The organism is Lentzea sp. NPDC004789 (assembly GCF_053601075.1).
This window is the reverse complement of the sequence record NZ_JBSGBE010000002.1, coordinates 523110-578005: the sequence shown is the minus strand read 5'-3', so window position 1 is coordinate 578005 and position 54896 is coordinate 523110. Positions and strand designations below refer to the sequence as shown.

54 protein-coding genes (2 of these 54 cut by a window edge) are annotated in these 54896 nt (G+C 70.8%); 25 read left to right on the top strand and 29 right to left on the bottom strand.

Annotated features, from left to right (window positions below):
• Positions 1–215, top strand: the 3' portion of a protein-coding gene (locus ACWEIJ_RS06860) for a mycoredoxin (protein WP_355446971.1). Its footprint begins 31 nt before the window's first position; only the last 215 of its 246 coding nucleotides appear in the window; its start codon lies beyond the left edge, outside the window; its stop codon occupies positions 213–215.
• Here the strand turns inward: ACWEIJ_RS06860 and ACWEIJ_RS06855 are convergent.
• The 4 genes from ACWEIJ_RS06855 to ACWEIJ_RS06840 all read right to left on the bottom strand — a co-directional run bounded on the left by ACWEIJ_RS06855 (position 212) and on the right by ACWEIJ_RS06840 (position 3085).
• Positions 212–694, bottom strand: coding sequence for a DinB family protein (locus tag ACWEIJ_RS06855; protein ID WP_449836205.1), 483 nt, complete (start codon positions 692–694; stop codon positions 212–214). The two genes, ACWEIJ_RS06860 and ACWEIJ_RS06855, sit on opposite strands and share 4 nt — an antisense overlap.
• A gap of 41 nt (positions 695–735) precedes the next feature.
• Positions 736–1761: a chitinase gene (locus tag ACWEIJ_RS06850; RefSeq protein ID WP_449836204.1), complete on the bottom strand. Its 1026-nt coding sequence runs from the start codon at positions 1759–1761 to the stop codon at positions 736–738.
• 153 nt (positions 1762–1914) lie between these two features.
• Positions 1915–2604 carry a chitinase gene (locus tag ACWEIJ_RS06845; RefSeq protein WP_449836203.1) on the bottom strand — a complete coding sequence of 230 codons (690 nt, stop codon included), beginning with the start codon at positions 2602–2604 and terminating at the stop codon, positions 1915–1917.
• A gap of 97 nt (positions 2605–2701) precedes the next feature.
• Positions 2702–3085 (bottom strand): VOC family protein, encoded by a 384-nt coding sequence (locus ACWEIJ_RS06840; protein WP_449836202.1) that lies wholly within the window; start codon positions 3083–3085, stop codon positions 2702–2704.
• Between the two features lie 57 nt (positions 3086–3142).
• Between ACWEIJ_RS06840 and ACWEIJ_RS06835 the strand changes: the two genes are divergently transcribed.
• The 3 genes from ACWEIJ_RS06835 (at position 3143) to ACWEIJ_RS06825 (ending at position 7920) form a co-directional block, all read left to right on the top strand.
• Positions 3143–3589, top strand: coding sequence for a hypothetical protein (locus ACWEIJ_RS06835; RefSeq protein ID WP_449836201.1), 447 nt, complete (start codon positions 3143–3145; stop codon positions 3587–3589).
• A 246-nt stretch (positions 3590–3835) separates the two neighbouring features.
• Positions 3836–7027, top strand: a complete 3192-nt coding sequence (locus tag ACWEIJ_RS06830) for a GH92 family glycosyl hydrolase (protein ID WP_449836200.1) — start codon at positions 3836–3838, stop codon at positions 7025–7027.
• Positions 7027–7920, top strand: coding sequence for a phosphotransferase (locus tag ACWEIJ_RS06825; protein WP_449836199.1), 894 nt, complete (start codon positions 7027–7029; stop codon positions 7918–7920). Before ACWEIJ_RS06830 ends, ACWEIJ_RS06825 begins: the two co-directional genes overlap by 1 nt.
• Here the strand turns inward: ACWEIJ_RS06825 and ACWEIJ_RS06820 are convergent.
• Complete coding sequence (locus tag ACWEIJ_RS06820) at positions 7915–8823, bottom strand: RluA family pseudouridine synthase (protein ID WP_449836198.1); 909 nt, start codon at positions 8821–8823, stop codon at positions 7915–7917. The genes ACWEIJ_RS06825 and ACWEIJ_RS06820 overlap by 6 nt on opposite strands.
• Positions 8824–8915: 92 nt before the next feature.
• Between ACWEIJ_RS06820 and ACWEIJ_RS06815 the strand changes: the two genes are divergently transcribed.
• Positions 8916–9779 carry an EamA family transporter gene (locus ACWEIJ_RS06815; protein WP_449836197.1) on the top strand — a complete coding sequence of 288 codons (864 nt, stop codon included), beginning with the start codon at positions 8916–8918 and terminating at the stop codon, positions 9777–9779.
• Here ACWEIJ_RS06815 and ACWEIJ_RS06810 read toward each other — a convergent pair.
• Positions 9682–10569 (bottom strand): LysR family transcriptional regulator, encoded by an 888-nt coding sequence (locus ACWEIJ_RS06810; RefSeq protein WP_449836196.1) that lies wholly within the window; start codon positions 10567–10569, stop codon positions 9682–9684. The genes ACWEIJ_RS06815 and ACWEIJ_RS06810 overlap by 98 nt on opposite strands.
• Positions 10570–10649: 80 nt before the next feature.
• Here ACWEIJ_RS06810 and ACWEIJ_RS06805 point away from each other — a divergent pair, with 80 nt between their 5' ends.
• The gene (locus tag ACWEIJ_RS06805; protein ID WP_449836195.1) at positions 10650–11252 is read left to right on the top strand and encodes a hypothetical protein; all 603 of its coding nucleotides are present in this window, start codon (positions 10650–10652) and stop codon (positions 11250–11252) included.
• Positions 11253–11263: 11 nt separating this feature from the next.
• The gene (locus ACWEIJ_RS06800) at positions 11264–11914 is read left to right on the top strand and encodes a fibronectin type III domain-containing protein (RefSeq protein ID WP_449836194.1); all 651 of its coding nucleotides are present in this window, start codon (positions 11264–11266) and stop codon (positions 11912–11914) included.
• A 179-nt stretch (positions 11915–12093) separates the two neighbouring features.
• Here ACWEIJ_RS06800 and ACWEIJ_RS06795 read toward each other — a convergent pair whose 3' ends face one another.
• Positions 12094–12738, bottom strand: coding sequence for a hypothetical protein (locus ACWEIJ_RS06795; RefSeq protein ID WP_449836193.1), 645 nt, complete (start codon positions 12736–12738; stop codon positions 12094–12096).
• A gap of 185 nt (positions 12739–12923) precedes the next feature.
• Here ACWEIJ_RS06795 and ACWEIJ_RS06790 point away from each other — a divergent pair, with 185 nt between their 5' ends.
• From ACWEIJ_RS06790 to ACWEIJ_RS06770, 5 genes are read left to right on the top strand one after another with little or no spacing between them, the layout of a single operon-like run.
• Positions 12924–15086 (top strand): hypothetical protein, encoded by a 2163-nt coding sequence (locus tag ACWEIJ_RS06790; protein WP_449836192.1) that lies wholly within the window; start codon positions 12924–12926, stop codon positions 15084–15086.
• Complete coding sequence (locus ACWEIJ_RS06785) at positions 15083–16048, top strand: AAA family ATPase (RefSeq protein ID WP_449836191.1); 966 nt, start codon at positions 15083–15085, stop codon at positions 16046–16048. Before ACWEIJ_RS06790 ends, ACWEIJ_RS06785 begins: the two co-directional genes overlap by 4 nt.
• Before the next feature lie 11 nt (positions 16049–16059).
• Positions 16060–17166 (top strand): DUF58 domain-containing protein, encoded by a 1107-nt coding sequence (locus ACWEIJ_RS06780; RefSeq protein ID WP_449836190.1) that lies wholly within the window; start codon positions 16060–16062, stop codon positions 17164–17166.
• Entirely contained in the window at positions 17163–17381 is a 219-nt protein-coding gene (locus tag ACWEIJ_RS06775) for a hypothetical protein (protein WP_449836189.1), read from the top strand. The genes ACWEIJ_RS06780 and ACWEIJ_RS06775 overlap by 4 nt, the downstream gene beginning before the upstream one ends.
• Positions 17381–19378 (top strand): DUF3488 and transglutaminase-like domain-containing protein, encoded by a 1998-nt coding sequence (locus ACWEIJ_RS06770; protein ID WP_449836188.1) that lies wholly within the window; start codon positions 17381–17383, stop codon positions 19376–19378. Before ACWEIJ_RS06775 ends, ACWEIJ_RS06770 begins: the two co-directional genes overlap by 1 nt.
• Positions 19379–19569: 191 nt before the next feature.
• On the opposite strand, the gene ACWEIJ_RS06765 is transcribed toward ACWEIJ_RS06770, so the two are convergent.
• Both ACWEIJ_RS06765 and ACWEIJ_RS06760 read right to left on the bottom strand, forming a co-directional pair.
• Positions 19570–21180, bottom strand: a complete 1611-nt coding sequence (locus ACWEIJ_RS06765; RefSeq protein ID WP_449836187.1) for a serine/threonine-protein kinase — start codon at positions 21178–21180, stop codon at positions 19570–19572.
• A 63-nt stretch (positions 21181–21243) separates the two neighbouring features.
• Positions 21244–21837 (bottom strand): DUF4230 domain-containing protein, encoded by a 594-nt coding sequence (locus ACWEIJ_RS06760; protein WP_449836186.1) that lies wholly within the window; start codon positions 21835–21837, stop codon positions 21244–21246.
• Between the two features lie 147 nt (positions 21838–21984).
• Between ACWEIJ_RS06760 and ACWEIJ_RS06755 the strand changes: the two genes are divergently transcribed.
• A complete protein-coding gene (locus ACWEIJ_RS06755; protein WP_449836185.1) occupies positions 21985–22875 on the top strand; it encodes a proteasome assembly chaperone family protein in 891 nt (296 codons plus the stop codon).
• 10 nt (positions 22876–22885) lie between these two features.
• Entirely contained in the window at positions 22886–23245 is a 360-nt protein-coding gene (locus tag ACWEIJ_RS06750; RefSeq protein WP_449836184.1) for an MmcQ/YjbR family DNA-binding protein, read from the top strand.
• Here ACWEIJ_RS06750 and ACWEIJ_RS06745 read toward each other — a convergent pair.
• From ACWEIJ_RS06745 to ACWEIJ_RS06730, 4 genes are read right to left on the bottom strand one after another with little or no spacing between them, the layout of a single operon-like run.
• A complete protein-coding gene (locus ACWEIJ_RS06745; protein WP_449836183.1) occupies positions 23242–23697 on the bottom strand; it encodes a dihydrofolate reductase in 456 nt (151 codons plus the stop codon). The genes ACWEIJ_RS06750 and ACWEIJ_RS06745 overlap by 4 nt on opposite strands.
• A complete protein-coding gene (locus tag ACWEIJ_RS06740; protein ID WP_449836182.1) occupies positions 23694–24491 on the bottom strand; it encodes a thymidylate synthase in 798 nt (265 codons plus the stop codon). The genes ACWEIJ_RS06745 and ACWEIJ_RS06740 overlap by 4 nt, the downstream gene beginning before the upstream one ends.
• Positions 24492–24510: 19 nt before the next feature.
• A complete protein-coding gene (locus tag ACWEIJ_RS06735; RefSeq protein ID WP_449836181.1) occupies positions 24511–25620 on the bottom strand; it encodes an acyl-CoA dehydrogenase family protein in 1110 nt (369 codons plus the stop codon).
• A 4-nt stretch (positions 25621–25624) separates the two neighbouring features.
• A complete protein-coding gene (locus tag ACWEIJ_RS06730) occupies positions 25625–26062 on the bottom strand; it encodes a MarR family winged helix-turn-helix transcriptional regulator (RefSeq protein WP_449836180.1) in 438 nt (145 codons plus the stop codon).
• 83 nt (positions 26063–26145) lie between these two features.
• On the opposite strand from ACWEIJ_RS06730, the gene ACWEIJ_RS06725 reads away from it, so the two are divergent.
• Entirely contained in the window at positions 26146–26904 is a 759-nt protein-coding gene (locus ACWEIJ_RS06725) for an SDR family NAD(P)-dependent oxidoreductase (RefSeq protein ID WP_449836179.1), read from the top strand.
• Between the two features lie 51 nt (positions 26905–26955).
• Positions 26956–27741 (top strand): aldo/keto reductase, encoded by a 786-nt coding sequence (locus tag ACWEIJ_RS06720; protein WP_449836358.1) that lies wholly within the window; start codon positions 26956–26958, stop codon positions 27739–27741.
• Between the two features lie 75 nt (positions 27742–27816).
• On the opposite strand, the gene ACWEIJ_RS06715 is transcribed toward ACWEIJ_RS06720, so the two are convergent.
• From ACWEIJ_RS06715 to ACWEIJ_RS06705, 3 genes are read right to left on the bottom strand one after another with little or no spacing between them, the layout of a single operon-like run.
• Positions 27817–29148, bottom strand: coding sequence for an ABC transporter permease (locus ACWEIJ_RS06715; RefSeq protein ID WP_449836178.1), 1332 nt, complete (start codon positions 29146–29148; stop codon positions 27817–27819).
• Complete coding sequence (locus tag ACWEIJ_RS06710; RefSeq protein WP_449836177.1) at positions 29148–29840, bottom strand: ABC transporter ATP-binding protein; 693 nt, start codon at positions 29838–29840, stop codon at positions 29148–29150. The genes ACWEIJ_RS06715 and ACWEIJ_RS06710 overlap by 1 nt, the downstream gene beginning before the upstream one ends.
• Complete coding sequence (locus tag ACWEIJ_RS06705; protein ID WP_449836176.1) at positions 29840–30820, bottom strand: efflux RND transporter periplasmic adaptor subunit; 981 nt, start codon at positions 30818–30820, stop codon at positions 29840–29842. Before ACWEIJ_RS06705 ends, ACWEIJ_RS06710 begins: the two co-directional genes overlap by 1 nt.
• Before the next feature lie 140 nt (positions 30821–30960).
• Here ACWEIJ_RS06705 and ACWEIJ_RS06700 point away from each other — a divergent pair, with 140 nt between their 5' ends.
• From ACWEIJ_RS06700 to ACWEIJ_RS06690, 3 genes are read left to right on the top strand one after another with little or no spacing between them, the layout of a single operon-like run.
• Positions 30961–31755 carry an SDR family NAD(P)-dependent oxidoreductase gene (locus ACWEIJ_RS06700; protein WP_449836175.1) on the top strand — a complete coding sequence of 265 codons (795 nt, stop codon included), beginning with the start codon at positions 30961–30963 and terminating at the stop codon, positions 31753–31755.
• Positions 31756–31771: 16 nt separating this feature from the next.
• Positions 31772–31963, top strand: coding sequence for a DUF2795 domain-containing protein (locus ACWEIJ_RS06695; protein WP_449836174.1), 192 nt, complete (start codon positions 31772–31774; stop codon positions 31961–31963).
• On the top strand, positions 31960–32424 hold the full coding sequence (locus ACWEIJ_RS06690; protein ID WP_449836173.1) for a DUF1360 domain-containing protein: 465 nt from the start codon (positions 31960–31962) through the stop codon (positions 32422–32424). Before ACWEIJ_RS06695 ends, ACWEIJ_RS06690 begins: the two co-directional genes overlap by 4 nt.
• On the opposite strand, the gene ACWEIJ_RS06685 is transcribed toward ACWEIJ_RS06690, so the two are convergent.
• On the bottom strand, positions 32419–33003 hold the full coding sequence (locus ACWEIJ_RS06685) for a hypothetical protein (RefSeq protein WP_449836172.1): 585 nt from the start codon (positions 33001–33003) through the stop codon (positions 32419–32421). The two genes, ACWEIJ_RS06690 and ACWEIJ_RS06685, sit on opposite strands and share 6 nt — an antisense overlap.
• Before the next feature lie 73 nt (positions 33004–33076).
• On the opposite strand from ACWEIJ_RS06685, the gene ACWEIJ_RS06680 reads away from it, so the two are divergent.
• Together ACWEIJ_RS06680 and ACWEIJ_RS06675 are read left to right on the top strand one after the other, a co-directional pair.
• Positions 33077–33784, top strand: coding sequence for a HemK2/MTQ2 family protein methyltransferase (locus ACWEIJ_RS06680; protein ID WP_449836171.1), 708 nt, complete (start codon positions 33077–33079; stop codon positions 33782–33784).
• Entirely contained in the window at positions 33717–33953 is a 237-nt protein-coding gene (locus ACWEIJ_RS06675; protein ID WP_449836357.1) for a CDGSH iron-sulfur domain-containing protein, read from the top strand. The genes ACWEIJ_RS06680 and ACWEIJ_RS06675 overlap by 68 nt, the downstream gene beginning before the upstream one ends.
• On the opposite strand, the gene ACWEIJ_RS06670 is transcribed toward ACWEIJ_RS06675, so the two are convergent.
• The 6 genes from ACWEIJ_RS06670 to ACWEIJ_RS06645 form a co-directional block, all read right to left on the bottom strand.
• The gene (locus ACWEIJ_RS06670; protein WP_449836170.1) at positions 33896–34897 is read right to left on the bottom strand and encodes an iron-containing redox enzyme family protein; all 1002 of its coding nucleotides are present in this window, start codon (positions 34895–34897) and stop codon (positions 33896–33898) included. The two genes, ACWEIJ_RS06675 and ACWEIJ_RS06670, sit on opposite strands and share 58 nt — an antisense overlap.
• Positions 34872–35822: a carboxylate-amine ligase gene (locus ACWEIJ_RS06665; protein ID WP_449836169.1), complete on the bottom strand. Its 951-nt coding sequence runs from the start codon at positions 35820–35822 to the stop codon at positions 34872–34874. The genes ACWEIJ_RS06670 and ACWEIJ_RS06665 overlap by 26 nt, the downstream gene beginning before the upstream one ends.
• Before the next feature lie 10 nt (positions 35823–35832).
• Positions 35833–36264, bottom strand: coding sequence for a DUF4383 domain-containing protein (locus tag ACWEIJ_RS06660; protein WP_355450702.1), 432 nt, complete (start codon positions 36262–36264; stop codon positions 35833–35835).
• Positions 36265–36355: 91 nt separating this feature from the next.
• Positions 36356–39232 carry a helix-turn-helix transcriptional regulator gene (locus tag ACWEIJ_RS06655; protein ID WP_449836168.1) on the bottom strand — a complete coding sequence of 959 codons (2877 nt, stop codon included), beginning with the start codon at positions 39230–39232 and terminating at the stop codon, positions 36356–36358.
• Between the two features lie 124 nt (positions 39233–39356).
• Positions 39357–39554, bottom strand: coding sequence for a hypothetical protein (locus ACWEIJ_RS06650; RefSeq protein ID WP_449836167.1), 198 nt, complete (start codon positions 39552–39554; stop codon positions 39357–39359).
• A gap of 12 nt (positions 39555–39566) precedes the next feature.
• A complete protein-coding gene (locus ACWEIJ_RS06645) occupies positions 39567–42161 on the bottom strand; it encodes a type 2 lanthipeptide synthetase LanM family protein (protein ID WP_449836166.1) in 2595 nt (864 codons plus the stop codon).
• A 294-nt stretch (positions 42162–42455) separates the two neighbouring features.
• On the opposite strand from ACWEIJ_RS06645, the gene ACWEIJ_RS06640 reads away from it, so the two are divergent.
• A complete protein-coding gene (locus ACWEIJ_RS06640) occupies positions 42456–43511 on the top strand; it encodes a helix-turn-helix domain-containing protein (protein WP_449836165.1) in 1056 nt (351 codons plus the stop codon).
• Between the two features lie 19 nt (positions 43512–43530).
• On the opposite strand, the gene ACWEIJ_RS06635 is transcribed toward ACWEIJ_RS06640, so the two are convergent.
• Positions 43531–44103: a superoxide dismutase family protein gene (locus ACWEIJ_RS06635; RefSeq protein ID WP_449836164.1), complete on the bottom strand. Its 573-nt coding sequence runs from the start codon at positions 44101–44103 to the stop codon at positions 43531–43533.
• Between the two features lie 13 nt (positions 44104–44116).
• Positions 44117–46510, bottom strand: coding sequence for a hypothetical protein (locus ACWEIJ_RS06630; protein WP_449836163.1), 2394 nt, complete (start codon positions 46508–46510; stop codon positions 44117–44119).
• Positions 46511–46628: 118 nt separating this feature from the next.
• On the opposite strand from ACWEIJ_RS06630, the gene ACWEIJ_RS06625 reads away from it, so the two are divergent.
• Complete coding sequence (locus tag ACWEIJ_RS06625; protein WP_449836162.1) at positions 46629–48509, top strand: S41 family peptidase; 1881 nt, start codon at positions 46629–46631, stop codon at positions 48507–48509.
• A gap of 54 nt (positions 48510–48563) precedes the next feature.
• Here ACWEIJ_RS06625 and ACWEIJ_RS06620 read toward each other — a convergent pair whose 3' ends face one another.
• Together ACWEIJ_RS06620 and ACWEIJ_RS06615 are read right to left on the bottom strand one after the other, a co-directional pair.
• Positions 48564–49136: a hypothetical protein gene (locus tag ACWEIJ_RS06620; RefSeq protein ID WP_449836161.1), complete on the bottom strand. Its 573-nt coding sequence runs from the start codon at positions 49134–49136 to the stop codon at positions 48564–48566.
• An 81-nt stretch (positions 49137–49217) separates the two neighbouring features.
• Entirely contained in the window at positions 49218–50144 is a 927-nt protein-coding gene (locus tag ACWEIJ_RS06615; protein ID WP_449836160.1) for a LuxR C-terminal-related transcriptional regulator, read from the bottom strand.
• Positions 50145–50451: 307 nt separating this feature from the next.
• Here ACWEIJ_RS06615 and ACWEIJ_RS06610 point away from each other — a divergent pair, with 307 nt between their 5' ends.
• Positions 50452–52125 carry a S8 family peptidase gene (locus tag ACWEIJ_RS06610; RefSeq protein WP_449836159.1) on the top strand — a complete coding sequence of 558 codons (1674 nt, stop codon included), beginning with the start codon at positions 50452–50454 and terminating at the stop codon, positions 52123–52125.
• Positions 52126–52179: 54 nt separating this feature from the next.
• On the opposite strand, the gene ACWEIJ_RS06605 is transcribed toward ACWEIJ_RS06610, so the two are convergent.
• Positions 52180–53412: a glycosyltransferase gene (locus ACWEIJ_RS06605; RefSeq protein WP_449836158.1), complete on the bottom strand. Its 1233-nt coding sequence runs from the start codon at positions 53410–53412 to the stop codon at positions 52180–52182.
• 101 nt (positions 53413–53513) lie between these two features.
• On the opposite strand from ACWEIJ_RS06605, the gene ACWEIJ_RS06600 reads away from it, so the two are divergent.
• Complete coding sequence (locus tag ACWEIJ_RS06600) at positions 53514–54260, top strand: PIG-L family deacetylase (protein WP_449836157.1); 747 nt, start codon at positions 53514–53516, stop codon at positions 54258–54260.
• 48 nt (positions 54261–54308) lie between these two features.
• Here ACWEIJ_RS06600 and ACWEIJ_RS06595 read toward each other — a convergent pair whose 3' ends face one another.
• Positions 54309–54896, bottom strand: the 3' portion of a protein-coding gene (locus ACWEIJ_RS06595; protein ID WP_449836156.1) for a hypothetical protein. Its footprint extends 6 nt past the window's final position; only the last 588 of its 594 coding nucleotides appear in the window; its start codon lies beyond the right edge, outside the window — the gene reads right to left on this strand; the stop codon is at positions 54309–54311.

Sequence of the window (54896 nt, the reverse complement as noted above, 5' to 3'; positions counted from 1 at the left end):
CCTCGTGGTGCGGCTACTGCCGGATCCTGAAGAGCTCGCTCGACCGCGAGGGCATCGAGTACGTCGAGATCAACATCGAGGAGACGCCGGGCGCGGCCGACTTCGTGATGAGCGTGAACGGCGGCAACCGCACGGTGCCGACCGTTCACTTCCCGAACGGCAAGGCGCTCACCAACCCGTCGCTGGCCCAGGTCAAGGAACAGCTGGCGGCCTAGCCGTAGAGCTGCGCGGTCGTCGAGGCGCCGTCGAGCGCCTCGCGGATGATGTCCGCGTGCCCCGAGTGCTGGGCGGTCTCGCGCAGCACGTGCAGCACGATCCGCCGCGCTGACCACGGTGCGGGGTCCGGCTCCCACGGTGCCGGCGGCATCGGGATCATCTCGTCCAGCGAAGCGGCGCGCACGGCCTCGTCGGTCGCGCGCGCCGCTTCGGCGTAGGAGGCGAGCAACTCCTCGAACGAGCCGCCCTCCCAGGTGTACTGGCCGGTGTCGAGCATCCCGTCGGGCATACCCGGCCGTCCGGACAGGATGTGCGTGTAGGAGCGCTCACACCAGGTCAGGTGCTTGAGCAACCCGCCCAGCGTGAGCTCGCTGACGGTCGTGCGCTTCCTGGCGCCGGCCTCGGACAGGCCCCGCATCGCGATGAGGAAGACCCCGCGCTGGTCGTTGAGCATGTGCAGCAGTTCGTCGTGTTCCACGCCGGCGACGTTATGGCCGAACTAGGACGGATCGGGTCCTACTAGCAGTACAGGTTCCCGCCGGTCGGCACGCCGAGGATGCCGGCGAACTGCTGGTAGCTCGACACGCGGCTCTGCACCTGCGCCGGGTTGCGGCCGTCGCACTCCAGCGAACCGTTGATGCTGCGGATGGTCTGGCCGAAGCCGCTGCCGTTGACCATCGCGTCGTGGCCGGTCATGCTGCCCGGCCCGGTCTGCGTCATCCAGTACCAGAGCCCCGTCTTCCACGAGATCGCGGCGTCGTTCGCCACCTTCTCCGGGTGCCTGAGCAGGTCGTCGCCCATGTTGAGGGCCATGCCGGCCGCGTAGTAGTTGAAGTTCCACGACAGCTGGATCGGGCCGCGGCCGTAGTAGCCGTACGTTCCGGCGGGGCAGCCGTAGGGCTTGCTCTCGTCGCAGAGGTCGTTGTTCTTGTTGATCTCCTCGATGTAGACGAGGCCGCCGGTCTCGTGCGCGACGTTGGCGAGGAACGCCGCCGCCTCCTGCTTCTGCACGGTGTCGCCGCCGGTCTTCGCGAACGCGGGGTACGCGCTCATCGCGGCGACGAGCCCGCTGTAGCTGTAGAAGCCGTTGCGGTTGGGGAACATCTGGTTGAACTGGGCCTCGCTGACGACGAAGCCGCCGCCGCCACCTCCGCCCCCGCCGCCGTTGCAGGTGTACGGGTCCCAGTACCAGGTGGAAACCGTTGGGCTGTAACCGGGATTGTCGTGCTCGGCGATGTAGAAGCTGCCTTCGAACCTCACGATGGAACCGGCCGTGTACCACTGCCCCTGCACCCAGTCGGGGTAGCTGCAGGTGCCGCCGCCTCCGCCGCCGTCACAGTTGTACGGGTCCCAGTACCAGGTGGAAACCGTTGGGCTGTAACCAGGATTGTCGTGCTCGGCGATGTAGTACGCGCCCTGGTACCTCACCACGGCGCCGGCGACGTACCACTGGCCCTGGACCCAGTCGGTGAACGTGCAGGCCTGCGCCGACACGTCCGCCTGGGACGAAGCGGACGGTGTGATGACGGCCAGCGCCGCCGCCATCACACCTGCCGCGATAGACGCCAAGATGCGTTTTCTCAGCAATGTCACCCACTCCTGGAGTCTGCGCGCCCGAGGAATCAAGGATGTGAACAAGGCTGAGACTGGCACCGGTGGTCCAGACCAGTCAAGGGTCTAGACCTCTTCTGTCACGGGTCAGCAGTAGAGGTTGCCGCCCGGCGTCACGCCGATGATCCCGGTGAACTGCTGGTACTTCGACACGCGGCTCTGCACCTGCGCCGGGTTGCGGCCGTCGCATTCGAGGGAACCGTTGATGCTGCGAATGGTCTGGCCGAAGCCGCGCGAGTTGACCATGGCGTTGTGCGGCGTCATGGTGCCCGGTCCGCTCTGCGTCATCCAGTACCAGATGCCGGTCCGCCACGAGATGGTCGCGTTGGACGCCACCAAGCCCGGGCTGCGCAGCAGGTCGACCTTGAGGTAGTCGCCGGCGGCCTTGTAGTTGAAGTTCCACGAGAGCTGGATCGGGCCGCGGCCGTAGTAGGCCTTCGGGCCGGCGGGGCAGCCGTAGGGCTTGCTCTCGTCGCAGTAGTCCCCGGTCTTGTCGATCTCCTCGATGTACACCAGGCCGCCGGTCTCGTGCGAGACGTTGGCGAGGAACGCCGCGAGCTCCTGCTTCTTCACGGTGTCGCTGCCCTGGTTCGCGAACGAGCCGAACGTGGCCATCGCCGACTTCAGGCCGCTGTAGGTGTAGAAGCCGTTGCGGGCCGGGAACATGCGGTTGAACTGCGCTTCGGTGACGATGAACGGCGCTGCCGTCGCCGGCTGCACGAGGGTGAAGACCCCGAGCAGCGCGACGATCAGGGCGGCGGCGCGTGTCCTGGACATGGAGACCAACTCCTCAGAGCATCTGCGCGCCCACTGAGTGTTACCGCCTTCACCGTGGCAGGCGTGGTCCCCGAGCACAAGAGATGGTCTATACCTTTTAGGAGCCGGAGCCGTACGGCCTGGTGATGATCTCCAGCCGGTGGCCGTCCGGGTCGTCCCAGTAGACGCCGCGGCCGCCGTCGCTGCGGTTGATCTGCTTGTGCTGACCGTGGAACGGGTCCGCCCAGTAGTCGAGCCCGCGTTCGCGGATGCGGTCGAAGATCTGGTCGAACTCCTCCTCGGTGACCAGGAACGCGTAGTGCTGCACGGCGATCGGGTCGCTGGTCGTGATGTAGTCGAGCGAGACGCCGTTGGCGGCCTCGACGACGAGGAACGGGCCGAAGCGCACCGGTTCCGGCAGGCCGAGGAGCTCGGTCAGGAACCGCGCGGACCGCTCCTGGTCGGTGGCGTTCACGATGGTGTGGTTGAGCTGTACGGGCATACCTCCTGCCTACTCCGGTGTCAGGGACTTGTCAGCGCGAACGGCGATGATCCGCCCATGAAGAGAGGGATCATCGCCACCGCGTTCGTGCTGCTGGGGTTCGCCTTCCCCGGGATCGCCCACGCCGAGACGGTGCCGGGCTGCTCCAGTGCCGTCCAGATCGGCTCGACCGGGTACGTGAAGTACCGCGGCAACAACATCGCGTCGGTGAAGCAGTTCGCCGGCTGCGGGCACAACTACGGCTACGTCTACACCTGGGAGAGCTTCCGGTCCCAGATGGCGTCCGACCACCTGGGCTGGGGCCTCCAGGTCGGCGTGCTGACCTACAGCAGCGCGTCCGACCCGGAGCCCAACGCCATCAAGGGCGGCAACAGCACCCAGTACAGCCTCAAGGAGCTGTGGGGCAAGCCCGCCGACACCCTGAACGTCTGCACCACCGGCTACGGCATGGTGTCCATCCAGATGGGGGAGAACTACACCGCGGAGTCCAGCAGGCGGTGCTGATCAGCCCCTGATCGAGGTTGCTCGGCCGGTTCTCCACGAAGTTCGCGCAGAACGTCGTGCCGGCACCGGCCGAGTACGGCACCGCCGGTTGAGCGTGGCAACCTGGGCCGCAGTTGACCACGTGTTCGTGGCGTGGTCGAACCCCTTCACACAGGTGCGAGGAGAAGCGGCAACGCCGCGGCCGCTGCGCGCATCGCCGACCTCCGACGGGTGTCGGGGCGGCGGCGATCGGACAATACTGCGTCCATGCGGACACTGGTTGTAGCCGGGCTGTTACTGGGTCTAGCAGTCCCCGCACAGGCACAAACAGACGCAGACCCCTCGTCCCTCGTCAATCCCTTCGTCGGTACCCAGAACTTCGGCAACACCTTCCCCGGCGCCTCGGTGCCGTTCGGGATGGTGCAGGTCAGCCCTGACACGGGAGGTCAGGGCGGGTACGACTACAAGGCCGACTCCATCTACGGCTTCTCGCAGACGCACCTGTCGGGCGTCGGCTGCGGTGTCATGGGCGAGCTGCCCGTGATGCCGACGGTCGGGTCCGTCGACAACGTTGACATCAACGCCTACAAGTCGCCTTTCAGCCACTCGGACGAACTCGCCCAGCCCGGTCACTACCGTGTCGGGCTGTCCCGGTACGGGGTGAACGCCGAGCTCACGGCGACCGCCCGAACGGGGTGGCAGCGCTACACGTTCCCGTCCTCGTCGGCGGCCAACGTCCTGTTCAACACCGGACGGTCGAACCAGACCGTGCTGGACTCCGAGATCCACGTCGTGGGTGACCGGACCATCGAGGGCCGGGTGCGCAACGGCCGGTTCTGCGCGGGCAAGGACGAGCACACCGTGTACTTCACGGCGTCGTTCGACCGGCCGTTCTCGTCCTTCGGCTCCTGGCGGGGAAGCGTTCCCACGGCGGGTTCCCGTGACGCTGCCGGTACTGGGGGCAACGGCGCGTGGGTCACGTTCGACGCTTCCGCCGACCACGACGTCGTGCTGAAGATCGGGCTGTCCTACACCGGGCTGGAGGGCGCGCGGCGCAACCTCGCGGCGGAGGCGCCCTCCTACGACTTCGACGCGACCGCGACGGCGGCGCGGGAGATCTGGAAGAAGCAGCTCGACGCGGTGCGGGTGTCCGGCGGGTCCCGGGACCGGCAGGCCGCCTTCTTCACCGCGCTGTACCACTCGGTGCTGCACCCGAACCTCGCCGGTGACGTCGACGGCAGGTACATGGGTTTCGACGGGAAGGTGCGCACGGCTTCCGGTTACACGCCGTACCAGAACTTCTCGCTGTGGGACACGTACCGGCCGCAGAACCAGCTGTTGCAGATCCTCGAACCGCAGGTGGCGCGGGACGTCGCACTGTCCGTTGTGGCCAGTGGGCGGGACGGCGGCTGGTTGCCGCGCTGGGCGCTGGCCTCGTCCGAGACCAACATCATGACCGGTGACCCGGTGACGCCGTTCCTGGTCGAGGCGTGGTCGAAGGGGTTGTTGCGCGGGCACGAGGAGGAGGCGTACCAGCTGTTGCGCACCAACGCGCTGTCGTTGCCTCCCGCCTCATCGCCTTACAACGGCCGGTCCGGCGTCGCGTACTACTCGGACCGCGGCTACATCCCGTCCGGGCTGAAGCTGGGCACGGACTGCGCGCACAAGGGCGGCGACAACGACTGCGTGCACCCGGCGTCGGCCACGCTGGAGTACTCGGCGGCGGACGCCTCGCTCGCGTTGATGGCACGCGGTCTGGGCCACGGCGCCGACGCGCGGATGTTCGCCGACCGCGGCCAGTGGTACCGCAACCTGTGGGACTCGTCCATCGGCCAGTTCCGGCCGCGCACGGTCGCCGGCACCTGGCTCACCCCGTACAACCCGGTCGACGCGTCGCACCAGTTCCACGAGGGCGGCGCCTACCAGTACCAGTGGCTGGTCCCGCAGGACCCGGCCGGGCTGGTGTCGCTCATGGGCGGCCGCAAGGCGTCGGAGAAGCGCCTGGACGACTTCTTCGCCTACGAGAAGCTGCTGGTGGACCCCGCGGGCACCGCGCGGCACGACTGGATCACCGAACCGTACGACTACTACGGCAAACCGACCTACAACCCGAACAACGAGCCCGACCTGCTCGCGCCGTACATGTACCTGTGGACGGGCACGCCGTGGAAGGCCGCGACGGTCGTGCGGGCGGCGATGACGTTGTTCACGACCGGCCCGGACGGCATGACCGGCAACGACGACCTGGGCACGATGTCGGCCTGGTACGTCTTCTCGTCGCTGGGCCTGTACCCGACGTTCAGCGGCTCGGACTTCCTGGCCCTGTCCTCACCGCAGTTCCCGTCCGCGACCGTCCGAATCGGACAGTACGGGTCGCAGGGCGGCACGCTGGTGGTGTCGGCGCCGAACGTCTCGGACTCGGTCCGGTACGTGCAGTCCGCTTCGCTGAACGGGCGTGACGTGCGCAGGACCTGGCTCGGCTGGTCCTCGGTGCGGCACGGCGGGAAGCTCTCGTACGAGGTGTCCGCGAAGCCTTCGTCTTGGGGCACCGGGCGTTCCGACGAGCCGCCGTCGCTCAACGACGGCAAGCCGGACTCGCGGCGTGCGGTGTCCGCGTCGTTGCGCGACACCGAGATCGTCATGCCGACTTCGGACGCCGCGCAGTCGCTGACGTTGCAGCTCGACGTGCTGGCGCAGTCGCCGTCCGCCGTGCCGGTGCGGCCTTCCGTCACCGCGCCGGACGGGTGGCAGGTGAGCGGTGCGACGCCGTTCGTGATCGTGTCGCGGCACCTGCCCACGCAGAAGACCGTGCCGTTGACGGTCACCGTGCCCGCCGGTACCCCGGTGGGGTCGTATCCCGTCTCGGTCTCGGTCGGGGACGTGTCCGTGAAGGCCGTGGTCGAGGTGAAACCGGCGGCGGTGTGCGCGTTCTCGTCGTGTTCGGTCGACGTCGGTCCGGAGCGCAACCACGACGGAACGGCCACTGTGGACGCTCCGGCGTCCGGTGACTTCGACGGTGGCGGCTGGAGTTACGACGCGGCGCTGCTGCCCCCGGCCGGACCGGTGACGTGGGGCGGGATCACCTACCAGGCACCGGACCCGTCCGGGACGGCGCCGAACTTCGTCGAAGCCCGCGGGCAGGGCCTGTTGTTGCCCGCCGGGCAGTTCTCGTGGCTGCACTTCGTCGGTGCGTCGTACAACGGACCGGTGTCGACGGCGTTCACCGTCTGGTACACGGACGGCACGTCGGCCGAGGTCGCGGCCTCGGTGCCGGACTGGGCCGGCGGCGGTCCCGTGGTGCTGGAGATGCCGCACCGGATCAAGGCGGGCAAGGGGGTGGACGGGCCGGCGGTCCGGTTGTTCGGGCAGTCGTTGCGGCTGGACCCGGGCAAGACCGTCAGGTCGGTGACACTGCCGAATGATCCGCGAGTGGAGCTGTACGCGCTCACACTTGCCTGATGCGACGACTGAGCAGCAGTCCACGATCGAACGTCTGGGTGTCCGGCGACCGCGTCATCAAGCAGGTCGTCGGCACCCAGGCGGTGTTCGAGCGCGAGATCACCGCGTTGCGCCTGGCAGAGCACACCGGCGTGGTGCCCCGCGTCCTCGACGTCGATCACGAGAAGCAGACCGTCGTGCTCGAACGCCTCCGCTCCGATCGCCCGAAGACGGACTGGATGATCGACTACGCCCAGGCGCTGGCGAAGCTGCACGCCGCCACCGGGCCCGAACACGCCGGGCTCCTGCCGCGGCAGGAGATCCCGGACCCGGAACCGTTCCTGCGGTTCGCGCGGGCGCTCGGCGTCGAGACCGGCGACGCCGAGGACGAACTGGCCTTCGAGGACACCGGGAGGTTCGACCTGCTGCACGGCGACCCGTGTCCTGGCAACGACATGTACTCGGAGCAGGGCGCGAGGTTCGTCGACCTGGAGGGCGCGGCGCTCGGTGACGGCGTGACCGAGCTGGTCTACCTGCGGATCGGATTCCCGACCTGCGCGTTGGTCAGCGAGACGCCTCGGGGGCTGCGCGAGGCCGCCGAGCAGGCCTACTTCGCCGAACGCGGCCACCGGACGGGACTGGAGGACGCGTGCGTGCGGTGGCTGGTGCAGGGCGACGCGCTGGTGCAGCGGGCTGAGCGGGACGGCACCGACCACCTCGCGAGGGCCGTCGACCAGGACTGGAAGTGGGTGAGCACGACGGCGCGCGGCCGGTTGATGTACCGGGCGCGCGTGGTGGCGGAGCTCACGGAGACGCATCCGAAGACGAGCCGGTTGGCGCGACGGTTGCACGAGCGGATGACCCGGCTGTGGCGCGAGCCGAGGATTCCGGTGCGCCGCACGCACCGGTCATGACCAGGCGGACAGCTTCAGGCCCGAGGTGAAGGAGCGTTCCTCGCCCGTGACGGGGTCCACAAAGGACAGCGTGCGGGCGAGGAGCTGCAACGGCGACGAGAAGTCGTCCAGCGGGCGTTCCCGCAGCACGGGGTAGAAGTCGTCGTTCACGATCGGCACACCCAGCCCGGACATGTGCAGGCGCAGCTGGTGGGTGCGGCCGGTCAGCGGCCTCAGGTGGTAGCGGCCCAGGCCGTCGCGGTGCTCCACAAGGGACACGTGCGTCTCGGCGTTCGGCGGGCCGTCGACCTCGAAGGCGGTGATGATGCCGCGTTCCTTGATGATCCGCGAACGCACGACGGTGGGGAGGTCGAGCTCGGCGGAGTACGGGGCGATGGCCTCGTACTCCTTGGACACCAGGCGGTCGCGGAACATCGTCTGGTACTTGCCCCGCAGCTCACGCCGCACCACGAAGAGCACGAGACCGGCTGTGACGCGGTCCAGCCGGTGCGCGGGGGAGAGGTCGGGCAGGCCGAGCGAGTCGCGCAGGCGGACCAGCGCGGTCTGCATGATGTGCTGCCCGCGCGGGATCGTGGCGAGGAAGTGCGGCTTGTCGGCCACCACGATGTCGTCGTCCTGGTGCACGACGCCCACCTCGAACGGCACCGGCACCTCGACGGGCAGGTCGCGGTGGAACCAGATGTAGGAGTCGGGCACGAACGGCGCGTCGACGCCGAGCGGGCCGGACACGTCCCAGATCCGTTCCTCGCGCAGCATCTCCTCGATCCGCGCCGGTGCCACGCGGGGCAGGCGCTCCACGAGGTGGTCGCGCAGGGACGGCCACTCGCCCTCGGGTGGCAGCTTTAGCCGTGCGGCGTCCAGGCCGTTGCGCTGGGGGAGCGGGGAGGAGGGTTTGCGTCTCATCGCACCGCCAGTCTAAACGGTCGGAAAAACCGAACGACACCGCTCGGAAACATTCGCTGTACCGAAGGGACGGCAGGGCTGAAGCTGGGCGCATGGCAGTCTTCCTGGTCCTCGGTTCGGTCGTCTCGCTGCAGTTCGGCGCGGCGTTCGCCAGTCAGCTCTTCGGGCAGATCGGCGCGCCCGGCGCCACGGCGTTGCGGCTCGGCATCGCGGCGCTGCTGCTGGCGGCCGTCACCAAACCGAGGTTCCGCCAGGAGACCGTCGTGCTCGGCCTCACCATGGCGGGCATGAACGGCACGTTCTACCTGGCGTTGGACCGGATCCCGCTCGGCGTGGCGGTGACGATCGAGTTCCTCGGGCCGTTGGGCGTCGCGGCGGTCCTGAGCAGGCGGGCCAGGGACTTCGCGTGGGTCGGCCTCGCGCTCGCCGGTGTCCTGGTCCTGGGCGTGCGCGAGTACACGGGCGCGCGCCTGGACCTGATCGGGGTGGTGCTCGCGCTGTTCGCGGCGGTGTTCTGGGCCTGCTACGTGCTGGCCGGGCGCAGGCTCGCGACCGAGGGGCTCGGCACCGGCGGGCTCGCCGGCGCCAGCCTGATCGCGGCCGCGCTCACGTTGCCGTACGGGCTTTCCACGGCCGGTGCGGCGTTGTTCGAGCCCAGGGTCCTGCTGCTGGGCGCGGTGGTGGCGCTGCTGGCGTCCGCGATCCCCTACACGCTGGAGATCCGGGCGTTGAAGACGTTGCAGGCCGGCACGTTCGGCGTCGCGCTGGCGCTGGAACCCGCCGCCGCGGCGCTGGCCGGTGCCGTGCTGCTCGGGCAGCACCTGGGCCTGGTCTCGTTGTGCGCCATCGCGCTGGTGATCACAGCGGGGGTTGGAGCAGCGCTGTCGACAGCGCCAGCGTCTCGCGAAACGCCCGCACCGCGGGATGCTGACCTCGTCCTGCCCGTGCCGCAGTGAACAGCAGCCGCGATTGGGGCGCCGGCAGCTCGTGCAGGTCGACGGTGACCTCGCGGTCGTACCAGACCAGGTCCGGCAGCAGCGCGACCGCGAGACCGCGTTCCACGAACCGCAGCTTCACCAGCACGTCCGTCGACGAGAACCGCACGTCCGGTTCGAAGCCGTTGTGGCGGCACCAGTTCACGTTGAACGTCCGCTGCGGGAAGCCCTCCGGTTCCATGATCCACGGACAGGACTCGATCTCGGCGGCCGGCAGTCCACGTGGGACGGCCAGCCGGATCGGGTCCCGGCACACCTCCCGGTACTCCAGCCCGCTGAACCTGGCCTCCGGCTGGTCCGGCCACTCCTCCACGAACACGAGGTCGAAGTCCCTCGCGTTCAAGGCGGAAAGCGCTTCCGCGGGGTCGAGCACCCCGAACTCGATCCGAAGTGACGGATGCTCATCTCGCATGCGCGCCAGCGTCGCCGGGATCAGCGCGAGGGCCGCGGTCTGGAACGTCGCGACCCGCAGCGTGCCGGTGATCTCGTGCAGCGACGCGGCGACCTCGGACTCGGCCTGCTCCAGCCGCGCGAGCACCTCTTCGGTGTGCCGCACCAGGATCTCGGCCTGAGGGGTGAGCCTCACCCGCCTTCCGACCGGTTCCAGCAACGGCACGCCGACCTCGGTCTCCAGCAACGAGAGCTGCTGCGACACCGAGGAAGGGCTGTAACTCAGCGCCTGGGCGACGGCGGCGAGCGTGCCGCGCCGGGAGAGTTCGCGGAGCAGCCGCAGCCGATGAAGGTCGAACATCGGATCATTATCGGCTACGCTGCCGTTACCGCCCCCTGAGAAAGCGTGCTGGCTTCAGCACGTCTTGAGGAGGTTTCGGTATGTCGAAACGACTCCGCACCGTCGCGGGGTTCGCGCTGGCGACCGGTCTGCTCGTGTCGGGTTCCCCCGCACGGGCGCAGGTCGAGGCAGGGCCCTGGACCAGCTACTCGCCGTCGTTCAGCGTCCAGGAACGCGGCTGCGGCAAGGTCAGCGACCTCACCTTCCAGCTCACCTGCTCGAACTCGAGCGGTGACCAGCGCGCCGAGCGCCGGTACGCCACGTACACCGGCGGCACGCGGCAGTTCGAGGGGAGCTTCCGGATCACGAGTCTCGGCGGCACCCGCATCAGTCTCAAGCAGACGTTCAAGGACGATCCCGGCGCGGGACCGTACTACCTGCTCGCCGTGGAACGCGGCGGCCGGTTGTACGCCGTGCACGGTGGCAACACCATCGCCACCGGGGCGACCGTCGGCACCACCGTGCGCGTGAACACCGTGCACGTCGTCGGCAGCACCCACCGCACCTACATCAACGGCTCCAAGAAGTACGAGGTGTCGAGCTCCGGCGGGAACTTCTACGACAAGTTCGGCGCGTACCGGACCGCGAGCGGTCAGGGCCCGGCGACGGTCGTGTGGAGCAACATCAAGTTCTGGCGCAAGTGAGGATCATCCTGGTGGGACTGCTGTTCCTGGCTGCCTGCGGCCAGGAACGGCAGGACCCCGTGCTGACGTCCGAGCTGACCTCGCCGACCGACGTGACGCTGCACTGGCGTCCGGATCCGGGGGCGGCCGGGCAGGTCGTCGAGTACGCGAACGCGGCCGGCGGCGACTACGTGGTCCTGGAGTTCGCCCCGCCCGGGAGGACCTCCTACCGGCACCCGGACCTCATCCCGGAAACCCAGTTCTACTACCGCGTCCGGCCCTACACGGGGCCCGCTTCGACCACTGTGGACATCGCGTTGCCGCCCGGCGACGAGGTGCCGGAGACCGACGGGCACGAATGGGCGGAACCGCGCAAGGGTGGCGGCGGCACGCATCCGGTCGCGTCACCGGAGGCGGCGCCGGCCGGTCTGAAGGCGGAGGTGAAGCACGCCAACGGGATCCTGTTCACCTGGGAGGACCGCGCGTCCGACGAGGAGGGTTACCTGATCGAGCTCAGGCCGGCCGGCGCGGCCGACTACCGCGTCGCGGCGCGGCTCGACCCGGACGTCACCTCGTTCGGGCTGATCACACTCCCAGACGAGAAGACCGCGACCTACCGGGTGCGGCCCTTTCGGTTCGGAGCACCGTCGAACCTGACGCATCAGACGACGGGGAAGGTCTGAACCCCTGTCTGGCGGTCCACGCGCTCGCGGCGAGAAGCAATGCCGCGAGCGCGTAGGGCCAGGTGGCGTCCTCCGTGACGGCGAGGGCGACGTTGATCAGCGTGAGCAGGGCGAACACGGAGCTGAGCAGCCACCAGGTCAGGTGGTCGGAGTTCAGGCGGGCGGTCATGGCAGGGCGGCTACCCGTTTTCGGTCGACCTCACACCTTCTTCCTCCTCTTTTTTCTCACCGCGCCGGCGCATGAACCCGAAACCGGGGATGCCGAGGATGGCCTGGCGCATGTCGCTCGTGACCTCCAGCAGCTGGTGCACCTCCGGGCCGACCCGGTCCAGCGTCGCGAGGATCGGCAGGATGTCGCTGGTGAGGTGCTCGGTCAGCACCGGCAGTTCGTCGACGAGCTTGATGGCGGCCTCGACCTCGTGCGGGGAGAGCTCCTCAACGAACCGCTTCGCGAGCGGATGGGCCTGCTGGGCGATCGGCTCGTAGAGGCCGATCAGCTCGTTGGCGGAGTGCGCGGTGTGGCCGGCGGTCGTGACGACGTGCCCGGCCCGTTCCGCGACGTCGCTCGCGCTCGCCGTGATCGCGCGGACCTCGTCGACGGCCTTCTCCGCGTCGGCCACCACGTGCCCGGTGCGCTCCACGAGCGCGTCGGCCTTCCGCACGATGCCGTCGACCGCGTCGATCGTGCCGTTGACCTTGCGGACCAGCTGCTCGACCTCGCCGATCAGGCTCAGCACGCGGCCCGGGACCGCGGCCACGGCGGCCGTCGTGTCGATGGCCGTGCTGAGCGCCTGCTTGGCCAGACCCATACCTGGGATCTCCATGCGTCCACTCTGCCTCACGCGTTGATCTTTCTGGGGGAACGCCATTCGGTTTTCAAAACTGTCAGACCCCGTCATTACGTTTCTCGATGTCGGCCAGTCGGCTGACCGGGCGATCCGGGAACCGTGCACCGTCCGAAGTTGTCAGAGCCGGGGGTTAGCATCCCCGGCGGGCGAGGGAGGCGCACATGGCTTGGTGGCACCGGATCAGACGCATTGTCTCCGGTGGAGGGCGGGAGTCGGCGAGTTTCGTCGCGGCACTGCTGGGTGTCCTGGTGCTCGCGGGCGCCGCGCTCGGGCAGGGCATCTCCCGCACGTCGGTCGCGGTGTCGGACGGGCTCACCTGGCTGGGCGACGACCAGCGCGGTGAGGTCGTGCAGGTCAACCCGGTGTCGGGCAAGCCGCAGACGCGCCTGCAGATCAGCGGGCCCGACTCGCAGCTGGAGATCGCGCAGGAGGACGGCCGCCTGATCGTGCTGAACCGGCGGACCGGCGAGATCACCGTGATCGACCTGGCCACGCTGCTCGCGTCCGGCCGCCGGCAGGCGCCGCCCGGAGCGTCGAGCAAGGTGCTGGTGTCCAACGGCATGGTGTACGTTGTCGACCGCGCCGCCGGCACGGTCCACACGGCGGACCCGTTGACGCTGGCCGACATCGGGCAGACGTGGGAGGCCGGGCAGCCGCTCGCCGACGCCGTCGTGGACGAGCGCGGCGTGCTGTGGCTGGTCGACCACGGCGGCACGTTGCGGTCGCTCGACTGGTCCGACGACGAGGAGAAGTTCCAGGAGCGCTCGCAACGGCAGGTCAGCGGTGCCGGGCCGCGCACCGTGCTGGTGCCGCACGACCAGGGCGTCACGCTGATCGGTCTCGACGGCGGTGTCGTGGTGCGCGACGGCACGGGGCAGGACGTGTCGAGGTCGACCGACCGCACCGACGCCGAGGTGATCGCCGCGCAGACCGCGCCGACCGACCTCGTGCCCGCGTCGGTGCCGGAGTCGTCCGCGGTGGTGCTCGTCGTCGACGGCCAGGTGATGCGGGTCGACGTGAACGCGCTGGGCTGTCCGAAGCCCGGCCGGCCCGCGGTGTTCCGCGACAAGGTCTACGTGCCGTGCAAGGGCTCCGGCAAGGTCATCATCCTGGACCGCGGCGGTCGTCGCGGTGGTGACGACGTGCGCACGTCCGGCGGGACCGACCCGGAGCTGGTGTTCGACGACGGCCGGCTGTTCGTGAACGTGCCGGGCTCGTCGACGGGTGTGCTGGTCGACACCGACGGCGCGACGCGCTCGCTGACGATCCGCAGCCCCGAGCTGCCGGTGAAGGACCCGGACCGCTCGCCGCCGCCGACGGTGCCGCCGCCCCCGCCGCCGAACCCGAACGAGCCGACCAAGCCACCGCGCAACCCCGGTGGCAACAACGGTCCGACGACCGAGGTCAACCCGCCGCCGTCGACGACGGGGTCCTCGCCGCCGCCGTCGGTTCCGGGTGGCTCGGCTCCGGCCGCGCCCGCGGGCGTGACGGTGCGGGAGAAGTCGCGCAGCGCCTCCGCGGTGGTCGTGACGGTGAGCTGGAGTGCCGCCGCCTCGGCCGATCCGGTCGTGGGCTACACCGTGACGGGGTCCGGCTCGTTCTCCGGCGGCTCGGTGTCGGCTCAGTCGGCCGGTAACTCGGCCGATCTCTCGGTGCCGTGCACGGGGTCGACGTTCTGCACGAGCGGGCGGCTGGACGTGACGGTGCGGGCGTCGACGGCGACGCAGGCCGGTGCCGCGGGCATGGCGGCGTTCACGGTGACGGCGCCGAACACCCCGCCGCCGAACACTCCGCCGCCCAACACGCCTCCGCCGAACACCCCGCCGCCCAACACGCCTCCCCCCAACACGCCTCCGCCGACCACCACGACCACGACACCCCCTCCGCCGCCACCGCCGTCGCTGCCCACTGCGGGTGCCGCGGTGATCACGGGCATCAGCGGCGGGAAGTTCGCGTCGCGGCGCACGGTGAGCATGGCGCCGCCGCCGGACTGGGCCGGCCACAACGGGCGCTGCGAGGTCGTGAACAAGACGCAGGGCTACTCGGTCGGCATCGCCTGCAACGCCACCAGCGCGGTCATCGACGTCGAAGAGGGCGGCAACCTGATCGTGGTGCGCGCCTACGCGGCGTCCGGTGCCGGCCAGGTCGACTCGGCGGCGAAGAACGCGATGTACCTCCCGGACGAGTGCGCGGGCAAGCCGACCTGCGTGCCGCGGATGGCCCCCGCCGGTGCGGGGACCGCGCCGGCGGGAGCGGGTGGCCTGGGTCTGCTGGCGTGCGCGTTCCTGTTGCGCATCGGTGTGCGCAGAGAAGAGGAAAAGTGATCGACACCGGTGAGGTTTCGGCCTTCCGCGACCTGCACACCCGGCTCGGTGACTCGGTCGAGAGCGCCGTGCGCGGCAAGCGCGACGTGATCGACCTGGTGCTGGTGGCGATGTTCGCGGGCGGTCACGTGCTGCTCGAAGACGTGCCGGGCACGGGGAAGACGACGCTGGCGCGCGCCGTGGCGGGTGCTCTGGGCGGCATCTCCCGGCGCGTGCAGTTCACGCCGGACCTGCTGCCGTCCGACGTCACGGGCACGTCGGTGTACGACCCGCAGACGGGGCAGATCCGGTTCCGGCCGGGTCCGGTGTTCGCGAACATCGTGCTGGCCGACGAGATCAACCGCGCCGCCGCCAAGACGCAGTCGGCGTTGCTGGAGGTCATGGAGGAGCGGACGGTCACGATCGACGGCGTCGGGCACGCGGTGCCGGATCCGTTCCTGGTGGTGGCGACGCAGAACCCGATCGACCTCGACGGCACCTACCGGTTGCCGGAGGCGCAGCTGGACAGGTTCATGCTGCGGACCTCGATCGGTTATCCCTCGGTGGAGGCCGAGCTCGACGTCCTGCGTCCCGGCAGCGGGGCCGGGCGGATCGCCGACGTGCGCACGGTGACGTCGCCGCGGGAGGTGAGCGCGTTCAGCGGGCGGTTGCAGCTGCTGCACGTGGCGGATCCGATCCTGCAGTACATCTCGGCCCTGGGCGCGGGCACGCGGTCCGACGACCGGTTGCGGCTCGGCACGTCCACCCGAGGGCTGCGGACCCTGGTGCGGTGCGCGCAGGTGTACGCGGCGTCGAAGGGCCGGCACTTCGTCGTGCCGCAGGACGTCCAGGACATCGCGGACCCGGTGCTGGCCCACCGGCTGGTGCTGACGCGGGAGAGCGTGCTGGCGGGCGTGACGACGTCCGAGGTGCTGGCCGACGTGCTCGCGCGCGTGCCTGTGCCCAAGCCCGCCTCCCAGTGATCCGGGGCGCGATGAGACTCACCTTGCGCGGCACCGGAACCGCGGTGCTGGGCGTGCTGATGCTCGGGGTCGGGCTGTGGTGGCGGTACGCGGGCATGGCGGCGTTCGGCCTCGCCCTGACCGCGCTGGTCGTCGCCTCCGCGGTCTCGGTGCTGGTCGCCTCGCCGCTGACCGTGTCGCGCACCGTCCGCCCGCGCACCGTGCCGAGGCTGGCGCGGTGCAGCGGCCGGTTGGAGCTGTCGGCGGTCGGCCGGTGGCCGGTCGCGCTGGACGCCGTGGACATGGTGGCGGGCACCCCGACGGCCGTGGACGTGCCGCTGCTCGAACCCGGCGCCGTCGAGGCGGTCGACTACGCGATCCCGACCTCCCGCCGCGGTGTGTTCGACGTGGGCCCGCTGACGTTGCGACGCAAGGGCCTGGCCGGTCTGGCGCAGGCCAGGACCGTGCTGGGCGAGGTCGTGCAGGTGCGAGTGGTACCGCGCGTGCTGCCGGTGCGCGGCCTGCCGTCCGGTGCCCGCCGCGGCCAGGTCGGCGCCGACGAACGCGTCGAGCGCGGCGGCACGGACCTGGTGGGCCTGCGCGAGTACGTGCCGGGCGACGACCTGCGCCGCCTGCACTGGGCGACGTCCGCGCGCACCGGCACGCTGATGATCCGCGAGGACGCCGACCCCGCCCGCCCGCACCTGGCCGTGCTGCTGGACGACAACGCGTCGTCGTACGCGCAGGAACAGCGGTTCGAGGAAGCCGTCGAGGTGGCGGCGTCGCTGATCACCTCGGCGCTGGAACAAGGACATCCGGTGCGCCTGCTGACGTCCTCCGGCGACACCGATCTCGAGGAGACCCAGGACTCCGCACCGATCCTGGCGGCACTGGCGGACCTGGAGCTGCGGGACGTCGACGGCCGCCCCACCGTGCCGGTGCGCGACCTGGACGTGGTGGCCGTGATCAGCGGGACCACCGTGCCCGCGCTGGTGCTGGAGGCGGGCCGCGCCGCGTTCGGCACGGTGCTCGTGGTGGACGAGAAGCGCCCGGTGGGGGCGGCGGGCTCGGTGCTGGTGATCAGCGGCGGCCGCGCGGAGGATCTGATCGACTCGTGGAACGCGGTGGTGGCCCGATGACGCGTGGAGCGGGCACGCCCGCGCTCGGCGCTGCGGTGGCGGGCGGGAAGGTCGCCGTCCCGCCGGTGTGGGGTGCGGTTGGGCTGGTGGCTGACATCCGCCGGCGGGCTACCGCCGTGCCGGCTGTCGAGGCTCTTCGGCTTGCGCGGCCGCCGGTCCCCACAGGTCTCGCCGGAGCGCCACGGCTCGCGTGGTTGCGAGGTGCGGTGGCGTGATGAGGTACGCGTGGGTGGCCGCCGTGCTGGTGGTCGGTTCTCTGCAACTGGCCCGGGCCTGGGACGGCGCGTTCGTCTACTTCGGACTGGCGGCGTTCGCCGGGTTCCTCGCGCTGCTGCTGAAGCGGCTCGTTCCCGCCGGTCTGGCCGGGCTGGCGGTCATGGTGCTCGCGATGACAGCGGGGTTCTTCGCGGCTCGCGGCGCGGAACCGGGCCGCGATCCGGCGTGGGTGCTGCTCGACACCGTGCCGCGGCTGCTCACCGCGGCTCGTCCGGCGCCCGCGACGCCCGAGCTGCTGGTGCCCGGGCTGTTGCTGATCGTCGGGATCTCGACCGCGACGGTGTTGTCGGTGACCAAGCGCGGGACGGCGTTGTTCGTGCCGGCGCTGGGCGCGGCGGTGCTGTACGTGTCGGCGGCGCTGCTCACCACCGGGCGCGCGGACCGGTACGGCCTGGTCGCGCTGGTGCTGGTGGTGCTGCTGGCGGTGGGCTGGCTGATCATCGACCGGCGCGGGCCCGTGGTGCCGCCCGCGGTGCCGGCGACGGCGACGGCGGCGTTGACGTTGCTGGCGTTCGTGTTGCCCGCCAACGGGTTCGAGCCGCGCAAGCTCGTGCACCCGCCGATCACCAACGTGGCCATCGCGAACCCGCTGCCGCAGCTCGCCGCGTGGGCCGCGCAGGGGGAGACCGAGCTCTTCCGGATGCGCGGGCCTGAGGTGCCGGTGCGGCTGGTGACGCTCAGCCGGTACTCGGGGGCCTCGTGGGAGGCCGCGTCGACCTACGGGCCGCTGGGCGTCGTCGACCCGCCGGACCTGCCCGTCGGCGGCAAGTTCCAGGACACGACCGTCGACCTGCGGATCACCGGGTTGCAGGGCGAGTGGCTGCCGGGCGTGGGCAAGCCGCAGTCGGTGTCGCTGAGCGACGCCATGGTGGATCCGGACACCGGGTCGCTGGTCGTCGCGGAAGGCTTGAAGACCGGGCTGAGCTACACCGTTCGCGGTGTGGTCGAGACGCCGGCGGACACCGACCTCGCCGAGGCCTCGGTTCCGGGCGGCGCGACCCGGTACACCGCTTTGCCGCGCCTGCCGTTCACGCTGGCCGAGTACGCGCGGCAGGCGACGGCGGCCGCGCGCACGCCGTACGAGAAGGCCGTGGCGCTGGAACAGGTCGTGCGCCTGAACCGCCGTCCGGACGCCGAGGCGCCGGTCGGGTCGTCGTACGCGCGGCTGGAGACGTTCCTGTTCGGCGCACCGGGCGAGGCCGGCGCGGGAGCGGGGACGGCGGAGCAGTTCGCGTCCGCGTTCGCGGTGCTGGCGCGCGCCGTCGGGCTGCCGACGCGGGTCGTGGTCGGGTTCCAGCCGGTGCCGGAGCAGAACGGCGAGCGCGTGGTGCGCGCCGCGGACGCCACGGCCTGGCCGGAGGTGTACTTCAGCGGGTGGGGCTGGGTGGCGTTCGACCCGGTGTCCGGCAACGGAAGCGGGCCCAGCGCCGCGTCCAAGCGCGAGGTGCTGAACCGGCTCGCCTCCACCACCGCGAAGCCGACGCCGACCTCGCTGCCGTCCGTGCCGCCGCTGGTGCAGCCGTCCGCGGTGAGACCGGACGTGGTGGCCGCTCCGCAGCCGCCGGCCGGGTTCCCGTTCTGGGTGTTGTCGCCGGTGCTGGTGCTGGTCGCGCTGTACGTGGCGCGGACCACCCGCCGGCTGCGGCTGCGGGCCGCCGGTCCGGTCGGGGCGTGGCACGAGGTCCTGGACTCGCTGCAGCTGGCCGGGCTGAGGCCGCGGGCCAGCCGGACCGCGCCGGACGTCGGGCGGGAGTGGGGCGAGGCCGGCGTGCGGCTCGCGGCGATGGTGGACCAGGCCGCGTTCGCGCCGGAGCCCGTGCGGGCCGAGAACAGCTGGCGGCTCGCCCGGCAGGTGCGCAAAGCCGTGCGGCGCAAGGCTTCCTGGTGGCGGCGGGTGGTGTGGGCGGTGGACCCGCGGCCGCTGTTGCGGCGTTAGGGCGTGCTCGCGCAGGCTTCCACCGCCTGGCGCCGCACACCCGACCTGGTCGCCACCGCCTTCGAGCCAAGACCCTGCTCGAACAGCCCACGGCGGCCTCACACTGCTCGGCTGACAGCGAAGTCCCCGAATGCAACGTGTGGACCCTCTGATCAACCCGGCGACACTCAGGGGGGTCTGACGGTTCCGGGCTAGTTCTTGGCCGCGCAGACCTTGCCCGAGCTGCCGCGCTCGCCGTTGTACCCGAAGGCCGCGATCTGGAAGCAACGCCGGTACCCGCCGCCGTCCTCGATCACGTACTTGGTCGCCCCGCCGGTCACCCTGGTGACGGCGAGCGGTTTGGCGCCGGTCACGTCGATCACCACGAACTCGGCCTGGCCGTTGCTCGGGTCCGACCACTCCAGCTCGATCGCCTTGCCGTGGTACTCGGCGCGCTTGAGCACCGGCATGAACTTCGGGTCGGCGTTCGGGGGCGGCCCCGCGTCGGCCGACTCCGCGGTGGGGACCGGGAGGGTGGTCGACGACTGCTGGGACTGCTGGGACTGCTGGGACTGCTTGTCGTCGGTGCGGTTGAGCAGCATGCCCGCGACGAGGCCGCCGGTCACCGCGACCACGGCCAGCAGGGCGAGCACGCCGCCGCGCCTGCTCCTGCGGACCGGGGCGGTCATCGGTTCCGGTGGGGGCAGGTCGACGGTCGGCAGCACGGCGACCGGCCGGGGTGGTGCGGGCGGGGTGGCCAGGTCGGTGTGGCGGTAGGTCAGGTCCGCGAGCCGGCCCTGCCAGGAGTCGTCGGGTTCTTCCTCGGGCTCCGGTTCCGGCTCCGGTTCCGGCACGAAGCCGCGCGGGCCGAAGCCGGGTGCCTCGGTCGGGCCGTCCGGGATGAAGAACGTGCGCTCGCCCAGCATCGCCGTCGAGTCGGGGTCCACAATGGACACCGCGGTGCCCGCGCGCACGGCGGTCAGCGCGTCGCGCAGCTCCAGCGCCGAGGTGAAGCGGTCGGCGCGGTCCTTGCGCAGGCAGCGGTCGATCACGGCGACCAGCGCGGCCGGGACGTCGAAGCGGGTCAGCGTGCGGGGCTCGGCGCGGGTGACGCGGCCCACGTAGGACAGCAGCGTGTCCTCGTCCGGGTTGTCGGAGGCGAACGGGGGCTTGCCTTCGAGCAGGGTGAAGAGGGTGGAGCCGAGCGACCAGATGTCGTCGGCGAACGACGGGGTGCCGCCCTCCAGCATCTGCGGGGCCGCGTGGCGGTAGCTGACCATCTGCAGCGACGCGGAGTGGCCCGCGTCGGCGCCCCGGGCGATGCCGAAGTCGGCCAGGACGTAGGAGGTGGGCAGCACCAGCACGTTCTGCGGCTTCACGTCGCGGTGCAGGATGCCCTGGCCGTGCGCGAACGCCAGCGCGTCGGCCACCGCGATGCCCGCGGACACCACGTCCTGCACCGGCAACGGGCCCATGGCGCGCAGGCGGTCGTGCAGCGAGCCGCGTTCGTAGAACTCCATGACGATGCACGGGCGGCCGTCCGGCAGCGTGCCCGTGTCGAGCACCGTCACGATGTGCGGGTGCTGGCGGCCGAGCTCGACGGTGATCGCCAGCTCGCGGCGGAAGCGGGTCAGCGTCGCGGGGTCCGTCACCTGCAGGACCTTCACCGCGACGGCACGGCCCAGGCCGTCCTGGCGGGCCCGGTAGATCGTGCCCTCGCCGCCCTGCGCGATCACGCGGAAACCGCTGTAGCCCGGCAAGGCGATCTCGGGTGCCGGCGCCGCACCGGTGGCGGGCGCCCAGGCCATCAGATCGTCTTCCACCAACGAATCCTATCCCGCTGCGGCCGGCTCACCCGGACCTTCGGTGCGACCGCGGGAGAAGGTTCAGGTGGTCAGCACCTTCACCTGGAATCCCAGCGACTGCAGCATTCCGGTGAGCATCACGCGGGTGTTGTCCTCGGCGCGCTTGAGCAGTCCCGACTGCCGCGCCGCCTCCGCGATCTTGGCCTCGCCCGCGACGTAGAACCGTTGCTGGTCAGGGGTTTCCACCAGCGCCTGCAGGTCGTTGACCAGGCCGCGCTTCTGGCTGAAGACGTAGGACCGGTCGTGGTGCAGGTTCGGCCTGTCCAGCTGGGCCTTGGGCAACCGGAGCTCGACGGTCTTGCCGTCCGGCGACAGCACGAGGCCGTCGTCCTGCAACGACCCCAGGTCGACGTAGGCGTTGACCGACCCGGCCGCGACGAACAGCGTGCGTTCCCCGGCCAGCGCCGCGGGCACCCACTTCACGTCGTTCTCGATGTCCAGCACGACCTGGAACTCACCGGCCGCCGCGTGGTACTGGCTGAGATCCCGCACCGACTTGAGCACCGCGGGCTGGCTGCGGTCGACCGAAGTGTCGTCGAAGGGCTTGAACTGCTCGAAGACGTACAGCGCCGCACCGAGGAGAATGAAGACGGCAGCGACCAGAGCTCCACGCATCACCCAGCGCCTGTCCACCGCGTTGGAGTACCCGTGAGGTGATGCGCTCACACGGTCTGTATGGGCTAATCGACCCGAGCGGAATCAGTCCCGTGTCCATCTGGTTGGCTTTGGACGAGACTGAAACGACGGTTTTGGAGGCGTGCGGTGCTGGACCCGGAGAACCTGTACGAGGTCGACTCGGAGGTGCCAGACCTGACGGGCGCGGTGCTGCTGCACCACTTCGAGGGCTTCATGGACGCCGGTGCCGCGGGCCGTCTGCTCGCCGAGCACCTGCTGGAGACGCTGGAGAGCCGTGTCGTCGCGCGCTTCGACATCGACAGCCTGATCGACTACCGCTCCCGCCGGCCGCTGATGACCTACGCGACCGACCACTGGGAGGACTACGCGACTCCCGAACTGGTCGTGCACTTGCTGTGGGACAGCGCCGGCCACCCGTTCCTGCTGCTCACCGGCCTGGAACCGGACCGCGGCTGGGAGGCGTTCGTGCTCGCCGTCCGGTCGTTGATCGACCGCTGGGGCGTGCGCCTCACCGTCGGTTTCCACGGCATCCCGATGGGCGTGCCGCACACCCGCCCGCTCAACGTCATCGGTCACGCGACCCGGCCCGAGCTCGTGTCGGAGTACCAGCCGTTCTTCAACCGGGTGCAGGTGCCGGGCAACGTCTCGGGGCTGCTGGAGCTGCGCCTCGGCCAGGCGGGCCACGACGCGATGGGCTTCGCCGCCCAGGTGCCGCACTACCTGGCGCAGTCGCAGTACCCGACCGCCGCCGTCACCCTGCTCGACGCCCTCGCGCGGGCGACGGGTCTGGCGTTGCCCATCGGATCGCTGCTCGACGCGGCTCAGGCCGCCGACGCCGAGATCCACCGGCAGGTCGCGGAGTCGGAGGAGGTCGCCCAGGTGGTGGAAGCGCTTGAGCGGCAGTACGACGCCTTCATCCAGACTGTCGGCAACACCGACCTCCCCAGCGCGGACGAACTGGGCGCCGAGTTCGAACGGTTCCTGGCCGAGCAGCAGCGTCCGCCGGACCACCTGTAGGGAGCTTGTGATGGCCACCTGGAACGACGTGCGCCGCATCGCCACCTCCATGCCCGACGTGACGGAGCGGGTGCGGGAGGGCGTCGTCGACTGGAGGGTCAAGGACAAGCTCTTCGTGTGGGAACGGCCGCTGCGCAAGACCGACATCGCCGCGTTGGGCTCGTCGGCGCCGTCAGGGCCCATCCTGGCGGCGCGGGTGCCGGACCTGGGGGCCAAGGAGGCGCTGCTGGCCTCCGACGGGTCGGTCTACTTCACCACGCCGCACTTCCACGGGTATCCGGCGATCCTGGTGCGGTTGGAGCACATCGGCGTGGGTGAGCTGGAGGAGCTGATCGTCGAGGCGTGGCACGCGCGGGCACGCCGGCGTTAGTAGCTGACGAACCGGTAGTGCAGGCCCGAAGCGGACTCCTGCCACGCACCCACGCCGACCGGCTCGCGGTCGAGCTTCGGCGCGTAGGTGTCGCCGTCGAAGACCTCCCGCACCTCGGTCACCTCGATCCGGTCCGCGAACGGCAGTGCCGCCGCGTAGACCGCCGAGCCGCCCATCACCCACAGGTCGCCGGTGACGTCCGCGAGCGCCTTCTCCAGCGACGGGAACGTCTCGGCGCCCTCCTGCGGCGTGCGGGACAGCACCAGGTTGCGGCGGCCGGGCAACGGGCGGAAGCGCGGCGGCAGCGACTCCCAGGTCAGGCGGCCCATCAGGACCGCGGAGCCCGCGGTGATCTCCCGGAAGTGCTTCAGGTCCTCCGGGATGTGCCACGGGATCGCGTTGTCGCGGCCGATCACGCCGTTCGGGTCCTGGGCCCAGATCAGGCCGATCACACCGCCACCGGGGCCTTGATGCCGGGGTGCGGGTCGTAGCCGACGAGCTCGAAGTCCTCGTAGCGGTAGTCGAACAGCGACGCGGCGGGAGCCATCCGCAAGGTCGGGAACTCGCGCGCGTCCCGGCCCAGCTGCAGTTCGACCTGCTCGACGTGGTTGTCGTAGATGTGGCAGTCGCCGCCGGTCCAGATGAAGTCGCCGACGCCGAGCCCGGTCTGCGCGGCGATCATGTGCGTCAGCAGGGCGTAGGAGGCGATGTTGAACGGCACGCCGAGGAACAGGTCCGCGCTGCGCTGGTAGAGCTGGCAGGACAGCTTGCCGTCGGCGACGTAGAACTGGAAGAACGCGTGGCACGGCGGCAGCGCCATCTGCGCGATCTCGCCCACGTTCCAGGCCGACACGATGATCCGCCGCGAGTCCGGGTTCTCGCGCAGGGTCTTCAGCACCTCGGCGATCTGGTCGACGTGACCGCCGTCCGGGGTGGGCCAGGAGCGCCACTGCACGCCGTAGATCGGGCCGAGCTCGCCGCTCTCCGGTGCCCACTCGTCCCAGATCGTCACGCCGTGGTCCCGCAGCCACTTCACGTTGCTGTCGCCGCGCAGGAACCACAGCAGCTCGTAGGCGATCGACTTGAAGTGGACCTTCTTGGTCGTGATCAGCGGGAACCCGGCGGCGAGCGGGTAGCGCAGCTGATGGCCGAAGATCGACCGCGTGCCGGTGCCGGTGCGGTCCTCCTTGTGCACGCCCTCCTTCAGGACGTGGCGGAGCAGGTCTTCGTACTGCGTGTCGGCCATACGGCCGAGCTTAGTTGACTCAGAACCGGCTCATGTCCGGCTGAAGGCCGAGTCGCAGCATGGCGTACGTCTCGAACAGCCGCCGCGACACCACGGTGTGCTGGGCGGCCACGTGCGCGTCGCGCAGGCAGCGCTGCAGGGCCGACGACTCGAACACCGAGCTGCCGCCGCCCGCCGCGAACGCCTTCTGCGTCACCTCGGTGGCCTCGCCCGAGGCGAACGAGCAGGCTAGCCTCAGCCGGGCCTTCACCGGGTCCGGAGCGGGCGTGCCGTGCACCGCGAGGTCCCAGGCCGTGCTCAGCGCCTCGTGCAGGAACGCCGCCGCGGCCGACAGCCGTGCCTCCGCCGAGGCGAGCTCGATCTGCAGGCCGGTCTGCTCGGCGAGCCGCGTCGTGGTGTGCTGCGGGGTCTTCGCCACGGCCAGCGCCTCGATCTCGTCGATCGCGCGCCGGGCCACGCCCAGGCACACCGACGCCACGCCCGCGGCCAGGAAGCTGAAGTACGGGAACACCGTGACCGGGCCCTCGATGCCGGGAGTGCAGCCGATCGGCCACACGGCACGGCGATACGGCAGAAAGGCGTCCTCAAGAGAGAACTCGTGCGAACTGGTGGCACGGAGACCTGCGGCGTGCCACGTGTCGTGGATCGTCACGTCCGCACGCGGGTACACGGCCAGACGCGGACCTTCCGGCGTGATGGTGCCGCCGATGACCCACTCGCAGTGGGTGACGGCGCTGCCCCAGCCCCAACGGCCCGTGACGCGGTAGCCGTCGTCGGTCGCGACCGCTTTCCCCAACGGCGCGGCGGTGCCGGCGATCAACGCGCGCGGGTCGCCGAAGATCTCGTCGGCGGCGTCGGACGGCAGGTACCAGGCCAGTGACGACGAGATCGTGGTCGTCATCGCGGTCCAGCCCGCCGAGGCGTCGGACCGCGAGAGCTCCTGGATCTCGCGGCTCCACTCGGGCAGGCCGAGCTCGGCGCCGCCGTAGCGCTTGGGGGCGATCAGGCGGTGCACGCCGTGGTCGACGAGCGCGGTCACGACCGGGTCGGTGAGCGCGCGCTGCTGTTCGGCCAACGGCGCCTCGGCGCGGATCAGGGCGTGGAGATCCATGCGCGCGATCTTGCCCATCGGGCTACAGCTTGGCGAGCGCCTCAACGAGTGGCTTGAGCTCCGGGATGCCCTCGGCCTCGTCCAGCGACTCGGCCAGCGCCCGGTCGTGGGTGGGGCGGGCGAGCGCGAGCAGCTCGTGGCCCTTGTCGGTGACCTCGGTGTAGATGCCGCGGCGGTCGGTGGGGCACAGGTAGCGGGCGAGCAGGCCGCGGTCCTCCAGGCGCGTGACCAGGCGCGTCGTGGCGGACTGGCTGAGCACCACGGCGTTGGAGAGCTGGTTCATCCGCAGGTGGAAGCCGTCCTGGCGGTTGAGGACGTCCAGAACGGTGTACTCGCTGACCGAGAGCTCGTGCGCCCTCTGCAGGGCTCTTTCGAGGCGGTCCTCGATGCGCGCGTGCAACGCCGCGAGCGTGCGCCAGCCCTGAGCGCGCGCCTGGACGGCGTCGTCGTCCAGTGACATAGGTCAATTCCCCTCAAATAGACAGCGTGTGCAACTATTGCGTACGCTTGTTACCGTCTTCAACAAGTCTACCGGGGAGAGACATGGATCTGTCGGGACGCACGGCCCTCGTGACGGGCTCCACCTCCGGCATCGGCTTCGCCACCGCGGAAGCGCTGCTCAAGGCCGGTGCGGCCGTGGTCGTCACCGGTCGCAGTCAGGAGCGCGTGGACGAGGCGGTGGCCAAGCTGGACGGCGAGGCTCGGGGCGTCGCCGCGGACATCGCGACCGCGGAAGGCGCGTCCCACCTCGTGAACCAGGTGCCCGACGTGGACGTGCTGGTCAACAACATGGGCATCTACGGCGCGCAGCCGGTGTTCGAGATCGAGGACGCCGAGTGGCAGCGGTTCTTCGACACGAACGTCATGTCCGGCGTACGGCTCTCGCGGCACTACACGCCGCGCATGGTCGAACGCGGCTGGGGCCGGGTGATCTTCGTGAGCAGTGAGTCGTCCGTGTTCACGCCCACCGAGATGGTCCACTACGGCATGACGAAGACCGCGCAGCTCGCCATCGCGCGCGGCATGGCGCAGGCCGTGCAGGGCACCGGCGTGACGGTGAACTCGGTGCTGCCCGGCCCGACCCTCACGCCCGGCGTCGAGGAGTTCATCCGCGACCGCGTCGGCGACGGCGGCGAGGCGGAGTTCGTCCGCACCGAACGCCCCACGCTGCTGCTCGGCCGCCTGATCCGTCCCCACGAGGTCGCGAACCTCATCACCTACGTCGCGTCGGACCTGTCGTCCGCGACGACCGGTGCCGCGTTGCGCGTCGACGGCGGCACCGCACCGACGCTGATCCCGTAACCGTTCTAAGGACTGGTTTTGCACACACTCAAGCTCAACAACGGTGTCGACATGCCCCAGCTCGGTTTCGGCGTCTGGCAGGTGCCGGACGCGGAGGCCACGCCCGCCGTCGCGGAGGCGCTGAAGGCCGGTTACCGCAGCATCGACACCGCGGCCATCTACGGCAACGAAAGCGGCGTCGGCGAGGCCGTCGCGAACTTCGACCGCGAAGAGCTCTTCATCACGACGAAGCTGTGGAACTCCGACCAGGGCTTCGACTCGACGCTGCGCGCGTTCGACGAGTCCCTGCGCAGGCTCGGGCTCGACGTGCTCGACCTGTACCTGATCCACTGGCCGACGCCGGCCCGCGACCGCTACCTCGACACCTGGAAGGCGTTCGCCCAGCTGCAGAAGGAAGGACGCGTCCGCGCGATCGGCGTCTCCAACTTCCAGCCCGCGCACCTGCGGCGGTTGATCGACGAGACCGGTGTCGTGCCCGCGGTCAACCAGATCGAGCTGCACCCGTACCTGCAGCAGGCCGAACTGCGCGAGTTCCACGCCCGGCACGGCATCGCGACCGAGGCGTGGTCGCCGCTCGGCCAGGGCGGCGAGCTGCTGAAAGACCCGGTGGTCGCGAAGATCGCCCTGGCGCACGGCCGTTCCCCGGCCCAGGTGGTGCTGCGCTGGCACCTGCAGCTCGGCAACGTCGTGATCCCGAAGTCCGTGACGCCGTCGCGGATCCGGGAGAACATCGACGTGTTCGGCTTCGAGCTGGCCGCCGCCGAGATGGCGGCTCTGTCCACTCTGGACCGCGGCGGCCGCATCGGCCCGAATCCGGACGAGTTCAACCAGGCCTGATCAAAAAGCACGGAACACGAAGCCCCGGACCGCTGTACTCGCGGTCCGGGGCTTCGCCGGCAACGGGCCTCGCCTCTAGGCCCGCATGACTGTGGCGATCGGGATCCGCGCCGCCCGGATCGCCGGGATGAGCCCGCCGAGCACACCGGCGACCAGACCCGCGATCACGCCCGCGACCCCTGCCTCCCACGGGAAGGTGGTGCCCTGCAACGACGGGAAGCGGTGGCCGAACAACATCAGCGCGACCTGCAGGCCCGCCGCGCCCGCGCCGATCGCGAGCGCCGCGGTCAGCAGGCCCGTCAGCAACGTCTCGGCGAGCACGATGCCGGCCAGCAGCATCCTCGACATGCCCACCGCGCGGCGCAGCGCGAACTCCTCGACGCGTTCGCCGACCGTGGCGAGACCGACGTTGAGGATGCCCGCGACACCGATCAGCAGCACCAGGAACGCCATGCCGAGGAAGATCAGCCGCATGATCTTCAGCTCGGACTGCATGCGCTCCTTGGAGTTCACCCGCTGGAAGTGCAGCTGGTTCTGGTCGATCCCGGCGCCGACCAGCTTGGCCTTCAGCAGGTGCTGCAGGTCGTCGGAGCCCGGCTGCAGGTAGACCTCGAGTCCGGTGCCCCCGCCGCGGAACCTGTTCAGTTCGTTGGTCTGCGGCGCCGCGGGCATCCACGTGCGCAGCTCGTCGAGGCGCAGGTAGACCTTCGGCTGGATGTCGCCGTCCTGCACCACGCCGACGATCTGCGGCGTCACGTGGTGGGTGGCGCCGTCGATCATCATCTCGCCGGGGACGCGGTACTGGCGCAGGCCCTTGGCGGCCTCCTCGTTCAGCACGATCCGCGGCGCGAGCGACGGGGCGGAGGTGAAGTCGAGCCAGCCGCCGGAGACCGGGCGGAACGGCTTGAACGGCCGGACGTCGCCGGTCAGCGCGACCATGCTGACCTCGATCGCCTGGCCGTCCGGCTTCTTCTCCTGCGGCTTCTGCTCCTGGCACACGCCGTTCGAGTCGCAGATCATCTGCGGGCCGGAGTAGTAGTCGCCGCCGCGGTTGGCGTACTCGAACGGCATGCCGCCCTCGTTGATCGGCCGCACGCCCGGCTCGCCGATGACCGCCTTCGAGCTGATCATCGCGACCGCGTCGGCCCGGCCCTTCAGCGTGGCCTCGACGATGCCCGGCGCGCCCTTCTCGCCGGGGATGTAGCCCGTGATCGTGCCGTCCTTGCCCGCCTGGAGCTCGACGTCGGTGAGCATCGCGCGTTCGGCGATCTCCGACCCCGCCTGCACGGCCACGACCGCGAGCACACCGAGGAACAGCGAGACCATCGACAGGAACGTGCGCAGCTTGCGGGCGCGGATGCCCTGTCCGCCGATCACCAGGGCGGACCGCAGCTTGCCGGAGAACATCAGTTGAACCGCCCGTCGCGCAGCTCCAGCACGCGGCCCATCTTGCGCGCGTGGTCGTGGTCGTGCGTGACCAGCACGAGGCCGCAGCCCTGCCTGGTCGTGTTCAGCAGCACCTCGACGACGAGGTTGCCGGTCTCGGTGTCGAGCGCGCCCGTGGGCTCGTCGGCGAGGATCACGCGCGGCTGCCGGACGAGCGCGCGGGCGATCGCCACGCGCTGCTGCTCACCGCCGGAAAGCCTGGCGGGCTTGGACTTCGCGAGGTGCGCGATACCGACCTGCTCCAGCGCCTCCATCACCTGCTGCCTGCGCTTGCGCCGCGACGACCAGCCCTGGCCGTTGACCAGGGCCATCGCCACGTTCTGCGCGGCGGTGAGGTGCTTGAGCAGGAAGAAGCGCTGGAACACGAACCCGAACTCCGCGCTGCGCAAGGCCGCGGCCCTGCGCTCGGGCAGCTTCGTGATGTCGTTGCCGTGCAGGAGGTACTGGCCTTCGTCGGCCCGGTCGAACAGCCCGATCAACGACAGCAGCGTCGACTTGCCGGAACCGGACCGGCCGAGGATCGCCACGCTCTGTCCAGGATGGACGGTGAGGTCCACACCGGACAGGATGGTGCGCGGTTCCTCCTGGCCCTTCAGAACCTTCGTGATGCCGTTGAGCTGCAGCAGCGGCGCCTGCGCCTGGGGGACGGTCATCACGGTCCCGTCGGCTTGGACTGGTCGCCGCCCTGCTGCGCCTCCGGCAGGTTCGGCCCCGGCACGGCGAGCTCCTCGTCCCCGGTGAGACCCGACTTGACCTCGACGACCTTGCCGTCGGTGAGGCCCAGCACCACGTCGGTGGTCTTGCGCGAGCCGTCCGGGGAGAGCACGTCGACCTTGCCCTTGCCCTGCTGCCCGGCGACCGCCTCGACCGGAACCACCAGCGCCTGCGCGGACTTGCCGGTGGTGACCTCGATCGACGCGCTCGCGCCGTTGATCATCTGCACGTCCGCGGGCGCGGTGCACACGATCCGCAGGCCGGTCGAGGAGCTGGGCTGCTGCGGCTGCTCCGGCGTCTTGGGCTGCTGCTGGCCGGCCGGCGGGGTCTTGGTGTCCGGCGTGACCGGCGGCTTCTCCGGGATGGTGCCCTGCGGCAGCGCGGCGATCGTGCCGAGCACCGTGCACGGGAACGGGCCGGGACCGTTCTTGATCTGCACCGTCACGTCGGTGAGCGCGCCGCTGATCTTGTACGCCTGCGCACCGTCGATGTCGCCGACGATCGCGTAGCCGACGTGCTTGCCCGACGCGATCGGCATGCCCGCCGTGACGGTGGCCTTGTCGTCGACGAGCCGGCCGCCGAACGTGGCACCGGCCGGGACCTCGACGTAGTTCGGCGTCCCGTCCTTCCACACCGTCGCGACCCTGGTCGGCTTGGTCGGCGTGCCGTTCGGTGCGGGGACGTCGAAGTAGCGCACCTGGCCCGCGACCGGCGCGACGAGCCCGAAGGTCGGGTTCATCTCGACCTTGCCCGAGATGCTCAGCTTGGTGGTCAGGTCCTGCCTGGTCGGCTTCACCTTGGTCATCGTCGTGCCGCGCGGTGCCAGCTCCGGGTTGGCCTGGTCCGGACCTGACGGACTGCACGCCGCCACGGCGACCGTGACCAGCGCGCACAGCGGCGCGAGAAGAATATTGCGCACGAATGTCCCCCATGTCGTTTTGACCAACCTACCGATAAGGACACCGCACGCGCCGAGGAGGTTGCATCGGACTTTCGGCCGATCCGGCATCGACCTGGTGGTCACGGGTATCCGGGGTGTTGACCGGAAGGAGATGACCTGTGAATGCGCTTGCCGTGGTGACCGGTGCTTCCAGCGGAATAGGTCACGAACTCGCGAAAGTGCTCGCGGACAACGGCTTCGATCTGGTGGTCGCGGCGGAGGACGAACGGATCGACGAGACGGCCGCGCAGATCGCGTTGCGGTGCGAGGGAGTGAGCGTCGATCCGGTGCGCACCGACCTCTCGACGTACGAGGGCGTCGAGGCGCTGGTCGCCGCCGTGCGGGCGGACGGACGCCCGGTGGACGTGCTCGCGGTGAACGCGGGCGTCGGCGTCGGCGGCGACTTCGTGCGCGACACCTCGCTCGACGACAACCTGGAGATCGTGGACCTCAACGTCCGCTCCTCCGTGCACCTCACGCACCGGCTGCTCACCGACATGGTGGACCGCAAGCAGGGCAGGGTGCTCTTCACCTCGTCCATCGCCGCGACCGCGCCCGGCCCGTTCCACTCGGTCTACGCGGCCTCCAAGGCGTTCCTCGCGTCGTTCGGGCAGAGCCTGCGCGAAGAGCTGCGGGACACGGGCGTCACCGTGACGACCCTGATGCCGGGGCCGACGGACACGGAGTTCTTCGAGCGCGCGGGCATGCAGGACACCAAGGTCGCGACGGGCACCAAGGACGACCCGGCGCAGGTCGCGAAGCAGGGCTTCGAGGCGTTGATGAAGGGCGACGACCACGTGGTCGCGGGCTCGCTGAAGAACAAGGTCCAGGCGGTCGCCGGGAAGGTCGCGCCGGACCCGGTGAAGGCGAAGATGATGCGGTCGATGACCGAACCCGGTTCGGCCGAGTCCTGACGGGTACTCGCGCCCCATGAGCCAACCGAACCCCATCCAGATCCAGAAGAGTCTCTCCGGCGTGGACTACCCGGTGTCCAGGCAACAGCTGCTGGACAAGGCCCGCGACAACGGTGCCGGCGACGACGTCATGGCGGCGCTGGAGAAGCTGCCCGACCGCGAGTACAACGGCCCGAACGCCGTGAGCGAGGAGGTTTCCCGGGCGTGAGCCGTTCCAACGGAAGTGCCCAGATCCGCGGCTACCTCTTCGCACTCGGCAGCTACGCGGTGCTCGCGGGTGCCGTCTCGGTGGCCGGGCGCCTCACCGGCGTCCGGCTGCCGGAGCGGTTCTCGCTCGCCGACACCGCGCTCGTGGGCGTCGCGACGCACAAGGCGAGCCGGTTGCTCACCAAGGAGGCGGTGACGCGCCCGCTGCGGGCACCGTTCACCGTCTACGAGGAACCGGCGGGGCACGCGGAGCTCAAGGAGTCCGTGCGGTCGGACGAACCCGCGAAGCACGCGATCGGGGAGCTGCTGACCTGCCCGTTCTGCGCGGGCGTGTGGATCGCGAGCGGGCTCACCGCGGGGCTGGTGTTCGCGCCGCGGCTCACCCGGCTGGTGTCCACGGCGCTCAGCGCGGTGGCGGCGTCCGACGTGCTGAACCTGGTGTACGACAAGCTGAAGTCATGACGCGTGGCGGCCGCGCCGGCTGCCCTCGTAGGCCTGTTCCCGCAGTGCCGCGAGCCAGCTCGGCGCGAGCTCCATGTCCGGTGGCCGGTTGAGCACCGGGTCGAACGCGACCGGTGCCGCCGTCCGGTCCGCGGGATGCAACGTCACAGTGGCGACCTGGCGCCACTCGGCGTCCTTTCCGGACACGTGGAGCGTGAACCGCGCCGGTGGCTCGCCGCCGTCGGGAACGGCCATGAACCACAGCAGCTCACCGCGGTACCGGTAGGGCGCGAGCGTGCCGAGCCGGGCGTCGCGCCAGTGGCGCACGAACTTCGGCAGCAGCCGCGTCTGCCGGCCGGTGCCTGTGCTCGACAGCAGCAGGTCCCAGTCACCGGACTCGGTGGGCACGCGCAGCGCGATGCCGAGCACGTCCGGCTTTCCCGGCCCGGTACCGGCCCCCTTGGACAGGCGCACGGTCACGGTGGCCGTCGCGGGGAAAGGTGGGGTACCGGTCAGCTCCCCGGTCGTCTGGACGCCGCGCGGATGCAGCGCGCGAGCGTGCCTGGCCTTGGCGAGCAGGTGGAACACCGTCGTCAGCACCTCCCGCGAGTACCCGTGGAAAACGCCGGAAAACGCGGTGTTTCAAGGTCTTCTGGCGGGGGACTCTGCCTCCATGAGGCTGCTCAGGGCACCGGGCGTGTACACGCCTCAGGACGACACGGCCCTTCTCGTCGAGGCCATGCACGCCGCGGCGATCCCGGCCGGTGCACGCGTGCTGGACATCGGCACCGGCACGGGCGCGCTCGCGATCGCGGCGATCCGGGCCGGTGCGGCCGAGGTGACCGGGGTGGACGTGTCCCGGCGTGCGGTGTGGACCGCGCGGGTCAACGCGGCCCTGCGACGGTTGCCGTTGCGGGTGCGGCTCGGCAACGCGCTGGAGGTCGTCGGGGACGAGCGCTTCGACCTGGTGCTCGCCAACCCGCCGTACGTGCCGGCCGCCGGTCCCTGTGCGGCGAGCGGGCCGGCGCGGGCGTGGGACGCGGGGCTGGACGGACGTCAGTTGCTCGACCCGTTGTGCGCCAGGATGATCGACCTGCTGGTGCCGGGCGGCGTGCTGCTGATGGTCCACTCCGCACTGTGCGGAGTGAACACCTCGTTGCGGCAGCTGCGGGACAACGGCCTGAAGGCGTCGGTCGTGCACCGGCGCCTGGTGCCGTTCGGGCCGGTCATGAACGGCCGGATCGGCTTCCTGGAACGGCACGGGCTGATCGAGCCGGGCCAGCGACACGAGGAACTGGTGGTGATCCGCGGTGATCAGCCGGAACGCATCCAGCACCGCACGCAGGGTGACGGTGGTGCCGAACGGCCCGGTGCTCGTTGAGGGGCCGGTCGAGCTCGTCACCGACGACGGCGTGACGCACACCAGCGACCGGTTCGTGGTCGCGGTGTGCGCGTGCCGCCGCAGCAAGCGCTACCCGTTCTGCGACACCAGTCACCGCAAACGCGTGCGCAGCGACGACTGCCCCGAGCGCCAGGACGACAGCAGGTGATCGGCCAGGCGTGCCTCCAGCAGCTCGGTGGCCTGGATGCCGAACACCACGTCCGCCCGCAGTTCGGGTTCCCGCTCCAGCAGTGAACCGATGACGTCGCGCCGCATGATCTGCTCGTGCACGGCGTCGGCCTCGATGTGCTCGGTGAAGAACTCGACGCACCGGGGGTCGGCGTCCAGGCGGGTCAGCGCCTGCGTCATCCGCTGGGCGCTCGGCGCCGTGGTGATCTCCGCGGCGGCGAAGTGGCCGACCAGCGCGCCGCGCAGCGACCGGTGCAGGCCGAACAACGACATCATGTTGACGATCGCGATGGCCGGTGCCGGCACGTCGTCGAGGTAGTGCAGGTAGTCCGGGGACATCCCGGCGCCTTCGAGCAGGTCCGCGTACAGCCGGGAGTGCATCCGGTCGGCCCGGCCGCCGCCGAACTCGTCGAACTCCACCGCGACCAGCGCCGCCTTCGCCCGGCCGCGCAGCCGCGGGATCACCCACGCGTGCGGATCCGCCTCCTTGTGGTGGTACACCGAGCGATGCGCGAAGTACTCGCGCATCTCGTCCCAGGTCCCGTTGTCCCGCAGGTGATGCGAGACACCGTTGCCGGGCACGTGCTCGACCAGCAGCTCGTCCAGCGCCGCGGTCAGGTCGTCGCCGCCGTCCACATCGGACCGCAGGGCGGCGAGGAACGCGATCTCGGCCTGGGCGCGGAACTTCAGCAGCTCCGGGTCCCACTCCCACGCCGGGTGCACGCCGTCGAAGCCTTGGTAGTGCAGCTCGTAGAGCAGGTGCAGGGCGAGGGTGAGGTCCTCGCCGTACGGGTCGGCGTCGATGAACGGGACCGGCCGTCCGTCCGGATCGCCGCTCAGCGTGGCGACGACGGTCTCGGACAGCGGTCCGCGGGGTGCGGGAAGCTTCACCACGCTCTCATACCCGCCGGTCGACGAGGTCATGCACCAGGGCGAGCTCGCCGCGGTCCGCCAGCGCCGGCGTGACGTGCTCCAGCAGCCGTTCGAGCAACGCCGTGGCGGGCACCCGGCACGCGCGCCACGGGTCGACCCCGGGACCGTCCAGGCCGTACCGCGAGGCCGCCCAGACGGCCGCCGCGCACACGTCGTCGCGCACCGGCGGTGATTCGTCGCCCAGGCACGCCGTGTGGACGAGAGCGCGGGACAGGGCGGCCTGCAGCATCGCGTCCTCCACGGTGGCCGCCGCGTCCGCCACCCGGAACTCCACGGTCGGCAGCTTCGGCGACAGGCGGGCGAGCCAGAACGACTGGGCGCGGTCCACCAGCGTGCCGCAGGCGACCATGCGCGCGACGTGGGCGTCGTAGTCGTCGGCGTCGAGGAAGACCGGCGGCACTCCGGAACCGGGGAAACGCGACTGCTCGACCATGCGCCAGCTCGCGTAACCGTGGTCCGGCGAGTTGGCCGACAGCGCGAGCAACGTGGGCAGCCACGGCCGCACGTGGCCGAGCACCCGGACGCCGGTGTCGCGGTCCGGAACACCCACGTGGACATGGCATCCGCATGCCTCGTAGTGCTCCACCACGCCCGCGTACGTGTCGAGAACGCGGTGGAACCGGGGATGGTCGCGCGACACGATCGGCCGCGGCGACGGTTTCACCGGCGTGCCGCGGGAGATCAGGCCCAGCCCGACCTCCTCCGCCGCCTTGGCGAGCGTGGTGCGGGCCTGCCGGAGCGCGTCGCCGAGGTCGGCGACCGACTCGCACGGACCGGTCGCCGCCTCCACCTGCGTGGCCGCGAGCTCGGCGTGGAACTTGGTCAGGCCGGTGTCGCCGACCCGCGCCAGCACGGCGTCCGCCCGCACCGCGGTACGTCCGGACGCCGTGTCGACGAGCAGGAACTCCTCTTCCACGCCAACGGTGTCAGCGCACTGCGGCACGCCGGCCAAGTGCGACTCCCAGTCCGATCATGCCGAGCCCGAGGACGAAGTGCAGCCAGTCGTCCGCGCTGTTGAGCGGCACGAAGTTGGCGTCGCTCATCTTGTCGATCACCAGTCCGTACAGCCACAGCACGAGGTAGATCGCACCGCCGCCGATCAGGAACGCCCGCGCGCCCGCCGCCGTGCGCGAGGCCAGGAAGCCCACTACGCCGAACAGCAGGTGCACGATGTTGTGCAGGATCGACACCATGAAGATCCCGAGCAGCATCGCACCGGACTGGTGACCCGCGAACGTCATCCGGTCGTAGTCGGTGGTGATGCCTGGGATGAAGCCGAGCACGCCTACCAGGGCGAACACGGCCGCGACGACGAGCGCGGCCTGCTGTACCCGCGTGCGGGTGGTGACGTCGACCATCGAACTCACCTCAAGAGTTTGGTCCTGAACGCGGTCGATCGACGGCTACCCGGCAGGGATGGGGGCAAACGCCCCGAAAGCCCTGTGAACGTCAGCGGCTCAGCGTCGCCGCGTACGCCGACAGGGACTCCCGGTCGGGCTGACCCGTCTTCGCGATCAGCGAGGCCACGTGCTTTTCCACCGTGCGGGGCGAGATGTGCAGGCGGGTGCCGATGGCCTTGTTGCCCATCCGGTCGGCGAGCAGCACGAACACCTCGAACTCCCGGACCGTCACGCCGTGCCCGCGCAGCTGTTTGGGCACCTGGTCGGTACCGGTGCGGCGTTGCTGCACCGGTGCGCCCGCCTGCCGCAGCAGTCCCCGGCACGCCGACGCCACCGCGGTGATCCCGGCCTGGTGGAAGTGCTCCTCGGCGGCGCGCAGCCACGTCACCGGATCACCCCACGCCCGCGCTTCCGGCGCGACCAGCCGCAGCCCGAGGTGCCGGGCCATCGGGTAGAGGGCCGCGGCCTCCTGTGCGCGGTCGAACGCCTGCCGCGCCTCGGCGTGCCTGCCGTCGCGGCCGAGCAGGACGGCGTGGGCGAGGTCGGCGAACTGGCGGTTCCAGCGCATGCCGGCGGCGCTGGACTTGGTCAGCACCTCGTAGTCGGACCAGCCGAAGCGGCCGTCCAGCACGGCCAGCAGCACCCGCAGGCCGTGTGCGCCGGAGAGGTGGAACGTCGTGGGGTTCTGCGACTCCTTCGCCTCCGCGACGTCGAGCTCCCGCGTGGCCAGCGCGCGGTCTTCTTCCAGCAGGGCGCAGAACGCGCGGGCGAGTCCGTAGCACAGCGGGATCTCCTGGGCGCCGCCCTTCGCGACCGCCTCGAACTCGCTGACGGCGTCGTCGGTCTCCTGCCGGTTGCCGCGGTGCGCGGCGAGTGCCGCCTTCACCATCAGCAGGTAGCGGGTGAGCGCGTGCAGCTGCAGCCGTGCGGTGGCCTGCAGGCAGGTGGCGACCTGCTGCTCGGCCTGCGCGTAGGCACCGGTCAGGACGTGTTGCAGGGCCAGGATGGCGTCGACGTTGTACGCCACCGTGATCGCGCCCGCCCGGTACGCCTCCTCGTGCGCGCGGTCCAGCGCGGCGGTGCTGCCGGACGCGAGCCAGTCGTTGCCCGCCAGGCGGACCAGCGCGTAGATGTGCTGGATCGGCATCTGGTGCGCGTCGGCGAGCGCGCGTGCCCTGCCGAAGCACCGGTTGGCCTCGTCGAGGTCCTGCTCGCGGGCGATGATCCCGAGCAGCTGCCACGCCTCGCAGGCGACCGCCGGGAGCTCCGCCCGTGCCGCCGCGTCCGCCGCCTGCCTCGCGAGGCTCGCCGCGGACTCGATCCGGTCGGCGCTCGGGGTGTTCAGCGCGAGGTACGCGGAGTTGACGTCCAGCTGCGCGGTCAGCCGGTCGGGCGCGTCGGGGCCGAGCAGCGCGCGGGCGACGCGCACCTGCTCCACGCCGTCGGTGAACCGGCCGGCCAGGTGGGCGACGCGGGCGAGTCGCGTGTGGAGCTTGGCCCGTCGCCACGTGTCCAGGCCGGTGAGGTCGGCGATCTCCTGCTCCAGCCGGAAAGCCCGTTCGAACTCGCCGGTCTCCGCGAGCGCCGGGAGCAGGGTGTCGAGGACGTCGGCGCGCGCGTCGCCGGTGAGCAGCTGCTGGGCGCGGTCGAGCAACGTGACCGCGGAGCCCGCCGCACCGTTGCCCAGCGCCCGCCGTCCCGCCTCGGCGAACAGCTCTCCCGCTCGGGCGGGACAGCCGCCGTCGAGCCGGAGCTTCGCGACGAGCGGGCACCAGTCGCCGGCCAGGCCGGGGTTCAGGTCCTCGATCGCGTCGGCCGTGCGCAGGGAGAGCTCCGCACGTTCGTTCGGCGTGAGCTGGGCGAGCAACGCATCCGCGGTCAGGGGGTGGCGGAACGCGTACCAGTCCGGGGCGGGCTCGTCCGGTGTCACGAGCTGCGCGGCCACGCCCGCGTGCAGGTGGCTGAGCAGCTGGCGGTCGTCGGTGCCGGTCACCCGTTGCACCACGGAGAGCGGGAACCGGTGGCCCAGCACCGCCGCGATGGACAGCACCTCACGGCCCTGCGGTCCCAGCCGGTCGGTCCGGTGCGCGACGCTGCGGGCGAACGCGGCCGGCACCGGGAGCTTGAACTCGCCCAGCACCTGCCAGCCCTGCGCGCCCGCGACCAGCAGGCCGCTGCTCACCATGCCGTGCAGCAGTTCCTCGACGACGAACGGGTTGCCGGCGCTGTCCGTCCACAAGCGACCCGACAGCTCGGCCGGGATCTGCTCGGTCTCCAGGCAGGCCGCGGTCATCCGCTCGACCTCCGGCCGGGTCAGCCGGCGCAGCTCCAGCTGGGTGGCCGCGCCGCGCTGGACGATCCGGTGGACCAGCTCCAGCGCGTTGCCCGGCTCGGTGCGGATCGTGGCGAGCAGCAGGACCGGCTGGTCCTCCAGGTTGTCCGCCAGGTACTCGACGACCGCGAGCGTCTCGGCGTCGGCGTCGTGCAGGTCCTCCAGGACCAGCAGGCACGGCGTCCTGCGCGCGACGCTCGCCAGCAGCCGCAGCACCGCCTCCGCGAGCACCACGACGGACTCGGTCGTGGACTGGTGGTCGTGCCACTCCGGGATCAGCGTGCCCAGCACGGGTTTGTACGGGCCGAGCGCCGAGTCGTCCGGCGGGTCGCCGCGGAACAGGGCGAGCAGCGCCTCGGCGATCGGCCGGAACGGCACCATCGGGCCGATCGTCGTGCCGCGGCCCTTGAGCACCCGGACGCCCTGGTCGTACGCGTTGCCCGCCGCGTACCGGGCCAGCCGGGACTTGCCGATGCCGGCCTCACCGGTCAGGAAGATCGCGCCGCCGCGGCCCTCACGTGTTCGCCCGAGTGCCCCCGTGAGGGCCGCGACCTCTCGGTCGCGGCCGACCACTTGGGGCGCTCGGGTCTGCATGGCAGGACCTTAACGGCCGGGCACGGCCGGTCGGATCGGCTGCTCAGGCGTATTCACCGTCGGAAGTCCGACCAATTCCGGCCGATCAGGAGAGGATCTTCCCGCGATCAACGAGGCCCGGACCTCAGACCACGCTGACGGTCGTCTCCGACATCGCCGGAGTGATGGCGACCACGGCTCCCACCGCGAGGGTCAGCCCGGCCAGCGCCCGTGCTCTCGCACCGGCCCTCGACCGCGGGGTGAGCTCCATCTCCCCGATCACGTGCTCGACCTGCTCGACCTGCTCGGGCAGGGCGGCCGGGCGGTGCAGGGACTCGTTCATCAGACGCACTCCTCAGGTGTTCGGTGTGGGGTCGAGCAGCAGGACCGATGGCACCGGGAAGCCCCGGCGCAGCAGACCGTGGCCGATGCCGGCCAGACCCGTGAGCAGGCCGGGCGACGGCACGCCGCCCGGCGTGGCGCAGCGGGCGCCGTGTTCGTCGAGTGCTCCCAGCAGCTGTGCCGTGCGACGGCTCGCGGCCGCCGGGTGCTGCGCCGACAGCGCTTCGACGACGCCCAGTTCGCCGTGGCACAGACTCATGTCCCGCAACGGTTCCCGGGCGGCCAGGGCCTCGCTCAGCCGGTCGTCGGCACGGGCCAGGACCGCGCCGGCCAGACCGGAGCACCAGCCGGTGTCGGTCGGGTCGAGCGCGTCGTTCTCCAGGAACGCCAGTCCTGCCACATCTGATGACTCGTCACGAACCGTGGCCGCGTAACGCCGCAGAGCCCATCCGATTCCCGCATGGCCGCGGGCGAATCCATTAGCCGAACAAATCGCACCACGTAGGACGGTCGCGTAGTGGTCGGCGAGCGCGAGAGATTCAGGTGTGCGCACGGCGAGCATGGCGGCGAGCGACCCGGCGACGCCGTCCACGACGTTGAACGACGTGTCCTCCAACGGCATCAACGACACCGCCGCCGACAGCAGGCCGGGGTCCAGGCCGAGCAACGGGGTCAGGCGCGCCAGGCCGTAGCAGATGCCGCCCAGGCCGTGGACTCCGCCGCCGACCGCCGCGACCAGCTCGGGTGACTCGGCGAACGCCGACAGCAACGACGGCAGCGGGCGGACGGCGTCCCGCGCGAAGTCGACGTACCGGGCGGCACCGGTCAGCGCGCCCAGCTCGGCCAGGAACAGCGCCACACCCGTGTAGCCGTTGGACAGACCGGCGCCGAGCGGCTGCACCGCCCAGTGCCGGTCGTCGACGAGCTCCAGGCCCAGCCAGTTGACCCGGTCCGGGCCGGTCACGGCGTGCGCGAGGATCTGGTCCGCGATCCCGCACGCGGCCACCAGCAGCCGGGCCGGATCCGGGTCCACCGCGGCGACGTGACCGGGCAGCGGCGCGCCCGAGCGGTGCGAGACGGGCCGCGGCCGCGACGCGAGCGCCGCCGCGATCACCCACTGCTGGTCGTGCCGGTCGACCTCGCTCATCGCCGCGATCTTGCGTTCGACCGCCTGCAGCCCGGGCTCCGGCAGCATCCCCGGCAGCCGGAGCCCGGACGTGGTCCACAGGTCGCGCGACCCCGGCCGGCAGGTGAACAGCGGCACGTCACCGCGCCACAGGTCGGCGACCTCGAACGGCACCAGCCGGTCGAGCAACGGGTCGTCGACGACCAGCACCCCGAACGCCAGATCGCGGTCCATCGCGTCGACGAGCACTGACGGATGCGTCGACTCGTCCAGCAACAAGGCGTACTGACGCGTCGCACGTGCCACGAACCGCACGTCGTCGTCGGCGCACGCACGGACCAGGCGCAGCAGCTCATCCCGGTGCGCCACGATCGCGTCGTAGCCCGCGCGGAACCCGGCCAGCAACGAGTCCTGGTAGTCGGCGGGCTCGGCCGGTTCGGTGCCCAGCAACGGCCGGTTGAACGCGCCCGACGACTCGCGCGGCCGCCGGACCAGCCGCATCCGGTCCGTGCCCGCGTCGGCCCAGTGCACGACGTTCAACGGCGACAGCACGCCTTGGTCGCCGCCGACCCCGGACACGTCCAGGACGCCGTTGTCGCCCAACAGCACGTGGGGGAGCAGGGCGGTGCGGTGCACGGACCGCGCCAGCGCGTGCGCCGCCGGGTCGTCCGACGAGCCGGGCGTCGGGTGGAACAACGTCTCCACGTCCACCAGCACCGGCTGGTCCCCGGCCGCGATCAGGTTCTCGTAGTGCATGTCCGTGCCGTCGACCGCGTAGAGCAGCGCCAGCAACGCCCCGAGCCGCCGGTAGAACTCGGCCACCCCGGCCACGCCCGCGCACGGCTCGTGGCGCACGAACTCCAGCCACCCGTACCCGTCCCGCACCACCAGCCGCGGCGTCCGGAAGCTGATTCCGGTTCGCGTGGAAAGCCAGTCCAGCTGGGCGACGAAGTGCACGTGCAACCCGACCGGCCGCGGCCGGTACACCAGCCGTTCGCCGGAGGAGAAGGTCAGCACCGCGACCGTGCGGCCCTGCTGGTGCGGATCCCCGCGCCCGGTCTCGATGGAGGTCAGCGCGCCGGGGTCCAGCCCGCCGAAGATCGTCCGCACGATCTCCGCGCGGTCGCGGGTGAACCGCGACGACAGCTCGTGATGCGCGGAAACGGCCTGCTCGCAGGCCTGGGCGAGCAGCCGCGCCAGCACCGGGTAGCGCGCGAACAACGCCTCCAGGTCGAGCGTCCGGGTGAAGTTCGTGAACCGCTCGGCCCCGGTGTCACCGGCCAGCGTGCCGCGCGCGTTGTGCAGCTCCAGCACCAGCGTCCTGGCCGCGATGGCGACCAGCCGGCGGCCGAGCTGCTCGGCGAACGCGGCGTCGAACGGCGGCGCGACCTCGAGGCGGGCGGCGTCGATCAGCGGGCGCAGGGCGTGGGCGAACGCCGCCGTCCAGCTCTCACCGGTGGTCGTCTCGGCCGCGGAGGTCACGCCGGACAACCTCGCACGCGCGCCCGTGCGAGCACATGGGGGTGAGGCCCCCAGATTTGTGCTGAACGTGAATATGGGGGATCGCCCCCCATGTTCCGCCGCTCTCGCGGCCCGAGACTCCTCAGCAGAGGAGGGAACGAGCATGAAGGAGTTCGGGGAACTACCGCGCACGGCCTCGATGCCGTCGCTGCCCCATCTGCCTGAGGTTCGGGGCATGAGGGTGCCGCCGCGCCGGCCCGAGATGGTCTCGCCACGTCACCTGGGCGGGATCCACGCGCGGAAGGAGGCCGCGGCATGAGGGAGTTCGGCGAGCTGCTGCGCCGGCACCGCATCCGCGTCGGCCTCACCCAGCAACAACTGGCCGACTTCGCGATGGTGAGCGTGCGCGCCATCCGCGACCTGGAGTGCGGCCGGACGAGGTCACCGCGCGCCGAGACGGTGCGGCTGCTCGCGGACGGGCTGCGGCTGGACGACGACAGCCGCGCGAACCTGCAGGAGGCCGGGGGACGGCCCGCCGGGCCGGTGTCGGTGCCGCCGCCCGCCCCGTCGGCGGCGATCGTGGGCCGGGAGAACGAGGCCGCGGCGCTGGTCGACCTGTTCGTCGACGGACGGCGGCTGGTCACGGTCACCGGGGTCAGCGGGGTGGGCAAGACGCGGCTCGCGCTGGAGGTGGCGGGGGAGCTGCACTTCCGGCTCGGCTGGTCGGTGGCGTGGCTGCCGTCCTCGCGCACACCGGCGGTGGACGACAACCAGGACACCGTCCTCGTCACCGACCACAGCCCCGACACGCGGCTGCTGGAGGCGCATCCGCGGTTGCGGATCATCGTCACCTCGCTGGCCCCGACCAGAACGCCCGGCGAGCACGTGTTCCCGTTGGCACCGCTGGAGGACGAGGCCGCGGTGCGGTTGCTCGTCACGCACGTGCGCCGGGTGCGGCCGGGGTTCCGGCAGGAGGCCGCGAACCAGGCGGCGCTGATGGGGCTGGTGCGGGAGCTCGACGGGCTGCCGTCGGCGCTGGAGTTCGCCGCGGGGTGGTTCATGGTCTACTCGCCGCAGCACCTGCTGGAACGGCTGCGGACCAACCCGCTCGACCCGACGTCGGCGCACCTGCGCGACTCGCTGCGACTGTCACTGTCCACCTTGGACGGTGAGGAGCGCGACGCGCTGGTGCGCATGGCGGAGAGGGGTTACGTGGACAACGAACACGTCGCGCGCGCCTTGAGCGTGCGCGGACTGATCCGGCGCGCCGGACCCCGATACGAGGTGCTCAACCTCGTGCGTGCGGCGGTGCTGGAACCGGTGTCAGGGCCACACCTGACTGGGGGTGTGGCCCTGACCTGGCCCTGCTAGAGATCAGAACTGTGCCAAATCAGAACTGGGCCGTGAGGCAGGCGAGGCGGTCACCGGCGGTGCCCGCCTTGCCGTGCTCGGTGCTGGTGTGCGCGGCGTGGACGACCACGGCGTTCGCCTCGCCCTTGCGGAACTCCCACTTCACCGTCGCCGTGCCGGTCGCGGCACCGGCCGCGTCGGTGGTGAAGTCGAGCCAGATCTCGTTCTGCGTGTTGGCGTACTTGGGGTCGACGCTCGGCGTGACCGGGTCCTTCTCGTTCTGGTAGTGCGGGCCGGAGTCGGCGGGCTTGGCACCGCACGGCTTGGTGTGCACGTGCGAGCCGTACTTGGTGTTCGGCAGCAGGCCGGACACCTTCAGCTCGACCGTCGTCTGTCCATTCGCGACGGACGAACCGGCGGACAGCTTGGCGCCCAGCGGAATTCGCTGCACGTCGTAGGTGACGCCCTTCGGCTGCTCGCCGGACGCGGCGGGCGCCGCCAGCGCGGTCTCGGCCACCGGCCTGATCGCGGGGGACGGGGTCTCGCTCGAACAGGCGGCCAGGCCACCGGTGAGCAGCACGGCACCTGCGAGGGTGGCCACGGTCGTGCGCATGATTCTCCTTGAGTCAACTGCGTTCCTGGTTCCCACCCCCTGCACGTCCGTCGCCGGGTGAGTGGTTCAGATCAATTGAGACGAGGTCGCGGAACGCCTGCCGGTACGCGGCGCAGTGGTGGTAGCCGCTGTGAGTCTCCACTTTGTCCGGTGAGCCGTCCGTCTCGTTCGCGCGGCGGTCGACGGAGTTGGGCGCCCAGCCGTGCACCGGGAAGCCGAGGTAGTCGGTGCGCCGCCACAGGTTGATCCAGTTGTCTCCGAGCAGCACCGCCAGGCCGCCGTCCGGTGTCGCGCCGGGCTGCCGCTGCCACGGGTCGAGCGTGAACATCGCGCCCGCGCGCACGTCGGGCGTGCCGAGCACGGCGGGGCCGAGCAGCTCGGGGAAGATCCGTCCGAAGTACGGTCGCAGCTGCACGCCGTAGGTCAGCAGCTGCACCCGGCGCAGGTATCCCTTCGGCAACGCGTACAGCGCCGCCACGGCCAGCACGGCGCCCAGGCTGTGCGCCGACAGCACCACCCGGTTGTCCTCCGCCTCGTCCAGGAACTCGCGGGTGCGGTCGGCGATCTCCGGCACCGCGCGTTCCGCGTAGCACGGCGGCGCGAACGGGTGCGCGGTGCGCGGCAGGAAGCACATCAGGTCCCACACCAGCCCGAGCGGACGGCGGTTGGTGAGCATCCCGGCGCCGACGAACGACCCGATCACCGCGACCCCGGCGAGCCCGGTGACCCAGTCCCCCTTGCCCACCACCCACGTCACGCCCCACCAGCGGCTCCACGACGGCGTGGCGAACGTGAGGTAGCAGGTGAGGGCCAGGGCCAGCACGCTCAGCGTGGACAGCACGCCGGCGAAGTCCTCGGCCCGGTGCGTCACCGCGACCACGTGCCGCACGCGCATCACGAGCACCTCGGCGTCGTCGTCCAGCGCGACGGGTTTCGCCAGCCGCGACAACAACATCACGGCCTGCGCGAGCACCAGCAGCACCAGCGGGACCAGCGCCGTCGCGAAGGCCGCGCTGAACCACGGGTAGAACGACGGCGCGCGCAGCCCGGTCCCGACCCAGCCGCGGAACGTCAGCACCAGCACCGTCGACAGCGTCACCGACGAGGCCAGCGACAACCCCAGCAGCACACCGGGCCCGGCGCCGCGCCAGGCCTGCCACTCGTCACCGGCACGCGGCCGGGCCCGCCACGCGAGCACCCCGCCGAAGACCGCGGCACCGATCCACGCGAGCGGAAACCAGTGCGCGGCAACCATGAACGCCGCGAACAGCACCAGCAGGAGCAAGGGTCCCTTGGCGTCGTCGCGCCGCCACGACCACGCCGCGAGCACCGACCCGAGCAACGTCACGGTGACCACCGGCGGACCCCACGACGTCAGCCACAGCGGCCCGTCGAACGACGGCTCGATCGCGTACAGGCCGAACCCGTGCGCCACCAGCACGAGCATCGACGAGATCATCAGCAGCCACGACCACAGGCCGCCCTTCTCGGTCGACGGCACGTCCGGGCAGTCCGCCGTGGTCACCACGACGCGCCCCGTCACCACCGCCAGCAGCGCGCCCGCGAGCACGGTGAGCACCAGGAAGAACACGTGCTGCGACTGCTGGACGCCGGTCGCCAGCACCACCACGCAGCACCCGGCCGCGAGGTGCAGCCGGGTGAGGCGGCGGATCCGCGGGCTGCCCTCCCACATCGACGACCGGCTGAGCAGCACGCCCTCCCGCCGCAGCGGCGCGCGGCGGATCGTCGTCATCTCGTAGCGGCTGCGGGACAACGAGGTCAGCGCCATCAGCCCCAGCAACAGCAGCACCGGCACCGCGGACGCGGCGAGCACCCGCACGTGCCGCGGGGGATCGCCGAGCAGGTCCAGGAAGTCCGGCAGCCGCCTGCACACCGCGCCCGGCAACGTGCACTGGATCGCGTAGAGGTCGATCGACACCTCGCACACCGCCAGCACCAGCAGCACGGTGAGCCCGAGCCCGAACAACCGCGTGCTGGCCGCGCCGCGCCCGGCGTTCCACCACACCATCCGCTTCGCCGCCGGTGCCGAGTCGTCGGGGAGCCTGCGCGACCAGTAGGCGACGTTCGCGAGCCCGAACGGCAGCAGCAACGCCCATCCGATGCGCCCCAGCACGTTCGCGAGCACCGACGGCACCCCGCTGCCCGGCACACCGGGGCTGCTGCGGGCCATGCCGCCCCACGAGTAGGCCTCGCGCCGCACGTCCGGCGGTACCTGCCCGGGGTGATCCGGCGGCAGCTCGGCGAGCTTGTCCGGCAACGGCTGCCAGAAGCTGCCGAACCGGTCGCCCCGGAACTGCTCCACCGCGGGTTCGGGGAGGGCCAGCATCGCGTACGGGGGCGTGTTGTTGACCCCGTGGATGCGCAGTTCCAAGGCCTTCTGGCTCATCGCGGCCTCCCTTTACTCCAGTTGTCGTCCCCGAAACTGCTCCGGTTAGCGGCCGAACGGGTGAAAAGGGTGTATCCAGCCGCCCTGGAAAGCCTCTACTGGGCAAGGAGGCCCCACCATGACCACAACCGCTCACCCGAACGCCGCGAACTCCGTCGGACTCGCCGAGTTCCTCGCCACCGCGGGCACGCTCACCCTGGCGCAGCGCAAGCTCCTCGTCGACCAGGCGCTGGTCCTGCTGGAGCAGAACTACGCGCACCTGCCGCTCAAAGTCGCCATGCACGCGGTGAACCCCGTGCAAAGACTCAGGGTCCTACGCGCGAGACTCGAACGACAGACCGACGCCACGGCCGAACCCGAGTGGCAGTTCCACCGCGAGCTGTCGGGCACCTTCCTCTCGGTGCGCGACCTGCACACGAACTACCTGCTGCCCGCCCCGTTCGCCGGCAAGATCGCCTTCCTGCCGTTCCAGCTGGAGCGCTGCTTCGCCGAGGACGGCGCCGAGCAGTACCTCGTCTCGCGCACGGTCGCGGACTTCGCCGGCCTCACCGTCGGCGCCGAGGTCACGCACTGGAACGGCATGCCGATCGCCCGCGCCGTCGCGGTCAACGGCGCGAACTTCGCGGGCAGCAACACCGCCGCGAACCTCGCCCGCGGCCTGGAGTCGCTCACGTTGCGCCCCTTGGTGATCCAGCTCCCGCCGGACGAGGACTGGGTCGTCGTCACCTACCGCGCCGAGCGCGGTGCCACGACCCAGGAGGTCAGGGTCGACTGGCAGGTGACCGACAACCTGCCGCCGATGACCGACGCCGACGCGCTGTCGCCGGCCGCCGCCGCGCAGGGCGTGGACCTGGACTCCGACGAGAAGGCACGCGCCAAGAAGTTGTTGCACGCGCCCAAGGTCGTGGCCGCCGAGGCCACCGGCGAGGCGGTCGCGATGAGCATCACCGACATCCCGACGACGATGCCCGGCGTGTTCCGGGCGCGTCCGGTCGTCACGCCGTCCGGCACGTTCGGGCACCTGCGGATCTTCTCGTTCAGCGTCGACGACCCGGACGCGTTCCTGAAGGAGTTCGTGCGGCTGGCGGCTTTGCTGCCGCAGAACGGGCTCATCGTCGACGTGCGCGACAACGGCGGCGGGCACATCTTCGCCTCGGAGTTCCTGCTGCAGACGATGACCCCGCGCCACATCGACCCGGAACCCGTGCAGTTCCTGAGCACGCCGCTGAACCTGCGGATCTGCCGCCGCCACGCGGACGACCCGACCGGCCGGATCGACCTCGGCCCGTGGTTCCCGTCGCTGGACAGCTCGACCGAGACCGGCCAGGCGTTCTCCTGCGCGCACACCATCACGCCGGTCGACGGCGCGAACGCCGTGGGCCAGACCTACCACGGCCCGGTCCTGCTGATCACCGACGCGCGCGTCTACTCCGCCACCGACATCTTCGCCGCGGGCTGGGCCGACCACGAGCTGGGCCCGATCCTCGGCGTGGACGACAACACCGGTGCCGGCGGCGCGAACGTGTGGACGCACGGGCTGCTCATGCAGCTGATGCAGATCCCGGCGCCGGGCGATCCCGAGTCGCCGTACCGGCCGTTGCCCAACAAGGCGAACATGCGCGTGTCGATCCGCCGCACGTTGCGCGTCGGCAAGCTTTCCGGCACGCCGGTGGAAGATCTGGGCGTGCGGCCGACGCACCAGCACCAGCTGACGCGCGCGGATCTGTTGGAGGGCAACGTGGATCTGCTCGCCCGCGCGGGCGAGCTGCTCGCGGCGCTGCCGGTGCGGCGCCTCGGCGTGGCGGTCGCCGGGACGACCGTCTCACTGGACACCGTGAACCTCGACCGGGTGGACATCTACGTCGACGGCCGCCCCGCCACCTCGCTTGACGTGACCGACGGCGCGCACACCGCGACGTTGAGCGCCACTGGCGGCGAGGTGCGCGTCGAGGGGTTCGCGGACGGACAGCTGGTGGCCGCGCGCAAGGTCGCCAGCTGACAGAGCGGGCGCTTTCGGTGATTCCAGCACCGAAAGCGCCCGCTCGTTTTCCCGCTACTTCTTGGTGAAGGTGAAGGCGCGGTCCTCGGCCAGCTGCGCGAGCTGCTTCTCGGTGCCCTGCGTCCAGCTCTGGACCCAGACGACCTCACCGTTCGGGCGCCAGTTCCGCGCCGCCACGATGCCCCACTGGTCGAGCTTCTCGAACACGGTCACGCCACCGCGGTGGTCGCTGACGATGGCGGTGCACGTGGAGGTCTCGCAGAACTCCTTGGGCGACGCCTTGAGGAAGCCCGGTGCGTTGACCTGCGTGAACGTGTTGACCTTCTGGCCGTTGTAGGTGAAGGTCACCCAGTTGCCCATGTACTGCATGTCGTCGAACACGCCCTCGGCCTCGCCGCCCCAGTTGCCGGGCGCGACGTCCTTCGCACCGCGGAAGGCGCGCGGGAACGCCTTCTTCTGGTGCGCGGAGAACTCGTCGGCCTGCTTCTGCAGCTCCGCCTTGGTCTTGTGGACCGGCTGGACGTCCTTCGGCGGCCACGTGAAGTCCGTGGATGCCGATGCGGAGCTCGCGAATCCGAGGAGTGCGAGGCCCGCAAGGGCAGCCGTCATCACGTTGCGCATGCGCATTTGATCCCCCTGGTGAGTAACAACCTCTCACCCCCAGAGACGCCGCATGATCACCGGAGGTTGCACACGACTTTCGCGGACTTACAACCAGCCTCGCCGCATCGCCTGCACGCCGGCCTGGAACCGGGTCTGCGCGCCGCACCGGTCCATCAGCTGCCGCACCCGCCGTTGCACCGTTCGGGGCGCCAATCCCAGCTGCCGTGCGATGGACTCGTCGGTGAGCCCGGCGGCGAGCAGCCCCAGCAGGTTCGGGTCCACATCGGCCGCCGCCGCGTAGATCCCACCTGGACTGAACGGGATTCCCTTGTCCCAGTACAGCTCGAACGTCGAGCGCAGCACGTCCAGCAACGCCGACGGGCGGATCAGCAGCACCTTGTCGACCACGTCGCCGTTGGCCACCGGCAGCACCGCCGCGTGCGTGTCGATCACCGCGAGCTTGAACGGCAGCGTCGGCGTGACGCGGGCCCGTTCGCCCGCCGCGACCAGTTCGATGATCTCGGTGACCCGGCCGGGAAGGTCCACAGCGGACCGGTCGTAGACGACGCGCCACTGGACGTCCCGTTCGCGCGTCTCGTCCTCCAGCGCGACGTGCTCGCCCAGCGGCGTCACGTACGGCGGCTGGTCGAGCACGCAGACCTCGTTGCGCGCGCCGCGCAGCAGCGCGTGCCACAGCTCGCGCACCGCGGCGACGCCGGAGACGACCTCGACGACCGCGCTGTCGGCCAGCTCCTCCTCGCGGTTGCGCAGGTAGAGCTCCATCAGCGGGCCGACGTCCGCGCGGGCCCTGCGGTGCGCCTCCTCGCGGGCCGCGATGAGCGCCTCGACGGCGAGGTCGGGCGCGACCGCCTGCCACACGTCGCCGGGCAGGTGCCGGACCATGCCGAGCTCCCGCATCCGGTCGAGCAGCTCGGGCGCGACGCCGATCTCGGCGGTGGTGCGGCTGCCGCCCGTGACCAGCAGCTCGTAGACGGCGGTCTGCTCCGGCGAGACGCCCAGATGTCCGAACACGACACCATTGTGCGCCATTCGGCCCAGTGCTTCTGTCGTGAACACGTCAGTGTCGCCATTCGGCCTCCGCCAGACCTGTTTTCGCAGGTTCAGCGCGATTTACGGTCCTCGTCACCTCCGCAGCCGGTTCAGAACCCTGACGCCCTCCACGGCAATGCGGTGGCCCTGTGTGGAAGGACCCTGTCTCGTGAACGGATTGCGACGCACGAGCCTGTGCGCCGCGGCAGTCTCCGCCGCCGTGCTCAGCGTTGTCTCACCAGTGAACGCTGCTCCTTCACAGATCCAGTCCCAACCGGACTCGACTCACGTGAACCGCCCCTTCGAACGGCTGATCGTCGGCTACAAGCCCGGCACCGCCGAAGCCTCGTCCGACTCCGCTGCCTCGGACGACGTGAAGAGCAAGGGCAAGTCCCTGCACCGCCGCATGGCGAGCGGTGCGGTCGTCGTCGACCTCGGTTCGAAGACCTCGAACGCCGACCAGGCCATCAAGGCCTTCAAGGCGGACCCCGACGTCGCCTACGTCGAGCCGGACCTGCTGATGCAGCCGTTCGCCGACCCGAACGACACCGAGTACTCCCGGCAGTGGGACCTCTACGAGGCCACCGCGGGCATGAACGTGCCCGGCGCGTGGACCAGCTCCACCGGCGCCGGCGTGACCGTCGCCGTGATCGACACCGGCTACGTCGCGCACAGCGACCTGGCCGCCAAGATCGTGCCCGGCTACGACTTCGTCTCCGACGCCTCCCGCGCCCGTGACGGCAACGGCCGCGACTCCGACCCGTCGGACAACGGCGACTGGATGAAGGCCGGTGACTGCGGCACCGACGCGTCCGGCAACCCGTCCCCGCCGTCGGACCAGAACTCGTCCTGGCACGGCACCCACGTGGCCGGCACCATCGCCGCGGCCACCAACAACGGCAAGGGCATCGCCGGCATCGCCTACGACGCCAAGATCCAGCCCGTCCGCGTGCTGGCGCAGTGCGGTGGCTCGACCTCGGACATCGCCGACGCCATCACCTGGGCATCCGGCGGCACGGTGGCGGGCGTCCCCGCGAACCCGACCCCGGCCAAGGTCATCAACATGTCGCTGGGCGGCCAGTCGTCCTGCTCGACGACCTACCAGAACGCCATCAACGGTGCCATCAACCGCGGCACCACCGTCGTCGTCGCGGCCGGCAACTCGAACGCCAACGTCGCCAACTTCACCCCGGCCAACTGCTCCGGCGTCATCGCCGTCGCGGCGCTGGGCCGTGAAGGCAACAAGGCGTTCTACTCGAACTACGGCGCCCGCATCGACATCGCGGCCCCCGGAGGCGAGACCCGCCGCGGCACCGACACCCCCGGCACCATCACCACGCCGCAGAACGGCATCTGGTCGACCCTGAACGACGGCGCCACCACCCCCGGTGCCGAGACCTACAAGCCGTACCAGGGCACCTCGATGGCGGCCCCGCACATCGCGGGCCTCGCGGCACTGCTCGTGGCGAAGAAGCCGTCCCTGACCCCCGCCCAGGTCAAGGACCTGATCAAGAACAACGCCCGCCCCGTCCCCGGCACCTGCTCCGGCGGCTGCGGCGCGGGCCTGGCCGACGCCACGAAGGCCGTCAACGCGATCGACACCACTCCGCCGCCCTCGGGCGCCCTGGAGAACACGACCGACGTGGCCATCCCGGACAAGGGCGCCGCGGTGACCTCGTCCATCGTCTCCACCCTGGCGGGCAACGCCTCGTCGGCGGTGAAGGTCGGCGTGAACATCGTGCACACCTACCGGGGTGACCTGGTGATCGACCTGATCGCGCCGGACGGCACCGCCTACCGGCTGAAGAACTCGTCCTCTTCGGACAGTGCCGCGAACGTGGTGGCGACCTACACGGTCAACGCCTCGTCCGAGGTCGCGGCGGGCACGTGGAAGCTGCGGGTCCAGGACGTGTACTCCGGTGACACCGGGTACATCGACTCCTGGAACCTGACCCTGCAATAGCTCCGCGGGTTCGCCGAGGGGCGGCGCCTTCCATCCTGAGGAAGCGCCGCCCTTTCACATCGCCACGAGCTTGCGGTTCCGCTGCACGATCCGTTCCAGATATCCCGCCACGGCCCGGATCGACGGCAACCCGAGGATGTGCCGTTGTGCTCTGCGCGCGCCGTGCCTGATGGTCTGGTCTTCAAGCGCTTCCCGGCAGGCGGACGTGACCGCGTCCGGGCAGAAGTCGTGCACCCGCACACCGATCCGGAGCTCGCTGACCCGGTGCGCGTTGTGCATCTGGTCGTGCAACACCGGGAGCACCGCGATGGGGACGCCGGCCCGCATGGCCTCGCGAACCGAGCTGTACCCACCGTGCGACACGAGCAAATCCGCCGCCTGCAACAACAACGCCTGCGGCAACGACTCGACGAGGTGCACGTTGGACGCCTGCGCCTCCACCGGCAGCCCGCCCGTCAGCACCACCGCCTCGCAGTCCACTGCGGACAGACCGGCGACCAGGGTCTCCAGGTGCGCCAAGGGGGAGTGGCGCAGCGCCTGGTCGGGGATCGCGTCGAAGTCGAAGAGGCGCAGCGCGGACTCGCTCGCGAACACCCCGCCCGAGGTGCTGGTCGACGCGACCACGAGCGGCCGGGACGGGTCGAGGTCGGCCACCCACTGCGGCAGCCGCTCCCCGGGACTCTGGTGCGGCGGCTGCTGGTAGGCGAACGCGGCCGGCATCGGCTGGCGGGCGAAGGAACAGGCCGGCGGCACCGCGTCCAACCGGCCGTACCGGTGCGCCGAGTCGAGGGACTCGTGCAGCGGCAGGCGGAGCTCCGCGCGTCGTTCGTTCACCGCGTTCAGCAACGTCAGCCGGTCCATGTACTGGCCGACCCCGGACGGCGCGGACACGTGCGGCACGCCCAGGCGTTCGGCCACCAGCAGTCCCGCGAACTCGATCCCGTCCCGCAGCACCAGATGCGGCCGGAAGTCGGCGGCCGCGGGCAACAGCGACTGAACGGCGGCGCGGATGTGCGGTCCCGCGGCGAACTCGACGATCATCTCGTCGGCGAACGGGTCGTAGTCCGGCGGCAGCGCGAGCACCTCGCCCTGCAACAGCTCCGCCAGCTGGTCGCACACCTCCGGCAACGCGGCCGCGGTCCGCACCGGCTCGTCCGCGAAACCCCGCAGCACCGACGCCGGCCCCGCCACCAGCACCTCGTGCCCCAGTTCGGTGAGCATCGCCGCCAAGGGCAGCAGGGTTCGTGCGTGGGCGGTCGAGAACGCGACCGTGCACAACACGCGCACGTCAAACCTCCCCTGCGGCCCTAGGGTTGCGTTCCCCACCGTAGGCAGCGGCAAGGGACTGGGGCGATTGGGAAGTTCCATTCCCGGGTAACGTCGCGGACATGGGCACACTGGTGACGTTCCACGCGCATCCCGACGACGAGTGCATCGTCACGGGCGGCGTGATGCGCAAGGCGTTCGAGGAGGGACACCGGGTCGTGCTCGTCGTCGCGACCCGCGGCGAGGCAGGCGAGACCCCGGACTTCCTGGAGCCGGGCGAGGAACTCCGCCAACGCCGGGTGGCGGAGACGCACGCGGCCGCCGACCTGCTGGGCGTGGCCCGCGTGGAGTTCCTGGGCTACCTCGACTCCGGGATGATGGGCGACGAGCTGAACGCGCGGCCGGGCTCGTTCTGGACCGCGGACGTCGAGGAGGTGGCCCAGAAGCTCGCGGCGATCCTGCTCGAAGAGGACGCCACCGCGTTGACCATCTACGACCGCTTCGGCGGCTACGGCCACCCCGACCACATCCAGGTGCACCGGGTGGGCAAGCGTGCCGCGGAGATCGCGCGGACCCCGGCGGTGTACCAGGCGAAGGTGCGCGAGACCCGCCTGCGGGAAGCGATGCGACGGGCAGGCGAGGAGCCGTCGCCGCTGGGCGACGAGGCCGTGCCGGACTCGGAGATCAACGTCAGCGTCGACGTCGCGAAGTACCTGGACGTGAAGCGGGCGGCGATGCGCGCGCACGCCTCGCAGATCCCGGAGGACTCGTTCTTCCTGAAGCTGGACGACCAGACCTTCGCCTACGCCTTCGACACGGAGTGCTTCATCCGCCCCGGCCACGGCCAGTCGTCCACTTTGGACCTGTGAGGCGCGGGGACGGCCTGCAGGACCGTCCCCGTTCTCTGCTCGGCTACTTCACGCGCTGCGGCGGCGGCGCAGGAACAGCAGGGTGCCGGCACCGGCGCCCACGAGACCCAGACCCGACAGCAGCAGCGCGATCGGGGCGGCACCGGTCGCCGCGAGCGGCGGTTCCGGCGTGCTGCCACCGGGGGCCGGCGGCGTGACGGAGGACGAGGGCGCCTCCGACGTCGTCGTCGTGGTGGTCGTCGTGGTCGTGGTGGTCGTCGTGGTGGTCGACGTCTTGTCGCACACCTCGGTGGTGTAGACGAAGTGCTTGTCGAAGTTCCGGTTCTTCGACTTGTCGGTGTCGTACGCCTTCACGTCGACGGTGAAGGTGTGTGCGACCTTGCCGTCGAGGCCCTTCTTGTCCACGCTCCACGTCGAGCCGAACTTCTCGGTGGGGACCAGGACGTTGTTGCCGTCCGTGATCACAACCGTGTTCCTCTGCTCGGGCGCGAACTGCGTGAGGTTCACGTGGAGGATCGCGTCCTTCCCGTCGCACTTCGCATACCCGTCAGCGGTGTGCGCGCTGGCAGGGGTGGCCATCACCAAGGTGGCCAGTGCGGCGGTGGCAGTCACCGCGAACGCGCCGAGAACTCTACT

What these genes read in the sequence shown, in the direction of transcription:
- ACWEIJ_RS06630 (WP_449836163.1), bottom strand. Translation starts at nt 46,510, where the DNA reads ATGAGCCAGAAGGCCTTGGAACTGCGCATCCACGGGGTCAACAACACG.
- ACWEIJ_RS06625 (WP_449836162.1), top strand. Translation starts at nt 46,629, where the DNA reads ATGACCACAACCGCTCACCCGAACGCCGCGAACTCCGTCGGACTCGCC.
- ACWEIJ_RS06600 (WP_449836157.1), top strand. Translation starts at nt 53,514, where the DNA reads ATGGGCACACTGGTGACGTTCCACGCGCATCCCGACGACGAGTGCATC.
- ACWEIJ_RS06815 (WP_449836197.1), top strand. Translation starts at nt 8,916, where the DNA reads ATGGCAGTCTTCCTGGTCCTCGGTTCGGTCGTCTCGCTGCAGTTCGGC.
- ACWEIJ_RS06810 (WP_449836196.1), bottom strand. Translation starts at nt 10,569, where the DNA reads ATGTTCGACCTTCATCGGCTGCGGCTGCTCCGCGAACTCTCCCGGCGC.
- ACWEIJ_RS06820 (WP_449836198.1), bottom strand. Translation starts at nt 8,823, where the DNA reads ATGAGACGCAAACCCTCCTCCCCGCTCCCCCAGCGCAACGGCCTGGAC.
- ACWEIJ_RS06825 (WP_449836199.1), top strand. Translation starts at nt 7,027, where the DNA reads ATGCGACGACTGAGCAGCAGTCCACGATCGAACGTCTGGGTGTCCGGC.
- ACWEIJ_RS06655 (WP_449836168.1), bottom strand. Translation starts at nt 39,232, where the DNA reads ATGCAGACCCGAGCGCCCCAAGTGGTCGGCCGCGACCGAGAGGTCGCG.
- ACWEIJ_RS06730 (WP_449836180.1), bottom strand. Translation starts at nt 26,062, where the DNA reads ATGTCACTGGACGACGACGCCGTCCAGGCGCGCGCTCAGGGCTGGCGC.
- ACWEIJ_RS06715 (WP_449836178.1), bottom strand. Translation starts at nt 29,148, where the DNA reads ATGTTCTCCGGCAAGCTGCGGTCCGCCCTGGTGATCGGCGGACAGGGC.
- ACWEIJ_RS06750 (WP_449836184.1), top strand. Translation starts at nt 22,886, where the DNA reads ATGGCCACCTGGAACGACGTGCGCCGCATCGCCACCTCCATGCCCGAC.
- ACWEIJ_RS06840 (WP_449836202.1), bottom strand. Translation starts at nt 3,085, where the DNA reads ATGCCCGTACAGCTCAACCACACCATCGTGAACGCCACCGACCAGGAG.
- ACWEIJ_RS06770 (WP_449836188.1), top strand. Translation starts at nt 17,381, where the DNA reads ATGAGGTACGCGTGGGTGGCCGCCGTGCTGGTGGTCGGTTCTCTGCAA.
- ACWEIJ_RS06620 (WP_449836161.1), bottom strand. Translation starts at nt 49,136, where the DNA reads ATGCGCATGCGCAACGTGATGACGGCTGCCCTTGCGGGCCTCGCACTC.
- ACWEIJ_RS06760 (WP_449836186.1), bottom strand. Translation starts at nt 21,837, where the DNA reads ATGCGTGGAGCTCTGGTCGCTGCCGTCTTCATTCTCCTCGGTGCGGCG.
- ACWEIJ_RS06710 (WP_449836177.1), bottom strand. Translation starts at nt 29,840, where the DNA reads ATGACCGTCCCCCAGGCGCAGGCGCCGCTGCTGCAGCTCAACGGCATC.
- ACWEIJ_RS06695 (WP_449836174.1), top strand. Translation starts at nt 31,772, where the DNA reads ATGAGCCAACCGAACCCCATCCAGATCCAGAAGAGTCTCTCCGGCGTG.
- ACWEIJ_RS06775 (WP_449836189.1), top strand. Translation starts at nt 17,163, where the DNA reads ATGACGCGTGGAGCGGGCACGCCCGCGCTCGGCGCTGCGGTGGCGGGC.
- ACWEIJ_RS06790 (WP_449836192.1), top strand. Translation starts at nt 12,924, where the DNA reads ATGGCTTGGTGGCACCGGATCAGACGCATTGTCTCCGGTGGAGGGCGG.
- ACWEIJ_RS06640 (WP_449836165.1), top strand. Translation starts at nt 42,456, where the DNA reads ATGAGGGAGTTCGGCGAGCTGCTGCGCCGGCACCGCATCCGCGTCGGC.
- ACWEIJ_RS06830 (WP_449836200.1), top strand. Translation starts at nt 3,836, where the DNA reads ATGCGGACACTGGTTGTAGCCGGGCTGTTACTGGGTCTAGCAGTCCCC.
- ACWEIJ_RS06650 (WP_449836167.1), bottom strand. Translation starts at nt 39,554, where the DNA reads ATGAACGAGTCCCTGCACCGCCCGGCCGCCCTGCCCGAGCAGGTCGAG.
- ACWEIJ_RS06835 (WP_449836201.1), top strand. Translation starts at nt 3,143, where the DNA reads ATGAAGAGAGGGATCATCGCCACCGCGTTCGTGCTGCTGGGGTTCGCC.
- ACWEIJ_RS06725 (WP_449836179.1), top strand. Translation starts at nt 26,146, where the DNA reads ATGGATCTGTCGGGACGCACGGCCCTCGTGACGGGCTCCACCTCCGGC.
- ACWEIJ_RS06635 (WP_449836164.1), bottom strand. Translation starts at nt 44,103, where the DNA reads ATGCGCACGACCGTGGCCACCCTCGCAGGTGCCGTGCTGCTCACCGGT.
- ACWEIJ_RS06795 (WP_449836193.1), bottom strand. Translation starts at nt 12,738, where the DNA reads ATGGAGATCCCAGGTATGGGTCTGGCCAAGCAGGCGCTCAGCACGGCC.
- ACWEIJ_RS06845 (WP_449836203.1), bottom strand. Translation starts at nt 2,604, where the DNA reads ATGTCCAGGACACGCGCCGCCGCCCTGATCGTCGCGCTGCTCGGGGTC.
- ACWEIJ_RS06670 (WP_449836170.1), bottom strand. Translation starts at nt 34,897, where the DNA reads ATGACCTCGTCGACCGGCGGGTATGAGAGCGTGGTGAAGCTTCCCGCA.
- ACWEIJ_RS06780 (WP_449836190.1), top strand. Translation starts at nt 16,060, where the DNA reads ATGAGACTCACCTTGCGCGGCACCGGAACCGCGGTGCTGGGCGTGCTG.
- ACWEIJ_RS06740 (WP_449836182.1), bottom strand. Translation starts at nt 24,491, where the DNA reads ATGGCCGACACGCAGTACGAAGACCTGCTCCGCCACGTCCTGAAGGAG.
- ACWEIJ_RS06735 (WP_449836181.1), bottom strand. Translation starts at nt 25,620, where the DNA reads ATGGGCAAGATCGCGCGCATGGATCTCCACGCCCTGATCCGCGCCGAG.
- ACWEIJ_RS06680 (WP_449836171.1), top strand. Translation starts at nt 33,077, where the DNA reads ATGAGGCTGCTCAGGGCACCGGGCGTGTACACGCCTCAGGACGACACG.
- ACWEIJ_RS06850 (WP_449836204.1), bottom strand. Translation starts at nt 1,761, where the DNA reads ATGGCGGCGGCGCTGGCCGTCATCACACCGTCCGCTTCGTCCCAGGCG.
- ACWEIJ_RS06720 (WP_449836358.1), top strand. Translation starts at nt 26,956, where the DNA reads ATGCCCCAGCTCGGTTTCGGCGTCTGGCAGGTGCCGGACGCGGAGGCC.
- ACWEIJ_RS06660 (WP_355450702.1), bottom strand. Translation starts at nt 36,264, where the DNA reads ATGGTCGACGTCACCACCCGCACGCGGGTACAGCAGGCCGCGCTCGTC.
- ACWEIJ_RS06805 (WP_449836195.1), top strand. Translation starts at nt 10,650, where the DNA reads ATGTCGAAACGACTCCGCACCGTCGCGGGGTTCGCGCTGGCGACCGGT.